Annotated in this window: 44 protein-coding genes and 1 pseudogene; 26 read left to right on the forward strand and 19 right to left on the reverse strand. The window is 61.4% G+C overall.

Annotated elements, in window-relative coordinates:
* Positions 1-309 precede the first annotated feature (309 nt).
* Positions 310-1074, forward strand: coding sequence for a uridine phosphorylase (gene udp / locus ACN0RV_RS13800; protein ID WP_417348373.1), 765 nt, complete (start codon positions 310-312; stop codon positions 1072-1074).
* Positions 1075-1134: 60 nt separating this feature from the next.
* On the opposite strand, the gene ACN0RV_RS13805 is transcribed toward udp, so the two are convergent.
* The 3 genes from ACN0RV_RS13805 to ACN0RV_RS13815 form a co-directional block, all read right to left on the reverse strand.
* Positions 1135-1413, reverse strand: a complete 279-nt coding sequence (locus ACN0RV_RS13805) for a helix-turn-helix domain-containing protein (protein ID WP_417348375.1) — start codon at positions 1411-1413, stop codon at positions 1135-1137.
* A 114-nt stretch (positions 1414-1527) separates the two neighbouring features.
* A complete protein-coding gene (locus ACN0RV_RS13810; RefSeq protein ID WP_417348377.1) occupies positions 1528-2523 on the reverse strand; it encodes an HlyD family secretion protein in 996 nt (331 codons plus the stop codon).
* 3 nt (positions 2524-2526) lie between these two features.
* On the reverse strand, positions 2527-2865 hold the full coding sequence (locus ACN0RV_RS13815) for a DUF3302 domain-containing protein (protein ID WP_417348379.1): 339 nt from the start codon (positions 2863-2865) through the stop codon (positions 2527-2529).
* A gap of 205 nt (positions 2866-3070) precedes the next feature.
* Here ACN0RV_RS13815 and maoP point away from each other — a divergent pair, with 205 nt between their 5' ends.
* Positions 3071-3451 carry a DUF413 domain-containing protein gene (maoP, locus tag ACN0RV_RS13820; RefSeq protein ID WP_417348380.1) on the forward strand — a complete coding sequence of 127 codons (381 nt, stop codon included), beginning with the start codon at positions 3071-3073 and terminating at the stop codon, positions 3449-3451.
* A 51-nt stretch (positions 3452-3502) separates the two neighbouring features.
* On the opposite strand, the gene ACN0RV_RS13825 is transcribed toward maoP, so the two are convergent.
* The 3 genes from ACN0RV_RS13825 to ACN0RV_RS13835 are packed head-to-tail and all read right to left on the reverse strand — an operon-like array spanning position 3503 to position 6890.
* Positions 3503-4234, reverse strand: coding sequence for a fumarate reductase iron-sulfur subunit (locus tag ACN0RV_RS13825; RefSeq protein ID WP_417348382.1), 732 nt, complete (start codon positions 4232-4234; stop codon positions 3503-3505).
* Positions 4231-6180, reverse strand: a complete 1950-nt coding sequence (locus ACN0RV_RS13830) for a fumarate reductase flavoprotein subunit (RefSeq protein ID WP_417348384.1) — start codon at positions 6178-6180, stop codon at positions 4231-4233. Before ACN0RV_RS13830 ends, ACN0RV_RS13825 begins: the two co-directional genes overlap by 4 nt.
* Positions 6181-6191: 11 nt before the next feature.
* Positions 6192-6890 (reverse strand): fumarate reductase cytochrome b subunit, encoded by a 699-nt coding sequence (locus ACN0RV_RS13835; protein ID WP_417348386.1) that lies wholly within the window; start codon positions 6888-6890, stop codon positions 6192-6194.
* Between the two features lie 256 nt (positions 6891-7146).
* Between ACN0RV_RS13835 and prmA the strand changes: the two genes are divergently transcribed.
* From prmA to ACN0RV_RS13870, 7 genes and pseudogenes are all read left to right on the forward strand, one after another.
* Complete coding sequence (prmA, locus tag ACN0RV_RS13840) at positions 7147-8031, forward strand: 50S ribosomal protein L11 methyltransferase (RefSeq protein WP_417348387.1); 885 nt, start codon at positions 7147-7149, stop codon at positions 8029-8031.
* Between the two features lie 197 nt (positions 8032-8228).
* Positions 8229-9188 (forward strand): tRNA dihydrouridine synthase DusB, encoded by a 960-nt coding sequence (gene dusB, locus ACN0RV_RS13845; RefSeq protein ID WP_417348389.1) that lies wholly within the window; start codon positions 8229-8231, stop codon positions 9186-9188.
* Positions 9189-9213: 25 nt separating this feature from the next.
* A complete protein-coding gene (fis, locus tag ACN0RV_RS13850; protein ID WP_028109733.1) occupies positions 9214-9519 on the forward strand; it encodes a DNA-binding transcriptional regulator Fis in 306 nt (101 codons plus the stop codon).
* A 211-nt stretch (positions 9520-9730) separates the two neighbouring features.
* The gene (locus tag ACN0RV_RS13855; protein ID WP_417348391.1) at positions 9731-10015 is read left to right on the forward strand and encodes a hypothetical protein; all 285 of its coding nucleotides are present in this window, start codon (positions 9731-9733) and stop codon (positions 10013-10015) included.
* Positions 10016-10269: 254 nt separating this feature from the next.
* Entirely contained in the window at positions 10270-10689 is a 420-nt protein-coding gene (locus ACN0RV_RS13860; RefSeq protein WP_417348393.1) for a glutaredoxin family protein, read from the forward strand.
* 105 nt (positions 10690-10794) lie between these two features.
* Positions 10795-11004: pseudogene (locus tag ACN0RV_RS13865) on the forward strand (RNA-binding S4 domain-containing protein); the annotation flags it as partial.
* Positions 11005-11106: 102 nt separating this feature from the next.
* Positions 11107-11463 carry a ribonuclease E inhibitor RraB gene (locus ACN0RV_RS13870; RefSeq protein ID WP_286341300.1) on the forward strand — a complete coding sequence of 119 codons (357 nt, stop codon included), beginning with the start codon at positions 11107-11109 and terminating at the stop codon, positions 11461-11463.
* Positions 11464-11509: 46 nt separating this feature from the next.
* Here the strand turns inward: ACN0RV_RS13870 and ACN0RV_RS13875 are convergent, their stop codons facing one another.
* On the reverse strand, positions 11510-12829 hold the full coding sequence (locus tag ACN0RV_RS13875; RefSeq protein WP_417348395.1) for a DEAD/DEAH box helicase: 1320 nt from the start codon (positions 12827-12829) through the stop codon (positions 11510-11512).
* A gap of 187 nt (positions 12830-13016) precedes the next feature.
* Here ACN0RV_RS13875 and ACN0RV_RS13880 point away from each other — a divergent pair, with 187 nt between their 5' ends.
* Entirely contained in the window at positions 13017-13172 is a 156-nt protein-coding gene (locus tag ACN0RV_RS13880; RefSeq protein WP_417348397.1) for a hypothetical protein, read from the forward strand.
* Between the two features lie 51 nt (positions 13173-13223).
* Complete coding sequence (locus ACN0RV_RS13885) at positions 13224-14126, forward strand: lysine exporter LysO family protein (protein WP_417348399.1); 903 nt, start codon at positions 13224-13226, stop codon at positions 14124-14126.
* Positions 14127-14142: 16 nt separating this feature from the next.
* Here the strand turns inward: ACN0RV_RS13885 and ACN0RV_RS13890 are convergent, their stop codons facing one another.
* Both ACN0RV_RS13890 and ACN0RV_RS13895 read right to left on the reverse strand, forming a co-directional pair.
* Positions 14143-14796, reverse strand: coding sequence for a thiopurine S-methyltransferase (locus ACN0RV_RS13890; RefSeq protein ID WP_417348401.1), 654 nt, complete (start codon positions 14794-14796; stop codon positions 14143-14145).
* Between the two features lie 60 nt (positions 14797-14856).
* Positions 14857-15216, reverse strand: coding sequence for a hypothetical protein (locus ACN0RV_RS13895; RefSeq protein ID WP_028109727.1), 360 nt, complete (start codon positions 15214-15216; stop codon positions 14857-14859).
* A 175-nt stretch (positions 15217-15391) separates the two neighbouring features.
* On the opposite strand from ACN0RV_RS13895, the gene ACN0RV_RS13900 reads away from it, so the two are divergent.
* Positions 15392-17212 carry a serine/threonine protein kinase gene (locus ACN0RV_RS13900; RefSeq protein WP_417348403.1) on the forward strand — a complete coding sequence of 607 codons (1821 nt, stop codon included), beginning with the start codon at positions 15392-15394 and terminating at the stop codon, positions 17210-17212.
* 50 nt (positions 17213-17262) lie between these two features.
* Here the strand turns inward: ACN0RV_RS13900 and mgtE are convergent, their stop codons facing one another.
* Both mgtE and ACN0RV_RS13910 read right to left on the reverse strand, forming a co-directional pair.
* Positions 17263-18606, reverse strand: a complete 1344-nt coding sequence (mgtE, locus tag ACN0RV_RS13905; RefSeq protein ID WP_417348405.1) for a magnesium transporter — start codon at positions 18604-18606, stop codon at positions 17263-17265.
* A gap of 206 nt (positions 18607-18812) precedes the next feature.
* Entirely contained in the window at positions 18813-19409 is a 597-nt protein-coding gene (locus tag ACN0RV_RS13910; protein ID WP_417348407.1) for a DUF3530 family protein, read from the reverse strand.
* Positions 19410-19549: 140 nt separating this feature from the next.
* Between ACN0RV_RS13910 and ACN0RV_RS13915 the strand changes: the two genes are divergently transcribed.
* Entirely contained in the window at positions 19550-19819 is a 270-nt protein-coding gene (locus ACN0RV_RS13915; protein WP_417348409.1) for a hypothetical protein, read from the forward strand.
* A gap of 49 nt (positions 19820-19868) precedes the next feature.
* Here ACN0RV_RS13915 and rapA read toward each other — a convergent pair whose 3' ends face one another.
* Positions 19869-22775, reverse strand: coding sequence for an RNA polymerase-associated protein RapA (rapA, locus tag ACN0RV_RS13920; RefSeq protein WP_417348411.1), 2907 nt, complete (start codon positions 22773-22775; stop codon positions 19869-19871).
* Between the two features lie 193 nt (positions 22776-22968).
* Here rapA and ACN0RV_RS13925 point away from each other — a divergent pair, with 193 nt between their 5' ends.
* The 3 genes from ACN0RV_RS13925 (at position 22969) to ACN0RV_RS13935 (ending at position 28572) form a co-directional block, all read left to right on the forward strand.
* Entirely contained in the window at positions 22969-24360 is a 1392-nt protein-coding gene (locus tag ACN0RV_RS13925; protein WP_417348413.1) for a PhoH family protein, read from the forward strand.
* Between the two features lie 124 nt (positions 24361-24484).
* The gene (locus ACN0RV_RS13930) at positions 24485-28156 is read left to right on the forward strand and encodes a response regulator (protein ID WP_417348414.1); all 3672 of its coding nucleotides are present in this window, start codon (positions 24485-24487) and stop codon (positions 28154-28156) included.
* On the forward strand, positions 28153-28572 hold the full coding sequence (locus tag ACN0RV_RS13935; protein ID WP_417348416.1) for a YbaN family protein: 420 nt from the start codon (positions 28153-28155) through the stop codon (positions 28570-28572). Before ACN0RV_RS13930 ends, ACN0RV_RS13935 begins: the two co-directional genes overlap by 4 nt.
* 104 nt (positions 28573-28676) lie before the next feature.
* Here ACN0RV_RS13935 and ACN0RV_RS13940 read toward each other — a convergent pair whose 3' ends face one another.
* Positions 28677-28820, reverse strand: coding sequence for a DUF3149 domain-containing protein (locus tag ACN0RV_RS13940; RefSeq protein ID WP_417348418.1), 144 nt, complete (start codon positions 28818-28820; stop codon positions 28677-28679).
* A 126-nt stretch (positions 28821-28946) separates the two neighbouring features.
* On the opposite strand from ACN0RV_RS13940, the gene ACN0RV_RS13945 reads away from it, so the two are divergent.
* Positions 28947-29375, forward strand: a complete 429-nt coding sequence (locus tag ACN0RV_RS13945; RefSeq protein WP_417348419.1) for a YbaN family protein — start codon at positions 28947-28949, stop codon at positions 29373-29375.
* A 73-nt stretch (positions 29376-29448) separates the two neighbouring features.
* Entirely contained in the window at positions 29449-31782 is a 2334-nt protein-coding gene (locus ACN0RV_RS13950) for a zinc-dependent metalloprotease (protein ID WP_417348421.1), read from the forward strand.
* A 48-nt stretch (positions 31783-31830) separates the two neighbouring features.
* Here ACN0RV_RS13950 and ACN0RV_RS13955 read toward each other — a convergent pair whose 3' ends face one another.
* From ACN0RV_RS13955 to ACN0RV_RS13980, 6 genes are all read right to left on the reverse strand, one after another.
* Positions 31831-33771, reverse strand: coding sequence for an exoribonuclease II (locus ACN0RV_RS13955; RefSeq protein ID WP_417348423.1), 1941 nt, complete (start codon positions 33769-33771; stop codon positions 31831-31833).
* A gap of 113 nt (positions 33772-33884) precedes the next feature.
* Positions 33885-34838, reverse strand: coding sequence for a D-2-hydroxyacid dehydrogenase (locus ACN0RV_RS13960; protein ID WP_417348424.1), 954 nt, complete (start codon positions 34836-34838; stop codon positions 33885-33887).
* A 211-nt stretch (positions 34839-35049) separates the two neighbouring features.
* Entirely contained in the window at positions 35050-36084 is a 1035-nt protein-coding gene (locus ACN0RV_RS13965) for a hypothetical protein (RefSeq protein ID WP_417348426.1), read from the reverse strand.
* A 4-nt stretch (positions 36085-36088) separates the two neighbouring features.
* Positions 36089-36850 carry a co-chaperone DjlA gene (djlA, locus tag ACN0RV_RS13970; RefSeq protein WP_417348428.1) on the reverse strand — a complete coding sequence of 254 codons (762 nt, stop codon included), beginning with the start codon at positions 36848-36850 and terminating at the stop codon, positions 36089-36091.
* Positions 36834-37505, reverse strand: a complete 672-nt coding sequence (gene murU / locus ACN0RV_RS13975) for an N-acetylmuramate alpha-1-phosphate uridylyltransferase MurU (RefSeq protein ID WP_417348430.1) — start codon at positions 37503-37505, stop codon at positions 36834-36836. The genes djlA and murU overlap by 17 nt, the downstream gene beginning before the upstream one ends.
* A complete protein-coding gene (locus tag ACN0RV_RS13980; protein ID WP_417348432.1) occupies positions 37502-38497 on the reverse strand; it encodes an aminoglycoside phosphotransferase family protein in 996 nt (331 codons plus the stop codon). The genes murU and ACN0RV_RS13980 overlap by 4 nt, the downstream gene beginning before the upstream one ends.
* A 278-nt stretch (positions 38498-38775) precedes the next feature.
* Between ACN0RV_RS13980 and lptD the strand changes: the two genes are divergently transcribed.
* The 8 genes from lptD to ACN0RV_RS14020 all read left to right on the forward strand — a co-directional run.
* Complete coding sequence (lptD, locus tag ACN0RV_RS13985; RefSeq protein WP_417348434.1) at positions 38776-41097, forward strand: LPS assembly protein LptD; 2322 nt, start codon at positions 38776-38778, stop codon at positions 41095-41097.
* A gap of 83 nt (positions 41098-41180) precedes the next feature.
* On the forward strand, positions 41181-42470 hold the full coding sequence (surA, locus tag ACN0RV_RS13990; protein WP_417348436.1) for a peptidylprolyl isomerase SurA: 1290 nt from the start codon (positions 41181-41183) through the stop codon (positions 42468-42470).
* Complete coding sequence (gene pdxA, locus ACN0RV_RS13995; RefSeq protein ID WP_417348438.1) at positions 42467-43453, forward strand: 4-hydroxythreonine-4-phosphate dehydrogenase PdxA; 987 nt, start codon at positions 42467-42469, stop codon at positions 43451-43453. The genes surA and pdxA overlap by 4 nt, the downstream gene beginning before the upstream one ends.
* Entirely contained in the window at positions 43450-44250 is an 801-nt protein-coding gene (gene rsmA / locus ACN0RV_RS14000) for a 16S rRNA (adenine(1518)-N(6)/adenine(1519)-N(6))-dimethyltransferase RsmA (protein ID WP_286341275.1), read from the forward strand. Before pdxA ends, rsmA begins: the two co-directional genes overlap by 4 nt.
* Positions 44251-44257: 7 nt before the next feature.
* Complete coding sequence (gene apaG / locus ACN0RV_RS14005) at positions 44258-44632, forward strand: Co2+/Mg2+ efflux protein ApaG (protein WP_417348440.1); 375 nt, start codon at positions 44258-44260, stop codon at positions 44630-44632.
* A 2-nt stretch (positions 44633-44634) separates the two neighbouring features.
* The gene (locus ACN0RV_RS14010; protein WP_417348442.1) at positions 44635-45453 is read left to right on the forward strand and encodes a symmetrical bis(5'-nucleosyl)-tetraphosphatase; all 819 of its coding nucleotides are present in this window, start codon (positions 44635-44637) and stop codon (positions 45451-45453) included.
* A 120-nt stretch (positions 45454-45573) separates the two neighbouring features.
* A complete protein-coding gene (locus ACN0RV_RS14015; RefSeq protein ID WP_417348444.1) occupies positions 45574-47598 on the forward strand; it encodes a methyl-accepting chemotaxis protein in 2025 nt (674 codons plus the stop codon).
* 98 nt (positions 47599-47696) lie between these two features.
* A protein-coding gene (locus tag ACN0RV_RS14020) for an IS3 family transposase (RefSeq protein ID WP_417348446.1) occupies positions 47697-48852 on the forward strand; the annotation gives its coding sequence in 2 pieces (ribosomal slippage) (positions 47697-48057 and positions 48057-48852; 1157 coding nt annotated over the 2 pieces). This gene is flagged as partial in the annotation.

Here is a 48852-nt window from a genome sequence, read left to right on the forward strand (position 1 = left end):
TTCCGGGTGTCGATGTTTTGCTCAGCGCGGTGTTTGATGACCCGCTTTGCCCCGTCGACAGGAAGCGCATTATAGGGACTGGAACGCTTCCTGCAAGGGAAATCTCCACAATCGTGTTCGATCGGCTTTTTTTTGCTCACACCGGCTGAAAGTTACTTTTTTTGTGCTTAGATCACAGGCATGGGCGCAAAAATGGGCTATTTATGCCACATGGGTCTACAAAGATGTGAGCTGAATGTTGTTTAATTACGGAAATCAGTTTCACCGCTTTTAAGCACCACCGAATTTTACTTAATTAAGGAAACAACCATGAGCACAGTGTTTCACCTCGGTTTGACCAAAGAGATGCTGGACGGCGCCAACGTGGCCATCGTTCCCGGCGATCCAGAGCGTGTAAAGCGCATTGCAGAACTGATGGAAAACCCCACCTTCCTGGCCAGCACCCGTGAGTTCACCAGCTACCTGGGTTACCTCGACGGCAAGCCTGTTGTGGTTTGCTCCACCGGTATCGGCGGTCCCTCTACTTCTATTGCGGTGGAAGAGCTGGCTCAGCTGGGCATCAACACCTTCCTGCGTGTGGGCACCACCGGCGCCATTCAGGACTACGTTAATGTGGGTGATGTGATCGTAACCAACGGCTCTGTCCGTCTGGACGGTGCCAGCCTGCACTTTGCTCCCATGGAGTTCCCTGCCGTTGCCGACTTCGCCTGCACCACCGCCCTGGTGAACGCCGCCAACGACCTGGGCCACGAGCCTCACGTGGGCATCACCGCCTCTTCCGACACCTTCTACCCAGGTCAGGAGCGTTACGACACCGTATCCGGTCGCGTAACCCGTCGCTTCAAAGACTCCATGAAAGAGTGGCAGGAGATGGGCGTACTGAACTACGAGATGGAATCCGCCACTCTGCTGACCATGTGTGCCAGCCAGGGTTGGTACGCGGGCTGCGTGGCCGGTGTGATCGTAAACCGCACCCAGCAGGAGATCCCTGACGAAGCCACCATGAAGAAGACCGAGACCTCTGCCGTTTCCATCGTTGTGGAAGCCGCCCGTCGCATGGTTGCCGAGTCCTAAGACGACGCCCAATAAAAAAGCTTCGCCTGGTGCGAAGCTTTTTTTATGCCTGAAACATCGTTACTGCTCTAGGGTGGCAAGCAGGCTGTTCAGGTTGTTCCTCACCCAGATGGGATCGATGGGGCCCCAGTCTGCCACCCGGTAGTGGCCGTCATTGTGGCGCACGCCGTCTTCGATGAACTCCACCTGTACCCCCATGCCAATGAGTGCCTTGAGCACATCCTGGATGGTGCGGCGAGGCCAGCCCAAACTCTTCATCAACGCCGGCACGCTGGCCTTCTCGTGATGGGCGATCTCATGCATCAGTATCAGCCGGCGACTGAAGGTAGGGTTCAGCATTTCATATAATCCTTATTCGACTCGCCATACCGACGGCGTTTCAGTCTGACTCTTAACAAATTCCATCCATGGTAACAACAGCTTAAATTCCAAGCTGTCTGCTGCTACACAAAATCAGTGCTCGAGGAACAAGTAGTTTTGCCAGCTCTTCATCCTCAGCAGTACCCGGCGGATGATGGAGACATGGGTAAACCTGTCCGAGTACACCGCCATCTCTGCGTTGGCCCCGTCCGGCAGCACGTACTGGTCAATCTCATCGTCCAGCTCTATCTGGACAAAGGCCCTGCCCTGGCCCATCAGGACGGCGGTGGTGAACAGCTGCCCCTGAGCCTGGAACTGACCTTCGCCTATATTCGGCAGCACCTGGGACACCTTGCCCTTGAACACCCGGCCGGGAATGGCGGGGAAGATCACCTCGGCCTCGTAGCCTTCACTGATCCTCAGCAGCGAGCGCTGGTTGAAGGCACCTACATAAGCCGAGTCGCTGCTGTTGATGAACACCATCACCGGACGCAGCGGCAGGGGCACGGCCATCATGCCGGGGCGCAGGGCCACCTGGGTCACGTAGCCGTCGGTGGGGGCACGGACCACGGTTTCACTCAGGTCATACTCCGCATTGGTCAATTCCGCCTGGCGAGCCGCCAGCTTGGCTTCCGCGGCCAGGTAGAGCTGCTCGCGGATATCCAGTTCCGACCGGGTAAAGGCGCCGCCCTTATCGTAGCCCTCCTTGTACCTCAGGTATTCCCCCTTGGTACGGTCCCGGTCGGCGGTGGCTGCGGTCACCTGGGCCTGCCTCTCTTCCGCCACTTCCCGGTAGCGGGTGTCATCGATGCGAAACAGCACATCACCCTGCTTCAGTGGCTGATTGGCCACCACGGGCACCTCCACCACCGGGCCTCTCACCGAGGGGACGATGGGCGTGGTAACAAATACCTGACGCGCCAATGGCGTAAAGGGGTGGTTGTAGTTCATCAACAGCAGCAGGGCACCAATGAGCACCACGCCCCCCAATACCGCAGTAGGTACGGTCCACTTATTCAGGGGGATCTTAAAAATTTTAAAGATGGCAACGCACAGGGCGGTGTAGGTCATTATGAGTAGCAGGTCCATCTGTTAGCTCTCCCCACTCAGTTTGGCCACCTGCTCCCGCAGGCTGGCGACTTCATTCTCCAGGGAGGCCACCTTGACCTCCAGAGCCTGTTCATGTTCCTGCAACTGTTTGAAGCCCCAGCCACGGTCTTCGCGGTAGAGGGTGGCCCAGATCCACAGGAAGGGCCAGATGACGTGCAGGGTAAACAGGCTGACCCATCCGGTCACGTGGATGGCGTCCTGATGGGGATGGTTGCGCTTCTTGGCTATTTCATAGGGGATGTCGTGGATAGCAATAATGCCGTAGAACAGGACCAACCCCACAAAAAAGAGCAAAGCGAGAGCGAAATAATCTAAGAACATAAGACACCTGGCGCTGCTTAACGTTTTCTAAACATAACACAACGTGGGAAACAAACAGCAGTTTATTGCCGCCGCAAGTGTGCGCTGTGCCCTTGCCAAAATCCCCATCTCGACGTAATAAAAGTGTCCTATATTTGCCATCAAATCTTCCACAAAAGTCCTCTACAAGAGGGCACCGTTAGACAGTACACCGAGAGAGAATGTCATGAGCCAAATTGAAGGATTTCAGCCAACCGGTCGTTTCTTCGATGACACGCATTTTCCCCGTGGCTTTGCCCGTTCAGGCCACTTCACCATGAAAGAGTCCGACCTGCTTGAGCAGTACGGTCGACGGCTCAAGGCTCTGGCCGACGGCAAGCAGCCGCCGGTCACTCCACAGGAGGAGCAGTTTATCTCCATGGCCAGGGGCGAACGCCCGGCCGAGTCGGTTCTGGAACAGGCCTGGACCAAGTACATTGCCAAGAGTCAGAGGCGCAAGCTGTTCACCATGAGCTCCAAGTCATCCTCCGAGGACGATGGTGCCGACGATGACAGCGGCAGCGACGACCTGAGCAGCGACCAGGACGACATCATCGAACTGGAATAAACGAGAAAGGCCAGCTTACGCTGGCCTTTTTTATTGTGGTTGCCGGTGGGATCAGAGGATCCGCTGCGGACTGCTCAACTTGCGACGCAGGTAGGCGACCTGCCCCTGGTGATCCAGGTTCTTGGGGCAGGTGTCCTGACAACCCAGCAGGGTCATGCAGCCAAACACGCCATCTTCGTCACCGATGATGTGGTAGAACTCCTCGGCGTCCCTGGCATCACGATCGTCCAGGGCGAAGCGGGCCACCTTGTTGAAGCCCACGGCCCCAACGAAGGTTTCCCTCATCTGGGCGGTGGCGCAGGCGGAGACGCAGCAGCCGCACTCGATGCAACGCTCCGATTCGTAGATGACGTCCGCCAGCTCAGGCTCCATGGGGCGCTCCAGCCGGTGCATATCCTGGTTCACCTCTTTGGGGTTGAGCCAGGCCTGCAGCCGCTCGGAGAGGGCGCGCATGAACTTGCCGGTGTTCACCGACAGATCCCCAATCAGTTCGAAGCCCGGCAGCGGCATCAGGGTGATCACCCCTTTGCCGAAGTTGCTGGTCAGGGTCCGACAGGCCAGGGTGGGCAAGCCGTTGATCACCATGGCGCAGCTGCCGCAGATGCCGGCGCGGCAGACAAAGTCGAACTGCAGGGTGGGATCCTGCTGCTCACGCAGCAGGTTGAGGGCGATGAACACCGTCATCCCAGGCGCTTCCTGCAACTGGTACTCCTGCATCATCGGCTTGTCGCCGGGCAGCTGAGGGTCGTAACGGAAGATACGGAAAGTCAGGGTACGGCTCATAGATCCTCTCCACGGCGCTGGTTTTTCGGTTTGAACTTAACGGGCAGCTCGAAGGCCATGGTCTGCTGCTGACGCTGATGACGGTCGCTGAACTCCTTGGCGATCGCCTCCACCTCCTGCAAGCGAGCTTCGGTGTCCGGATGGGCGATGGCGTTGTCCTCGCCGTAGCCACGGTAGCCCGGCGGCAACTCCATCTCATTGACGTCCAGATCCTCATACTCCAGGTCGATGTCGTGATCGCGCCAGAACGCCAGGGTGCGCTTGAGCCAGTCGCGGTCGTTACGCTGAGGGTAATCCTCCCGGGAGTGGGCACCACGGGATTCGGTGCGCGCCTCGGCGCCCATGGCCACCGCCAGCGCCACCTTGATCATCTTGCGCAGACGAATGGCGGCCACCAGCTCGGGGTTGGCGTGACGCTTCTTGTTGTTCACCACCAGGTTCTCACAGCGCTCCGCCAGGGACTTGAGCTCGGCCACGGCCTTGCCCAGCTCTTCGCCGGTGCGGAAGATCCCCACCTTGTCCATCATGATCGCTTCCATCTCCTGACGCAGGGTAAAGGGGTTCTCCCCCTCCTCCCGCGCCAGCAGCCGGTCGAGGTCCGCCTGTTCGCGGTTGAGGCACTGCTGCGCCAGGGCCTGGCTGCCCATGTCATAGCGCTGACAGGCGTCGGCCACGTATTCACCGACGATCATCCCGGCCACCACGGTCTCCGCCAGGGAGTTGCCACCGAGTCGGTTGAAGCCGTGCATGTCCCAGCAGGCGGCCTCGCCTACGGAGAACAGCCCCTTAAGGTTGGGCGCTTCGCCCTGCTCATCGGTACGGATGCCACCCATGGAGTAGTGCTGGGTGGGACGCACCGGGATCCAGTCCTCGGCGGGGTCGATGCCAAGGAAGTACTGGCAGATCTCCTGCACCTCGCGCAGATTCTTCTCGATGTGTTCCCGACCCAGCAGGGTGATGTCCAGCCACAGGTGAGGGCCATAGGGGCTGTCCACCCCCTTGCCCTTGCGCATGTGCTCGGTCATGCGGCGGGAGACCACGTCCCGGGAGGCCAGCTCCTTCTTCTCCGGCTCATAGTCGGGCATAAAGCGGTAGCCGTCCTTGTCCCTCAGGATGCCGCCGTCACCGCGACAGCCCTCGGTGGTCAGGATCCCCACCGGCACGATGGCGGTGGGGTGGAACTGGATCGCCTCCGGGTTACCCAGGGCCACCTTACCGGTTTCCAGAGCGATACCCTGGCCGGTGCCTTCACAGATGATGGCGTTGGTGGACACCGACCACAGTCGGCCGTAGCCGCCGGTGGCGATGGTGGTGGTGCGAGCCAGGTAGGCCACCAGCTCACCGGTAATCAGGTCGCGAACGATGGCGCCATGGCAACGGTCGCCGTCCTCAATCAGGGCGATCGCCTCCTTACGCTCATGCACCGGGATGCCCAGGCTGATCGCCTTGTTGTCCATGGCGTAGAGCATGGAGTGACCGGTGCCGTCTGCGGTGTAGCAGGTGCGCCACTTCTTGGTGCCACCGAAGTCCCGGGCGGTGATCAGGCCATGGGCCTCTTCCGGCTCGGTGATGGTCACCTCTTCGGCGTTGACGATCGCCTTGCGGTCACCCTTTTGCACCCGGCTCCAGGGCACACCCCAGGCCGACGCCTGACGCACCGCCTTGGGCGCTACGTGGGCAAACATCCGCGCCACTCTCTGGTCACAGCCCCAGTCGGAGCCCTTCACCGTATCCTGGAAGTGGACGTCCTCATTGTCGCCCACGCCTTTGACACTGTTGCCCAGACTGGCCTGCATGCCACCCTGGGCGGCGGCGGAGTGAGAGCGCTTGGCGGGGATCAGCGACAACACCAGGGTATTGAGACCCCGCTCCTTACAGGCGATGGCCACCCTCAGGCCGGCCAACCCACCGCCAATCACCAAGGCATCGGTATAGATGGTTTTCATTATTGTTGTCCTCAGTTGGGGCTGTAGGGAGTCAGGGGAACTGGCAGGCTCTGGCCCACGGCCAGCCACACCACCAGACTGGCACTGCCCAGCACCAGCAGCCAGATGCTGACCCCCAGGGCCAGCTTCCGAGCACCGGCGCGGGAGACCTTGTCACCCCACCATTTCAGGCTGAAGCGGTAGAGGCCGATCACCGCGTGCAACACCACCAGGGGCATCAGCAGCATGTACAGCCAGCCGAAGCCCTGCTCAACGATGCGGTAGGCAGACTGGTGAGGACCGATGGCGGCGGGATCCAGCAGGATGCCAATCAGGTGCACCGGCACCAGGAAGAACAGGGCAAAGCCGCTGACCAGCTGCACCAGCCACAGGCGGGTGTCGGGCAGGCGCATGCCCGCCTGCTGTTTCAGGGCACGCCACTGACGGTGCTTCTGAGGGAAGCGGCGCAGGGCGGTGATGGCGTGAATCAGCAGCAATACGGTCAGGGTCAGGGCCACCAGCACGGTCAGGGCGGGGAAGCCATGGCCTTCGGGATCCAGGAAGCCCGCTTCGAGGATCCGCACCACCCGGTAAAACGCCTCTTTACCGAACAGGATGCTGGACTCGAAGTGCAGGTGGAACAGCAGGAAGATCGCCAGCGCGGCTCCTGAGAGCCCCTGCCACCGATCCAGCCTGGCTGCGGTACGACCGCTTACTCCATTAGGGGTCATAGATAAACCTATTATTGTTGTAGGGATTAGAAGAGGAAGATCAACGATACGGTTCCATCCGCTCCTCGTTAAGGGACAAAACACCAGTCATTGATCAAGATCACTCATGGGATTTCCGCCCATGTGAAATCAATCACATTATTTGACCCCTGTTCAAAATGCCGTCAGTGATCAGCCTTTGTCATCCGCCGGATGCAGCCACACACGTTGTCGCATACAATAGGGGCAACCAAACCTCTTTAACTATGAGCGCACTATGCCCTGGATTCAGATCCGCATTAACACCAATGGTGAGTTGGCCGAGACCATCGGCGATCACCTGACCGAAACCGGCGCCGTCTCCGTGACCTTCGTGGACGCCAAAGACACCCCGGTGTTTGAACCCCTGCCCGGAGAGACCCGCCTGTGGGGCGACACCGACGTCATCGGCCTGTATGACGCCATCACCGACATGAAGGCGGTGGTGACCGAGCTGGAAGCGCAACCTGAACTGGGCCCCGAATTCACCCACAAGGTGGAAGCTCTGGAGGATAAGGACTGGGAACGGGAGTGGATGGACAACTTCAAGCCGATGCAATTCGGCAAGCGTCTGTGGATCTGCCCCAGCTGGCACGAGGCCCCGGAGCCGGATGCGGTCAACGTATTACTTGATCCCGGCCTGGCCTTTGGCACCGGCACCCACCCCACCACCGCCCTGTGTCTGCAGTGGCTCGATGGCCTGGAGATGTCCGACAAGCAGGTGATCGACTTCGGCTGTGGCTCCGGCATCCTGGCGGTGGCGGCGCTGAAGCTGGGCGCTCAGCACTGCATCGGCATCGACATCGATCCCCAGGCCCTGACCGCCAGCCGGGACAACGCCGGCCGCAACGGCATCGAAGAGAGTCGCTTCGACCTGTACCTGCCCAAGAACCAGCCCGAGAACCTGCAGGCGGACGTGCTGATGGCCAACATCCTGGCCGGCCCTCTGCGGGAACTGGCGCCGCTGATCGCCGGCCTGGTGAAGCCCGGTGGACGCCTGGCACTGTCCGGTTTGCTGCAGGAGCAGAATGACGAACTTCGCAAAATTTACAGCCAGTGGTTTGAGCTGGACGACACCGCGGTAATGGAAGATTGGTGTCGAATTAGCGGCACTCGCAAGTAAACGTTCAAAAAACGAACGATTTCAGGGGTGGTCGGGTATGTGAGTACCCACTCACTTTGCCCCCCCTGCCCTCATTGAAATAACTCCAATAATGTCAAGCAAAAAAAGTTGCTCCTCGTACATTTATTGACCTTCCCACCACTGATAAAAAAGAGTAATATGCGCTCCCTCGTGAACGTACGAGGAGATTTGTCATCATGCGCATTGGACCCTATCAACTGGAAAACCGGCTGATCGTGGCTCCCATGGCCGGGGTAACGGATCTCCCCTTCCGCACACTGTGTCGCCGATTAGGCGCTGGTTTAGCCGTGTCTGAGATGTTGTCTTCCAATCCCAAAGTTTGGGATTCGGACAAGTCGCGCTCGCGGATGGACCACGGTGGTGAAGACGGAATTCGTTCAGTACAGATCGCCGGCGCTGAGCCCGAGTTAATGGCCCAGGCGGCGCGCTTCAATGTGGAGCGTGGTGCCCAGATCATCGACATCAACATGGGCTGTCCGGCAAAAAAAGTGAATAAGAAGATGGCTGGGTCCGCACTGATGCGGGAACCGGACCGGGTGAAGCAGATACTGGACGCGGTGGTTAACGCCGTGGACGTACCGGTCACCCTGAAGATCCGCACCGGTTGGGATCCAGAGCATCGAAACGGCATCGAGATTGCCCAGATTGCCGAACAACATGGGATCGCCTCCCTCGCCGTGCACGGCCGTACCAGGCAGTGCATGTATAAAGGAGAGGCGGAGTACGACACCATCGCTGCCATCAAGCAGTCGGTGTCCATCCCGGTTGTCGCCAATGGGGATATCGACAGCCCAGAGAAAGCGCGTCATGTCCTGGAAGTTACCCAGGCGGATGCGATCATGATTGGTCGAGCCGCCCAGGGACAGCCATGGCTGTTTCGGGAAATCGAGCACTTTCTTCGTACCGGCACCAAGCTAGCGGCCCCGAGCCAGGAAGAGATTCGGGGCATCATGCTGGAGCACCTGGACACCCTGCACCGTTTCTACGGCGAAGAGCGTGGTCTTCGCATCGCCCGGAAGCATGTGGGTTGGTACCTGACGCACCAGCAGCAGGATTCGGTACGACGCGAGTTTAATCGTTTGGAAAGTGCCGCAGCGCAACTCGAAGCGTTGACGCGCTATTTTGACCAGGTTTAACAATTTAATTTAAGAGCAAGGCAGTATGTTTGATCAGCAGAACTCCCATCCAGAAGCACAACTGACCGTAGGCCAGATCGAAACCCCCAACGGCACCGTGAAGCCTCAGCTGTTACGCGACTCCGTGAAGCGCGCCGTAAGCAACTACTTTGCTCAGCTGGACGGCCAGGAAGCTTCTGAAGTGTACGAGATGGTCCTGTGCGAAGTGGAACAGCCCCTGCTGGACATCATCATGCAGTACACCCGTGGTAACCAGACCCGTGCTGCCAACATCATGGGCATCAACCGCGGTACTCTGCGCAAGAAGCTGAAGAAGTACGGCATGAACTAAGAGCTCTGCTCTAAAGTTTTAAAATTCAAACCCTTAGCTCTCTGAGCTAAGGGTTTTTTTCGTTTCAGGCCTCCGCCCCCCTCTCCTTTCGGGTCATGCCTCCCACACAGCCACAAGAAAAAGTTTCGACTCATCAATAATTTGACCCTTAAAAACCAGGGGAGTAAAACAGTCAGGAGTAACCTGTCAGCCAATGCCAAGGAGAGACAGCATGCACTTAGACTCCCTCATCGAAGCAGCCTTCAATACCAAGTCCCTTGAGGAGATGGATCTGTTGGGTCGGGCCCTGGCTGCCCTGAACTGGAGTGACAAGGTCAACGGCGACTTCCTCGGGCTGTGCATGGTTTACTGTGAATCCTCGGAGTACTGCGCCGTCGCTCAGGAGGTGTGCCGACAGATTAACGACGCCCTGGCAGCTAACCCGGATTCAGAGCCCGACGTGGATGTTCTGTGGATGCTTACCACCCAAAGCACCCTGACCCGCACCCTGCACTAAGGTGTCACATGTAGGCTTGGCCAGCTTGGTCCAATCCTATCTGAACTGTTTTTCGCCAATCCGGCGAATGCTTTACGTTGTAAATGGCTGATCTCTCACACGAAGGAGCGGAAGTCACCACTGTCGGCCACCCGGTGCCATCGGTATTCTGTAGGCGTCTGGGCAGCAGTCAAGGGAGTGATAGGTCCAGACAACCTCTCCCCTTTTTTTGCTGCCCAACGGACAGTTCCTGATATCCCTGCGGGAGGTACGTCATGTCGACGCTCCGGGACCAGCAAGCCAACTCCTCTCTCTGGCCCTTGCTGACCAATGTGGCTCAACTGTTGCTGTTGCCGTTTTCGGCACTGGTACTGATGGTCGCCCTGGAGAGCCTGACCCATCCCCCCGCTCAGTTTCAAGGAGACTTCTCGGCCTATTCCGGAGACAGCAAGGCCCAGGTGGTTATCTATAACGCCAGCTGGTGTCCAGCAAGCAGGGAGATCCACTCACTTCTTGCGAACCGGGGGGTGAAATTTGAGGAGCGTGACCTGTCGGCCAGCTCAAACTGGTTTCAAGGACACGTACCCCTGGGTTGTGACAGCGTACCCATCCTCCTCATTGGCGACACCTTGATCTATGGCAACAAGCCCAAGCTGATAGAGCAGCAGCTGGCAAAAGAGAATGTTTTACCTTAAGGGTGCAGCACAACCCCAGTCTGCACCTTTTTCCTTTCTTCCCGCTCCCGCTTCCACAACGATTACCGCTATACTATCGCCGTTGATTTAACAGGACAGAGACTGATGAGTGAGCAACTGCCCCTGATGCCGGGGTGTGATTTCGTCGAGCTGTATAAAGTGCTGAAGGTTCAGGGCTGGGTCGGTTCCGGCAGCGACGCCAAGCTGGTGATCAGTGAGGGCATGGTTGAGGTGAACGACGAGCTGGAAACCCGCAAGCGGCGCAAGCTGGTGGCTGGCGATCGGGTCAGCTTCAATGGCGAGATGGTCACCATCGCTCCTCCCCAGGAGGGCGCCAAACCCAAGGCCCAGGCCAAGAGCAGTGCCCCCAAGAAGCGGGCCCGCCCCTCCATCGAGTTTTAACCAAAGAGAGAACCCATGACATTTCCCTCCGATCCCACCGGCGAACTGCTGGAACTGATGCAGGGTGAAGGCATCGATCTGAGCCAGCCCTATATGCTGGACTTCTACGTGCTGTTTGCCGACGAGGAGCAGGGCCGCAAGGCGGCTGAGCGGGTCCAGAAGGAGTACCCGGGCTGTGGCCTCTACCTGAACTACAACGAGGCCGCCAAGGAGTGGGAGCTGCGCCTGGTAACAGAGATGGTGCCCGAGCATGGCCCCATCTGCGAGATTGAGAAGACCCTGACCGCCCTGTGCAAGAAGTACAAGGGTAAGAGTGACGGCTGGGGCATGCTGGAGCCTGAGGACGACGACGTCGACGACGGCCTGGAGTAACAGCGACTCCGCCCCATAAGAAAAACGCGCCTTTCGGCGCGTTTTTTTATTCCTCTGAGCTGGGCTTCTTCGGAATGAAGGGCAGCTCGCCGGCATCCTTGAGCACAAAGGCGGTCTTGCGCTTCTTCTTGGGCGCGGCAGGCTTCTTCGGCGCCGCCTTCTTCGGGCCACCCTTGTCGCCTGTGCTGACGCTCTTGGCCTTGGGCTTGGGCTTGAATCCCTTGAACTTGGCTTCCATCCCCTCCAGGGCTTCGAAGCTCAGGCTCTGGCCCAGGAAACGCTGCAAGTCTTCCGCCGCCTTCCAGTCCTTGGGGCCCACCAGGGAGTAGGCTTCCCCGGTGGCACCGGCACGACCGGTACGGCCACTGCGGTGGATGTACTCTTCGGAGTGCTTGGGCAGATCGAAGTTGATCACCATGGAAACCTGACTGATGTCCAGTCCACGGCTGGCCAGATCGGTGGTCACCAGGATCTGCGCCTTACCGGCGGCAAACTCATCCATGATGCGGTTGCGGGCCGACTGACTGAGGTCCCCAGACAGGGCCAGGGTGGTGTACCCCTGCTCCGCCAGCAGCTGAGCCAGACGGTCGGTGTCTGCCCGGGTGGCGGTAAACAGCATCGCCTGGTTGAACGGCTTCTCCTCCAGCAGCTTCATCAGCTGTGCCTGCTTGTGATCCAAGTGATCGGACAGGATAAAGGTGTGGTGGATGTTGGCGTGCATCTGCTGCTCGGCATCGATGCGCACCCGGGCCGGGGCACTGAGCAGGTCCTGGCCAAACTCGCTCACCACCGCGCTGTCCAGGGTGGCGGAAAACATCAGGGTCTGACGGCGACGGTGATCCGCCGCCTTGTGGATGGCATTGAGCTGTTCGGCAAAGCCCAGGTCCAGCATCCGATCCGCCTCATCCAGGATCAGCAGCTCCAGGCCGTTGAGGTAGAGGTGGCCGTGCTCCAGATGATCCGCCAGTCGCCCCGGGGTGGCGATGACGAAATGGGGATCTTTCGCCAAATCTTTGCTCTGCTGGTTGAAGTCTTCTCCGCCGAGAATCAGCACACCCTTGATGCTGGTGTTGGAGATCAGGCTACGCAGTTGGCCGTAGACCTGCTTGGCCAGCTCCCGGGTTGGGGCCAGCACCACCACCCGAGGGTCGCGCTTGCTCAGGGCTTTCTGCTTCATCACTCTCTGAACCGCAGGCAGCAGGTAAGCCAGGGTTTTACCGGATCCCGTCTTGGAGGAAGCCAGCAGGTCCTTGCCGGCGATGGCGACCGGAATGGCCTGCTGCTGAATGTCAGTGGCCTGCTGGAAGCCCTGATGATCCATACGCTCAACCAACCGCTTGTCGAGACCCAGTTCAGAAAATTGCAAAGGTGATACTCCAACCCAAAAAATTCGAAGCGCACAGTATACACGAAACCGCCTGAATCCTCTCCAGCCGGCAATATTTCGCCACCTTCAGGGCAGCCATGGCATCAAAGGGGGGACACCGGCAGCTAAGCCATTGAACCTTGGCAAACATCCACCTGTGGCACCCAGCTTGCCTGAAATCTCGCCAGTGGCGTACACCGGAAAGGGAAAGCCCGGGCTAGGGTTCCGCCTGCCGCAGAGCTTCACCCGGGACAAAACCATAGTCGCGGTGCTCAAAGGCAAGGTGGAGCTACTGACCCTGAGTGAACCCAGCCTGAGCCCAGGCCGGGCGTCGAAGTTGTAGACCAGGGGCTGCCCTGCTAACCTGCTGTGTCCCCAACCGAGGTTAGTATTGATGTCCCTGGAATCTTTGATCATTCTCCTGCCGCTGTTTGGCGGCTACCTGGTGCCTGTAAAGAGTCGCAGCCTGCTGGCGCGCATCGATTTGGTACTCAGTGGCATCGTCTATCTGATTCTGGCCCTGATGGGCCTCTCTTTGGCCCAGGTAGACAACCTGGCGTCGGAGCTGGGCACCATTGGGGTGTTGCTGGCCACCCTGATCGTTCTGACCCTGGGCCTGAACCTGGCGGCCCTGCCCCTGGTGGACAAACGCTGGCCCCTGGCCCTGGACCTGGGACAAAGTAAGCAGCCCCTGGGCAAGCTGGTGATGGAATCGCTGAAGCTGGCGCTGGTGGTGGCCGGCGGTGTGGCGCTGGGGCTGGTGGTGACCCTGCCCCACAGCCTGGTCGAGCAGACCGCCAATGGCGCCCTGATGGTGCTGCTGGCGCTCATCGGCATCCAGCTGAGAGGGTCCAACCTGGGGCTGCGCAGCATCCTGCTCAATCCCCGAGGGTTGGCCATCGCCGCCGTGGTCGCCCTCACCTCCCTGGCCGCCGGCGCCCTGACCGCGGTGATCCACGATCTGCCGCTGCTGCACGGGGTGATTCTCGCGTCGGGCTTTGGCTGGTACTCCCTGTCCGGGATTCTGATCACCGATGGTCTGGGACCGGTACTGGGCTCGGTGGCCTTCCTGGCGGATCTCAGCCGGGAGCTGATCGCCATCGTGCTGATCCCCGCGCTAATGCGGATCTCCCCCGCCGGCGCCATCGGCTACGGCGGGGCCACCGCCATGGATTTCACCCTGCCGGTGCTGCAGCAGACCGGGGGACCCAAGGTGGTGCCGGTGGCCATTGTCTCGGGCTTTTTGCTGAGTCTGGCCACCCCCATCCTGATCCCCTTCCTGCTGTCGCTGGGCTAAGTTGCCCTGAGACGAACTACAGCCGGGTCAGGCGGAACACCAGTTCATCCAGGCGCTCGACTCCCTTGTTGAGGAACCTGGGGTTGTGCGCCAACACATCGATGCGCTCCAGCAGTTCGACCTTGAACAGGCCGTCACTCAGGGTCAGCACCTGCTCCTCACTGACGGAGAAGGGTGGCCCGGAAAGCTGCTGCTGAGGGTAATCCAGGGTGATCAGCAGTCCCTGGGTGCCGGGCGCCAGCATGCCTGCCAGCTTGTGCCAATATTCGGCGCGCATCGCCTCGGGCAGGGCAATCAACGCCGCCCGGTCGTAGAAGGCGCTGAGCGGAGTCAGCTGCTCACCGTCCAGCTGGAACATGTCGCCCTGCCAAAGCTCATAGGCGCCAGCACTGAAGCGTTTCAGGGGAGGACGAGGGTCGATTTGTGGTGACAGACCGCGTTCGTCGAAGAAGCTGGAGACCGCCAGTTCACTGAGTTCACAGCCCACCACGGTTTCACCGTGCTCCGCCAGCCAGATCATATCCAGGGATTTCCCACACAGGGGAACGAAGATGCGCCCACTGTCGTGGTCGATGCTCGACCAGTGGGATTTAAGGAAGGGGTTAATCTCGTCCTGATGAAAGCCGATAAGCTGGTTTTCCCACTTATCGTGCCAGAATGATGCGTCCATAAAGTGCCAATCCTGCTTTGTTCAGGCTTGGCACCTTACCTGCTCACTGAAAGAATGTCATTACCACTCTTTGGACAGTACCACCCTCACGCGTTCCAGCCATTTGCAGTTATCGCAACTGCAGGCGCGACGCGACAGGTGGGCGGGGGTTAGCTGAGCCTCAACGTAATCACAAGCCAGGGTCAGCTCACGACGAAACTCCTTCATGGACTTTCGTTCGACGGCGACCAGCTCGTCGTTATGATTCAGCCACTTACACTCCATGCCCTGGTGACAATAGATGCATCGCTCATCCACTGGGTTATAGAATACCGCGTGGGGACAGAAGCGCACATCCATGTTGTCGCGCATCTTGTTGCGCGGATAATTTAACAACTCAACCAGCTCGGCGACTGTGGGTGCAGCGGCAGCCTCGGCCATCTCTAGGTCTCCCATGTTACAATGCGGATCCAATAATCACATAAACCGCCCCGAAACCCTTGATTTTGATCAAGGTAATGAACGCTTTTCTATGGCGGTAACCGGGCTTAACAGGAAAGAAAAGTCCAACTTTAGCCAGCGAGCACCTGCAAAGCTGTGAAATACAGGGAGTTCCATGAAAGACACGGCGCCGCTACACCATTTTTACATCGCTGAAGAGCAGTCGATCTATCTTCTGAAACATGACGATGCTCAAAAGCTGAAGCAGTGGCTGAGGCTGTGTGAAAAGCAGCTGGCCAGGCTGGGTTACAGGCAGATCCGCTTCGTCGGCAAAGGGGTGTATGGCTTCGTCTTCGCCGGCCGCCACCCCACCGAGGGGGAGCAGGTGTTCAAGTTCTCCCGCATCACCCTGCCGGTGCACCTGCAGGCGCGGCTGGAGGAGGAGGCCTGGATGCTGGATCAGGTCAATCACCCCAACATCCCCAGGTTGATCCGTTATCAGCAGCTGAAGCTGCAGGGGATCATGGTGATGACCCTGGCGCCCGGCCGGGACCTGGCTCAGCTGGCCCTGCGCTGCGGTCCCCTGCCCCTGACCTGGCTGGCCGCCATCGCCCGCCAACTGGCGGAGCTGCTGCGCTACCTGAGACAGGACCTGTCCCGCCCCATAGTCCACGGCGACATCAAGCCCTCCAACCTGGTGTTTGATCCCCTGTCCCAGACCCTGTCTCTGATCGATTGGGGCTCGGCGGTGTTCGCCCAGCAGGACGCCGACGGCGAGCCCATCGCCGCCACCGGGCTGGGGGTGGGCGGTGAACCCCTGCACAGCAACGCCCGCATGGGGGATCTCTATTTTATCGGCGCCGACCAGCTGGCCGGACGCCCCTCCTCCCCACGATTCGATGAACAGGGGGTGGCCGGCACCCTGTATGCCCTGGCCTCGGGCCTGCCCAGCCGCTTCGGACGCAGCGTGCTGCCCGCCGCCAGCCTGGGATTGCCCAAAGCCTTTGCCGACACCCTGGACGCCATGCTGAGTGACGATTCCCAGGTGCAGCGCCAGGGAGGCGACCACTTTATCCGGCGCCTGACTCAGGAACCGGCCTGGCAGCCGCCGGTGCTACCCGAGCCCAGCCTGACCCCCTCCCTGCCGGTGTGGGTGCACCAGTTTGGCCAAGGGATCGACACCGTGGCCTACAGCTCACGCAAATCCTTCCTGCAGCAGCACCAGGGGGACGCCCCCCTGCCCAGTGGCGACATCCAGATTGACCGCTACTACCGGGACTACCTGATGGGGATGGGGGATGTGGAGAAGGCCTTTGTCACCGCGGTAGGGCGGCTGGGGGAGTTTCCCATTCTCGGCGGCCTGGCCCTGCACTGGCACGGTGCCGGGGTGGCCATCGACTCCAGCCTCAACCTGTTCGACCCTACCCTCAAGGCCCCCTTTACCCATGCGGTCAACAACCTGGTGAAACTGGCCCAGTCCATCCCCCATCAGGGGGTGTTCAAGGCCTGTTTCTTCAACGCCCGGGATACCCTGCACTTCGAGCGGGAGACGCCGCAGCAGGGGTTTGTACCGTCACAGGAGCAGCAGATTCGCTTCGATCTGTCCGATGTGCCCGAGCTGGAGGACAAGACCCGACTGCACAGCTACTTCGAGGATGGCCAGGACCCGGACGAGAACCTGCGCCTGCCCAGGGGGATCATGACCGCCCTGGCGGAACTCAACACCATCCACCACACCGGCTGCATCATCTTCGAGGTGCTGCCCACCCACATGAAGCTGCACTCCTACCTGCGCCTGCTGGATCCCGAACGGGAAGCGGAGTTCCGCGATTGCCTGGGGCGGATTCTGGCCCAGGTGCCACAGATCCGCGACCAGGGGATCTCCGGCTTCATGAAGCTGCCCTATAAGAACACCCGCCATTATGTGCACCGGGAGCGCCACCCAGTAAACTATCAGATGCCCCCAAGGCAGACTCTGGGGGAAACCCGGGCCTAAACGAAAAACCCCGGCGCATGGCCAGGGCTTCTTGTTTTTTCACCGGGTGATTACAACCCGAGAATCGTGGTCGCAAAACCGAAGTAGATCAGCACCCCAGTGGCGTCCACTATGGTGGTCACCAGGGGCCCGGAGGCGGTCGCCGGGTCCAGCTTCACCCGGCTGAGGATGAAGGGCAGGCACAGGCCAATCAGGGAGCCGGCCATCACCACCGACACCATGGCAAAGGCCACCACCCAGGCGATCTCCACCCCGCCACGGAACCAACCCAGGGCGAACACCGCCACCGCCATGGTCAGCCCCAGGGCACCGGCCACCAGGAACTCCCGCCCCAGTACCTTGGCCCAGTCCTTCATCGCCACCTCTCCGGTGGCCAGGGCCCGCACCATCAGGGCCGCCGACTGGGAGCCGGCGTTGCCGCCGCTGCCCACCAGCAGAGGCATAAAGAACACCAGGGCCACGTACTTGGCGATGGTGTCCTCGAAATAGGCAATACCCGCACCGGAGAGCAGGCTGCCGAACACCAGCAGCACCAGCCAGAACACCCGCTTGCGGTACAGTTCCCATCCGGTCACCTGGTTCATGGGCGCGTCCAGCTTGGCGACCGACGCACTCTTCTGAGCATCCTCGGTGGCCTCTTCCACCGCCGCGTCCATGGCGTCATCGTAGGTAACGATGCCCACCAGGCGATCTTCGGCATCCAGCACCGGCAGGGCCAGCAGGTCGTAGTGTCGAATCTTCTTGGCCACCACCTCCTGGTCCTCGTCCACCCGGGTGTGCACCACCTCGGTACGCATCAGGTCCTCCACCAGGCGGTCGGGATTGGCCAGGATCAGCTCACGCAGGGAGAGGGTCCCCATCAGGTGACGGTTGGCGTCAATCACATAGGTCTGGTAGATGGTCTCCTTGTCCGGCGCCTCCAGACGCAGCTTCTTCAGCGCCTTGCGCACCGGCCAATGGCCGCGCAGGGTGGCGTAGTCCGAGGTCATCAGTGCCCCGGCGGTCTCCTCCGGATAGCTGGCCAGGCGGCGCACATCTTCCCGCTCCGCCTGGGCCAGGCCGGGCAGCAGGGTGTGCTGATCCTCTTCACTCAAGCGGTTGAACAGGTCAGCCCGCTCATCCGCTTCCATCTGCGAGAACAGCGCCGCCAGGTCGTTGCGGCTCATCTCCCGGGCGATCTCCGCCTGGGCATGGGGGGTGAGGTAGCCGAAGAGCACCGCGTGATCCGGCAGGGACAACAGGGACAGGAAGTGCACCGCCTGCTGGGCAGTGAACTCACAGATCGCTTCGGCAATGTCCGCCGGGTGGGCAAGCTCCAGTGTCGCCCGGGCAGACTGTTTGTCGCCGGCGATTACTGCGGTTTCCAGGGTGGCAAAAAGGTTGTCTTTTTGCATGCTTCATCTCCATTGGCCACGAAGCATGCATGAGGAGGGAGGGATCCCTATCAGCGGCGGGCTTCGGTGCCGTCAATCAGCTTTGTATTCGAGTCTTTAGTGATGTCCCAACTGGGACTACTCGTGCTAGGGTCCATTTTGATCCACTCAAAAAATTTGGCGCGCCGATTGTAGGGCTAATTCCCAGTCAACTCAAGGCAGTATATTCAACGAATGCCTGTGGAGGCGCGCAACTGCCGCTTTAACCAGCCATGGATGCGACTGACCAGCTCATCGTGGTCCTCCCCCTCATGGTAGTTGAGGTAGCTACGCCATTGACGGTAGTTGGTTTTGTTACTACGTTTGGCTTGGCGCTTGCGGTCCAGCCGGTCCGCCAGGGCCAGGGGGTGATCCCAGTCGGAAACCACATCCAGCACCGCCGACGGCAGGTCCACCAGAAACTGACCCAGGGCAGGTTCACCGGTTTGATAGCCCCCTATCAGCACCAGGGCCTGGGGCGTCAACCAACTCTGCTCGGCCATGCGGCTGGCCAGGGATCCGGCGGTGGCCCCCTCCACCAACCAGACACTGTCGGGATCCGGGGCGGTCTCGGGCAGGGCATCAATGCGCCTGACCTGCCAACCGTACTCGGGCAGCTGAGTCTCCAGGGCGGTGGCCAGGGCGGCGAAACCCGGGGCCCCCTGGGGCGCCACCAGCAGCACTTCACCCAGGGTGCCGGCGGTGTGGCTGGGGGTCAGACGCTCGGCGGCCTGCAGGACAGGATGAACGGCAATCAACAGAATCAGCAGAGTTCGTAACAGCATGGGGCATTTTGGACATACAACTTGACCCACACTGTACCACCCTGTGACAACTAGCCCCACCCCCTTGTCATCGGCCCAAGGGGCTTTACAATACATATAGGTGTACGTTTTTCCGACAGATGAAAAAGATAGGACGGAATATGAATCAGTTCTCCAGCGGCATTGCAGGTTGGCAACACAGGTTCCGCATCATCAAGCCCTCAGGCTTCAGCCTGCTCTTGCTGCTGCTGATGGTGCCACTGCTGCTGCTGATGCTGCCTCTGGTGCTGTTGGCCAGCCTGGTGTTCTGGGCCATGAATGCGGTGTGGCGCTACCGGCGCCCCGGGCGCACCAGCTCCCACAGAGACACAGACGTGGATCATGCCTCCGGGGTGATCATCGAGGGCGAAGTGGTCGAGCGGCGGGATTAACCGCTATCCCGATAGAAAAAAGGCTGCCGATTGGCAGCCTTTTTCGTTGTTATTCCGGCGTGACCACAATCATCCGCAGGGCGTCCAGATGGACCTGGGCCCGGCCCAGGTGGGCGCTGACCATGCTGATCTGCTCCCGCACCGCATCCAGCTCGCTGTCACGAATGTTGGGGTTCACCTTTTTGAGGGCCTCCAGGCGACCCAGTTCGCCACCCAGCTGACGGGTCATCTCCTGCTCCGCCTCGGCCACCAGACCACTCAATTGAGCCTGGGCCAGCTCGTCACCCTGCTTGATCAACCCATGGAGCAGCGCCTGGCTGGCACTCACCAGCTTGGTGGCGGTGTGGCGGTTCAGCGGGGTCAGCTGACGGTTGAAGCTGTCGAAGCTGACGTTGGCCGCCAGGTCCTTGCCTGTCTTGTCCAGCAGTACCCGCACCGGAGTGGGGGGCAGGAAGCGACCGATCTGCACCTCGCTGGGTGCCACCGCCTCCACCAGGAAGATCATCTCCAGGAACAGGGTGCCTGCGGGCAGTGCCTTGTTCTTCAGCAGGGCGACGTTGGTGCTGCCGGTATCGCTTGAGGTCACCAGATCGATGCCGGAGGCCACCAGGGGGTGGGCCGGCGTCAGGAACTGGAAATCCTCGCGGGAGAGGGCGGTGTCACGGTCGAAGGTGACCGACAGGCCATCTTCCGGCAGACCCGGATAGCTGGGGAACAGCATCTGCTCCGTGGGCTGCAGCACCACGGCGTTCTCACCCTTGTCGTCCTGGGCGACGCCAATCACGTCCCACAGCTTCAGCATGAAGCTGATGAAGTCGGTGTCTTCGTCCGCCTCTTCCAGGGCAGTCACCAGGGCATCGGCTGCCGCGCCGCCGTGGGAGTTGAGCTCCAGCAGCTTGTCACGGCCCGCTTCCGCCTTGGCCTTGTGCTCGGCGTTGCGCTCGGCGGTGGCCTGAATCAGGGCACCCAGCGCTTGCTCATCCTGCTCACCGGAGAGCAGATCCAGCATCTGTTCGCCAAACTCGCCGTGAAGCAGGTGACCGCTTGGGCAGGTCTCGGTAAAGGCACTCATCCCCTCGTGGTACCAGCGCAGCAGGGCATACTGGGCGGTGCCTTCGATGTAGGGCACGTGGATCTGCACCGTGCTGTTCTGGCCGATGCGGTCCAGACGACCGATGCGCTGCTCCAGCAGGTCCGGGTTCAGCGGCAGGTCGAACATGATCAGCTGATGGGCAAACTGGAAGTTACGACCCTCGGAACCGATCTCGGAACAGATCAACACCTGGGCGCCGCCCTCCTGTTGGGCGAAGAAGGCGGCGGCCTTGTCACGCTCCAGGATGGACATCCCCTCGTGGAACACCGACGCCAGGATCCCCTCACGGATGCGCATCGCCTCCTCCAGCTGCAGGGCGGTGGCCGCCTTGGAGGTGATCACCAGCACCTTCTTGCTGCGGTTGGCCTTGAGGAACTCCATCATCCACTCGACACGGGGGTCGAACTGCCACCAGCTGGTGGTGCCGTTGGCCCCTTCAAACTCCTGGTAGAGCTTCTCAGGGTAGAGCTGATTCATCAGCTTCTGGTTGGCGGTGCCGCCCCCCAGCATGGCGTTCACCCGCATGGCGGTGGCGTACTGTTTGGGCATCGCCATGGCATGCAGGTTCAGCTCACGCCCCTGGAAGCCGGAGACGCCGCTGCGGGTGTTACGGAACAGCACCCGGCTGGTGCCGTGACGGTCCAACAGCTCCTTCACCAGGGCCTGACAGGCGGCGCTGCGCGCCTCATCGTCGCCGCTCTGGATGGTGGTCAGTTCGCTGGAGATGTCGCTCTCCTTGAGCAGACCGGCCAGCGCCTGCTGCTCCTCCTGGGACAGGGGGCGCTCCGCCAGCAGGGCGTCGGCGGCGTCGGCCACCTGTTGGTAGCTCTGCTCCTCCTGGGTGAAGGCGTTGTAATCGTAGAAACGATCCGGGTCCAGCAGACGCAGACGGGCGAAGTGGCTCTGGTGGCCCAGCTGATCCGGGGTGGCGGTCAGCAGCAGCACGCCGGGGATCGCCTGTGCCAGCTGCTCCACCACCTGGTAGGCGCGGCTGGGGGCAGACTCACTCCACTCCAGGTGGTGGGCTTCGTCCACCACCAACAGATCCCAGTCGGCGTCCAGGGCTTGCTGGAGGCGGCTCTTCTTGCGCAGCAGGTCCAGAGAGCAGATCACCAGCTGTTCGGTTTCAAAGGGGTTGTCGCAGTCGGCCAGGGCCTCGATGCAGCGCTCCTCATCAAACAGGGAGAAGCGCAGGCTGAAGCGACGCAGCATCTCCACCAGCCACTGGTGCTGCAGGGTCTCGGGCACCAGGATCAGCACCCGCTGAGCCTTACCGGAGAGCAGCTGCTGATGCAGGATGTGGCCCGCCTCGATGGTCTTACCCAGACCCACTTCGTCCGCCAGCAGGACCCGCGGCCCATGGCGACGGCCCACTTCATTGGCGATGTAGAGCTGGTGAGGGATCAGGCCGGCACGGGGACCCTGCAGGGCGCGCAGGGGATTCTTCAGCATGGCGTGGCGCTGACGCTGGCTCAGGTAGCGGGTGACGAAGTACTCCATGCGATCGACCTGACCGGCAAACAGGCGGTCCTGAGGCTTGTTGAAGCGGATCTGGTGATCCAGCATGGTTTCGCGCAGGGTGTCGTTGTCGCCGGTGTCGCTGCGGACGCCCTCGTAGGAGAGCAGACCATCCCTGTCGTGCACCGCTTCCACCTCCAGGGTCCATCCCTCGTGGCTGATGATGGTATCGCCGGGATTGAACACCACCCTGGTCAGCGGGGCGTCCTCCCTGGCGAACATGCGGTTGTCTCCGGTAGCGGGGAACAGAACCGTGACCATACGCCCTTCGATGGCGACCACGGTACCCAGGCCCAGGTCAGATTCAGCGTCGCTGATCCAACGTTGTCCGAGAGCAAATGACATGGATGAGTTGACTCCTAATTATTTCGGCTAGTGGGCTGAAAAGGGGGCGTATGTTACCGGAAGCCGGCCGGTGATTCACCCTCAAATTGTACTGGTCAAACGGCCGCCCATCTGCCATGTTAGGGTTGAAGCTGTCATAGAACTGTTATCTGTCGAGCCTAGCCTAAATTCCATACGTCATAGTGGAGGTGCCATGGGTTTAGAGAACAAAAGACGCTTTGTGCTGGATACCAACGTATTGCTGCACGAACCCCTCGCCATTTACTCATTCAAAGAGCACGATGTGGTCATTCCCATGACCGTCCTCGAAGAACTCGACCAAATTAAGGACCGCCGAAAAGACGTCAGCCGCGATGCCCGTGTCGCCATCCGCACCCTGGAAGATTGCCTCAGCGACGCCTCACCAGAACAGATTCTCAAGGGGGTACCGCTCAATCACCCCAATGCCCCAGAGGAGGATCTGGGCACCCTCTCCATCTTCCCCGACCACCAGATCACCTTCACCAACCCCGTGGCCCTGCCCGGCGACAACAACGACAACCTGATCATCAACTCCGCCCTCTATCTGCAGCAGAGCGGCAACGACGAGATTGTCCTGGTCACCAAGGACATCAACATGCGCCTGAAGGCCAAGGGTGCCGGCCTGGAGAAAGTGGAGGACTACCGTACCGATCAGCTGGTGGACGACATCCAGTTCCTGGCCAAGGGCTTTGCCGAACTTAAAGGTAGCCTGTGGGAGCGGATCAAGGAGGTCACCAGTGAACAATTTGGCCGGGAGGTGTACCACACCCTGCCTCGGGAGGCCCTGGAGGAGGAGTCTCTCTACCTGAACCAGTACCTGATCGATGACAGCAAGGATTTCTGCGGTCAGGTGAAATCGGTCAATGACCGTCAGGTGGTGATCCGCGACCTCAGCCAGGACAGGCTGATGGGTTACCACGCCTGGGGCATCAACCCCAAGAACATCTACCAGGGCATGGCGCTGCAAGCGCTGATGGACCCGGAGATCGACATGGTGATCCTCACCGGTCCCGCCGGGTCAGGTAAAACCCTGCTCTCCCTGGCCGCCGCCCTGGAGCAGGTGGTGGAGCACCGGCTGTATGACAAGGTGATCGTCACCCGCAACACCCCGGAGATCGCCGAGTCCATCGGCTTCCTGCCGGGCACCGAGGAGGAGAAGATGGCCCCCTGGCTGGCAGCGGTGACCGACACCCTGGAGGTGCTGCACAAGCAGGATGAGAGCCCTGCGGGCAGCCTGCAGTACATCATGGACAAGGCCAACATCCAGTTTAAGTCCATTAACTTTATGCGCGGTCGCTCCATCCAGAACGCCTTCGTACTGCTGGATGAGTGCCAGAACCTGACCCCCTCTCAACTGAAGACCATCATCACCCGCATGGGCGAAGGCACCAAGCTGGTCTGCTCCGGCAACCTGGCGCAGATCGACTCCAACTACCTGACCGCGGTGACCTCGGGGCTCACCTATGTGGTCGAACGCTTCAAGATGTTCGAGGGCAGTGCCAACGTCTACCTCAACGGCGTGGTGCGCTCGCGACTGGCCAAGTTTGCCGAACAGGAGATGTAACGGCAGTCACTCTTGATGGCGCCTGTATGGTGCAGGCGCCTCAGCTTCCTTCTACAAGATCAATAACCCTCACCTCTGTTACACTGGTGCCTTCTCAGCAAGTTCGCACCTGGAAAAGCGCACCGTGAAGACGCCGATTCTCAACAACTACAACAAAGCCGTGTTCTACACCTACCTGGGGGTGGTGGTTCTCTCCCTGCTGGTGGCGGCTGGCGTATTCACCAAGCAGAAGGAACAGCTGCTGGAGGAGAAGGTCGAGCAGGTCACCCAGCACTCCCACCAGGTGGAACTGCTGCTGGACGCCAGCATCCGGGCGGTACAGGCGCTGCAGGAGTTCACCGCCATCCATATGCGCAACTCCGATGCCACCCAGCTGAACCAGATCTCCTCCCACAACCAGTTTATTCTCGAGGGGGAGCGCTTCTCCCTGCGTCCGGATTACCGCAACGCCCGGCACACCTTCGCCGAAAAGGGGCACATCTCCGGTGAAGGTCCGCTGGATGGCCGCTCTCCCCTGTTCTATCGGGAGCTGGACACCCTCTACCAGATGTCCCTGAGCATGCCGGTGACCAAGCAGATGGCGCCCAAGAGTGCCAACATCTACTACCTGTCCAAGCAGCACATGATGTCCATCTACCCCTGGCCGGGACCGGACCATCAGTTTGAACCCCAGATGCTGGAGAACCCGCTGTTTGACATGGCGGGCCCCGAGCTCAATCCGGATCGCAAGGTGTTCTGGTCCGACGCCCACCGCACCACCGACGACAAACTGGCCACCACGGTGGGGATCCCGGTGTACGTCGGGGACACCTTCCTGTCCGCCATCTACATGGAGCTGAAGCTCTCCACCCTGACCGAGCAGATCGAGCGCTACTTCGACCTGCCCGGCACCGTGCTGTTGCTGGACCGCGCCAACAACGTGCTCTCCTACCCGGACATGCACCTGGACGAGCTGCCCCGCACCTATCACCTCAGCCAGCGGATCCCCGCCCAACTGCACAACGTGCCTCTGGAGCAGCTGCTGGATGACAGCAAGGCCAGGCTGATCAACGGCTACTACGTGCGAGCGGTGAAGCTGAGCAACGCCCCCTGGTCCCTGCTTTACCTGCAGCCGGAGCAGGAGGTGGTGGCGGACGCCTGGGAGAAGCTGGAGTCCACCTTCCTGATGGTGATCATCGCCCTCTCCCTGCTGGTGACCGTGGTCCACTGGCTGACCCGGCGCGCCTTCGTCAGCCCGGCGTCCAAGCTGCTGAACCACCTTGAGGATTGTGCCCATCAGCCCACCCCGCCCCCGGAGCGGGTGATCCAGGGTTGGGAGCCCTGGTTTGAGCTGATCTCCCGCACCTTCGAAGAGAACCAGCAATACACCCAACACCTGGCGGCACAGAACCGACGCCTGGACAAACTGGTGGCCAAGCGCACCGCCCGCCTGCGGGAAGCCAACGAGCGCCGCGAGCGGGACTTCTCCCTGATGCGCTCGCTGATCGATGCCATGCCCGAGGCGATCATGTTCAAGGATGTGGAGGGGCGCATCCTCGGCTGCAACCGCTCCGCCGAGACCCTGATGGGTCACAAGGAGAGCGAACTGCTGGGGCTGACGGTCAATGACATCCTCGGCGGTGACGAGGGCAAGCGCATTGCCGAAGAGAACGCCCGCATCCTGCGGGATCGGGTACCCCTGCGCTACCGTGAGCAGAGCGAGCACAACGGCCGCACCCTGCTGATGGACATCCTCAAGCTGCCCTTCTACAACGGCCGCGGTGAACTGCTGGGGCTGATCATCGTCTGGCGGGACGTCACCCGCGAGTCGGAACAGCAGGAGAAGCTGAAGCAATCCGAGGAGCGTTACCACCTGGCCATGGACTCGGTGGAAGACGGGGTGTGGGACTGGTACCTGGATGCCAACCAGCTGATCTGTAACCCGGCCTACTACACCATGCTCGGCTATGAACCGGGCGAATTCCCCCTGCTGATCGAGACCTACTACCGACTGATGCACCCGGACGACCGCCAACGGGTAGAGAGCTACATCGACGCCTACCTGGACGACTCCAGCACCCCGTTCAACGTCGAGTTCCGGATGAAAGGCAAGGATGGTCACTACCGCTGGATCCTCTCCCGGGGCAGCCTGGTGGAGCGGGATGAGGAGGGCGAACCCAAACGTCTGCTGGGGACCCACAAGGACATCACCCAGCAGAAGGAACACGAGGTGATTCTGCTGGAAGCCAAACAGGATGCGGAACTGGCCAACGTCACCAAGAGCGAGTTTCTGGCCAACATGAGTCACGAGATCCGCACGCCGATGAACGCCATCATCGGCATGATGCACCTGGCCCTGCGCACCGAACTCAACCCCAAGCAGAAGGACTACCTGGAGAAGGCCAAGTACAGCGCCGAATCCCTGCTGCGGATCATCAACGACATCCTCGACTTCTCCAAGATCGAGGCGGGCAAGCTGGAGCTGGAGCAGACCCGCTTCAGCCTGGATCAGGTGCTGGAGCACGCGGTCAGCCTCAACGCCATCAAGGCCCAGGAGAAGGGGGTGGATCTGCAGCTGTTCTCCTCGGTCAGTGCCAACCTGCACCTGATTGGCGACCCCCTGCGACTGGGGCAGGTGCTGATCAACCTGCTCTCCAACGCAGTGAAGTTCACCGAGAACGGCGAGGTGGAGCTGGGCTGTGAGGATCTCAAGGAGCACAACGGCCGCATCCGTCTCAAGTTCTGGGTGCGGGATACCGGCATCGGCATCGAGGAGGAGAAGCAGAAGCACCTGTTTGACGCCTTCAACCAGGCGGACGGCTCCACCACCCGCCGTTTCGGCGGCACCGGCCTCGGCCTCTCCATCAGCAAGCACCTGGTGAACCTGATGGGCGGAGACCTGACGGTACGCAGCACCCCGGGACAGGGTTCCACCTTCAGCTTTACCATCGACGCCAAGCGGGTGGAGCAACCGCCCCAGGACACCCGTCTGCGGGCGCCCCATGGCGGTCAGTTCACCGCCCTGGTGGTGGACGACAGCCCCACCGCCCTGCAGATCTACTCCACCTACCTGCGCGGCTTCCAGTTCAATGTCGAGCTGGCCCAGAACGGTCAGCAGGCGGTCACCAGCCTGGGCAAGCAGACGCCGGATCTGCTGCTGCTGGACTGGATGATGCCGGACATGGATGGCATCGAGGTGGTGAAACGGATCGACGAGATGGTGGCTGACGGCACCCTGGAGAAGCGCCCCATCATACTGATCATGACCGCCTACACCGGCAGCTCACTCACCGCCCTGGTGGAGGATGGCCGCATCGACGCGGTACTGCAGAAGCCGTTTGACGCTTCCTACCTCTATGATCAGCTGGCCCTGACCCTGGGTCCGGATGACACCAGCAAGCCCAAGGTCGAAGAGGAGAAGGGGGAGGAGCCGGAAACCCAGGCCCACATCCTGCTGGTGGAGGACAACCTGATCAACCAGCAGGTGGCCACCGAACTGCTCAAGAGCGCCGGCTATCGGGTCACCGTGGCGGAAAACGGCCAGATCGCCGTGGACCTGGCCAAGGCGGAACCCTTCGATCTGGTGCTGATGGATATCCAGATGCCGGTGATGGATGGCCTCACCGCCACCAAGACCATACGTCAGTTCGCCGACGCCCAGACCCTGCCGGTGATCGCCATGACCGCCCACGCCATGACCGGCGACCGGGAGAAGAGTCTGGCCGCGGGGATGAACGACCACATCACCAAGCCGATCATCCTGCCGGAGCTGTTCGCCACGGTGAAGCGCTGGCTGGGTGAAGAGGTGCGCGGATGAAGCAGCAGTCCGAGCCCACTCCGGCCAAGGTGAAAACCTACCGGCGCGCGCCCCTGACCCGCTACCTGCTGATCGGGGTCGGCACCCTGTGTGCCGGACTGGGATTGGTGGGGATGTTTCTGCCGCTGCTGCCGACGGTGCCCTTCCTGCTGCTGGCGGCCGCCTGCTTCAGCCGCTCATCCGCCCGGATGCAGGCCTGGCTGTTCAACCACAGGCTCCTGGGGCCGGTCATTCGCAACTACCTGGAGCGGCGCGGGCTGACCCTGCGCCAGCTGCTGGGCAGCCTGGTGAGCATCTGGATCGGGATGGCCCTGGCCATCTACCTGGCGCCGGTGCCCGAGGTACAGATTCTGCTGGCCACCATAGGCCTGGGGGTCTCCATCCATCTGGCCCGCTTGCCCAGGCTCACCGACTGACGCTGAACCCAAGCCCCCAAATCAAACCGTGACCGGGATCACGCACTCCGCAATCCCGGAGAGCCCTGCCTTGATCTCACCAAACCAAATGAGAATAATTATCGTTACCGGTGTTGAGTAGGCGGCAGCTCGGATTTTTTCCAGAACATCCAGCCGATGTAACCCACGACGCCGCAGGTGGCCAGAATAACCAGAAGGGACATCCATCCGATGGGGCTTTCCATGATCAGTGATAGCCAATGTGACATGGGGGACTCCTTGTTGATGCAAAACTGTTCGAAATCCACCCTAGCCCAGTCAAAAAATGACCCCTATGATCCGGATCAAGGAGTGTTGCACAAATGATAAGCAGAGGTAAAACCCCAGTTACTTCAGTGAAAACTGCTGCAGCCACCTCGCAGTTACAGTCGGTTGCGCTGGTGCATGAGATCAACTGGCCCTGGCTGATCCCGGGGGGCCTGTGCCTGCTGTTGGCTCTGCTGGGGATCGCCCTGCCCCTGCTGCCCACAGTGCCTTTCCTGCTGCTGGCCAGCGTCTGCTTCAGCCGCGCCCACCCCGCCTGTCAGCGCTGGCTGGTGAACCACCCCTGGTTCGGGCCGCCCCTGGATGCCTACCTGAACCGTCGGCCGGTCACACCCAGGCAGTTTGCCCTGACCCTGGGCAGCCTGTGGCTGGGCATGACTCTGGCGATCCTCCTGGCGCCCCTGGTGCTGGTCAAACTGCTGCTGGCGTGCGTCGGTCTTGGCGTGAGCCTGCACCTGTGGCACCGCCTCTCCCCCTCCGCCGAAGCCGTCACGGGTTGAGCAACTCCACAAAGCCACATAGACTGGGAAAATCCGGGGCTTAGCCCCATGTTCATCGTGACAAGGATGCCCCATGCTCAAACCCTCTCTGCGCCTGGCCCTCTGGACCTTTGCCCTGGTGCTGGCCCTGCCCCTGCGCGCCGAAACCGACTCATTGTTGCCGCTGACTCTGGAGCGTGACGGCCGGTTGTTGCTGGCAGAACCTGCCCTGGATACCCCCATGCTGCTGTTGACCAGCCTGCCCGCAGGGCTGGGCTCCAACGACGTCGGCCTGGACCGGGGCCAGCTGGGTCAGCGGCGCATGGTTCAGTTTGAGCGCCATGGCAACGCCCTGGTGCTGCGTCAACTCAATCCGGGCTACCGGGCCATCTCTGCCAGCCCGGAGGAGGGCCGCGCCGCCGCCGAGGCCTTTGCCGGTACCATCCTGTGGCGTGGTGTCCTTAAGGATGGCAAGGCGGATCTGACCCCTCTGCTTCGGGACGACCTGCATGGCATCGCCGCCCGGCTGAAACACACCGGCCAGGGGCAGTACACGGTTGAGCCGGGCTTGAGCTTCATTCCGGACCATGGCCTCAAGGGCTTCCCCAACAACAGCGACGTCGATATGGAGCTGAGCCTTCGTGGCGACAGTCCCGGGGATCAGCTGTGGCAGGTGGCCGCGGATCCCTACCGGATCAGCCTGAGGGTGCGCTTCTCCTTTATGGCGCTGCCCGAGATCCCCATGGAGCCGGTGGCCTACCATCCGGAGTCGGGTTTCTTCGACTATCGGTTCCACGACTATGGTCAGCCCCTGGATCGCCCGCTGGTGCGGCGTTGGCTGCCAAGGTTCAGGCTGGAGAAGATCACCCCGGGACCAGCCCCCTCCGCCGTGGTTACCCCCATCGTCTACTACCTGGACAACGCCGTGCCCGAGCCGATGCGCACGGCTCTGCTGGAGGGCGCCAATTGGTGGACTCAGGCCTTCGAAGAAGCGGGCTACCTGAATGCCTTCAGGGTGGAACTGCTGCCCGAGGGCGCCGATCCCCAGGACAGCCGCTACAACCTGATCCAATGGGTACACAGGGCCACCCGAGGCTGGTCCTTCGGCGATGCGGTGATCGATCCCCGCAGTGGTGAGATTCTCAAGGGCCACGTCACCCTGGGCTCACTGAGGGTGCGTCAGGACCTGCTGATCGCCCGCGGGCTGACCTCGGGCTGGAGCGACCGTGCCCAGGCAGGCGCCCAGTCCCGGCTGTTTGCCCTGGCCCGGCTCAAGCAACTGGCCGCTCACGAAGTGGGCCATACCCTGGGGCTGGCCCACAACTTTGCCGCCTCAGCCACCCGGGGCGGCTCGGTGATGGACTACCCTCACCCCAGGCTGACGTTGCAGGGGGAGACCATAGAGATCAGCCAGGCCTACGACACCGGCCTGGGTGAATGGGACAAGCACGCCATCCTGTTTGGCTATGGCGAACCCCAGCGCCAGGGCGCACTGGCCGCCCAGGCCAGGGAGCAGGGCCTTAACTTCATTGGCGATCCGGATGCCAGGGGGGCACACAGCGCCCACCCAGGTGCCCATCTTTGGGACAACGGAGAGCAGCCCGCTGCCCAACTGAATCAGCTGGTGCAGATCCGCGCCCTGGCCCTGACCGGGCTGGGCCCGCAGATGCTGCTGGAGGGGGAGCCCAACAGCGAGCTGGCCCGAGCCCTGGTGCCCCTCTATCTGCTCCACCGTTATCAGGTGGAAGCGGTGGCCACCCTGCTGGGCGGGGTGGACTACCACTACGCCACCAACGAGGTTGCGGAGCGCCGCTGGGTCAGTGGCGACCAGCAGCGCCAGGCGCTGGAAGCCCTGTGGGCCACCCTGACACCTGAGTTCCTGGCCCTGCCCCCCTCCCTGGGGGAGCAGCTGCTGCCCACCGCCCTGGGTTATGAGCCCGACCGGGAGTATTTCCGTTCGCGTCAGGGGGTGGTGGCCGATCCCCTGGGAATGGCCGAAGTGGCCGCCCGCCACACCCTGACCCTGATGCTGACGCCGCAGCGACTGAACCGCATGATGCAGCAACACAGGGAGAACGATGAGTTGCCCAGTGTGGCCGGAGTGGTGGAACAGCTTCAGGACAGGCTGCTGCTGGAAGATCTGGATGAAGAGCAGGTGGCCGGCCTGAGGATGCGGGTCAACGCGGTGGCGGTGGACGCCCTGCTGACCGTGGTCCACAGTGACCACAGTGATCCTGAGCTGCGTGCCCTGCTGGGCCGGCAACTGCTGGACCTGCAGGACAAGCTGCAGCGCCGCGCCCGCCGCTCCGACGCCATGACCGCCGGCCACTACCGGCAGCTGGCCCAGGCCCTGAAAGAGGGTCTGACCGACCCCAGCATCCGGGTGATAGACCAGCCCCTGCCAATGCCGCCGGGCTCGCCCATCTAGCACAAAAAAAGGTCGCCCCAGGGCGACCTTTTTCATTCAGCGCGGCACTCAGTCCAGCTTGATCACCGGCTGCACCACGATGCTGCGGCTGGCCACCCGCACCTCGTTGACGGTGACCTCCAGCTCCTGGGCCAGGTGGAACACCGGCTGGTCATCAAACAGGGCCCGGCCCTGCTCGGCGCTCAGCTTGAGGCGCGCCTTGTCATCGGTAATAAAGGGCGCCGGCATGAACACCACGGCACCGTTCTCCTTCAGCCGCAGACGCACCCCGCCACGGTTGATGTCGATGATCTCACCGGTAAAGCGCCGAGGCGTGTCCGCCAGGGGCGCCATGTAGCGGGCATAGAGCCAGTCACCCACATCACGTTCACACAGGCGGTGCAGTTTGCGCTTCACCGCCAGGTGTTCGATCAGCTCGGCATCCGGCCCTTGAGTCGGCTCGCCGGCGATGATCGCCTTCAGCAGACGGTGGTTCACCATGTCGCCATACTTGCGGATGGGTGAGGTCCAGGTGGCGTAGCCCTGCAGCCCCATGCCGAAGTGAGGCCCTGGGGTCGCCGCCATCTCGGAAAACGCCTGCATCCGGCGCAGGCGGGCATCCAGGTAACCGTCGGGCTGGGCGTCCAGGGCGCGGCGCAGCTGGCAGTAGCCCTCCAGGGTCTGCAGCTGTTCGCTGGTAAACTCCACCCCGTTCTCCGCCAACATCTCGCGGGCCCCCTCCAGGCGCTCGCTGTCCAGGCCGGCATGGACGTTAAATACCCCCTGACCCGCCTTCTCCGCCAGCAGAGTGGCGGCGGAGGTGTTGGCCAGAATCATGCTCTCTTCGACGATGCGGTTGGCGATGCGTCGGTGATCCACGTGGATTGCCAGCACATTACCGGCATCGTCCACCTCGAAGCGGAAATCGGGGCGATCCGGGAACACCAGGGCGTGCTTTTCACGCCAGGCGATGCGGGCCAGGGCCAGCTGGTGCAGCCCCTTGACCTGGGCATCGATCGCCTCATCTTGAGGGCGCCAGTCCCCCTGCTGCTCCAGGTAGTCGGATACCTTGTCATAGGCCAGCTTGGCGTGGGAGCGGATGTTAGCCAGGCAGAACTCGGTCTCTCCCGCCTCACCGTCCGCCTTCACCTCGATGGTGGCCACCAGGGCCGGGCGGGTCTCCCCTTCATGAAGGGAGCAGAGTTCGTCCGCCAGCTGGCGAGGCAGCATGGGGACGTTGAAACCGGGCAGGTACTGGGTGAAGGCCCGCTTGCGCGCCTCCTGGTCCACCTCGTCTCCGGCGCTGACGTAGGCGGTGGGATCGGCGATGGCCACCCACAGTTTCCAGCCGGCGCCGGTCTGCTCCAGATAGAGGGCATCATCCATGTCCTTGGTGGACTCGGCGTCTATGGTGACGAAGGGCAGCTGGGTCAGGTCGCGACGCTCCACCTCGGCCGGGGTCTGCCAGCCCTGGGGATCCGCCGGCTCCACCTTGGCCAGGTCGTGCTTGGCCAGGATCACCCACCAGGGGATGTGAGGATCGTCGTTGGCCGCCACCAGTTGGGTCACCTCAACCTGGAAGTGCTGCTCCCCTTCACGCAGGGGATGCTTCACCAGATGGGCCACCACGTAGTCACCATTGCTGAGCTCGGAGCCTTTGACCCCTTTGCACTTGGCGCGCAGCGGCTCCTTCATCAGTGGGTGATCCGGAATGACGTTGAGGCGCTCCTTGATGAACTTCACCCGGGCGATAAAGCGACCCAGACCAGGCTCCACAAGGGCGTCGGGCTCGGCCACCTCCTTCTCCTTCTCGGTGCGCAGTACCGCGGTAACCCGGTCACCATGGACCACCTTTCTCATGTAGCTGGGCGGAATGAAGTGGCTGCCACCCTTATCAGTCTCGAGGAAGCCAAAGCCCCGCTCGGTGGCTTTGATCTGGCCCTCTACCGTGGGCAGGGTTTCGCGAATCTGTGCTTTAAGCTGCTGCAGCAGCGGATTGTCCTGGAACATCTCTCCATTCCATCATCATCAAAAAAGTGGCTGCCCCGGGGACAGCGAGTTGGCCCAAGTGTAAGGGATAGCAGCGTCAATCACCACGGCCAATGAACGTCCTTCCTCACCCTTTAGACCCGGTTTTTCGGGTTGCCCGCCAGAAACGCCTGCAGATTGTCGGCGGCGATCTGCATCAGCCGCATCCTGGCCTCGCGGGTGGCCCAGGCGTTGTGGGGGGTGATGCTGCAATTGGGAGCGGTGAGCAGGGGATTATCCGCCTGTGGCGGTTCACTGGAGAGCACATCCAGGCCGGCGCCCCCCAGGTGGCCCCGAACCAGGGCCTGGGCCAGGGCATCCTCATCCACCAGGGGGCCACGGGCGGTGTTAACCAACAGAGCGCCCGGCTTCATCAATGCCAGAGTACGGTCGTTGATCATCCTCTGGTTGTCGGCGGTCAGGGGGCAATGAAGGCTGACCACATCCGCCTCCTGCAGCAACTGCTCCAGAGGCAGCCAGCGTCGCCCCTCGGGCAGATCGTGTTTTTGTGTGGCACTGGTGACCACCACCTTCATGCCGAACCCTTCGCCCATGGCCGCCAGACGCCGGGCGATCTCTCCATAGCCCACCAGCCCCAGGGTCTTCCCCTCGAGGGCGATCAGCGGCCCGTCATAGAAGCAGAAGTCGGCACTGTCACTCCAGCGCCCCTGCGCCACCTGCTGGTGGTGGTGCGCCACCCGGCTGGCATGATGGAGTATGTGGGCCATGGCCATCTGAGCCACGGAACCGGGTCCATAGGCGGGCACATTGGTGACGGTGATCCCCAGGCTGCGGGCGGCGTCCAGATCCACCACATTGACACCGGTGGCCAGCACGCCGATGTACTTAAGATCCGGCAGTCTGGCCAGGGTTTCGCCGGTCAGGGGGGTCTTGTTGGTCAACAGCAGGGGCACGCCGGCGGCACGCGTCAGGATGTCGGCGTCGTCGGTTCTGTCATACACCCGGCACTGGGCCAGACACTCCATGGGCTGCCAATCGATATCGCCAGGGTTGAGGGTATAACCGTCCAGGACCACCAGTTGTTTCATCGCTGCTCTCCGCTTGTCACCAGGGCGTGTTGCCACTACAGAGTCATTAGACACGGGAAGGCCCTAAATACGCAAATGCCCTCCGATGGTGCGCGGAGGGCATGGGGTCTCCCGAAGGAGAGATCGTGCAGGAGATGATGAGAGAGGGTCGCTTTCGGCTGACCCACAACCTACTCTACACCAAATTTGAGATAATGCAAATAATTCGCATTTACAATTTTCCGTTATTGTCCCGCTGTCTGGACCAGATCCGCTCTGCCTGGGTGCCCAGCAACCAGAAGCCCAGTCCGGCGATGGCAAACAGCACCCCTTTATGCAGGCTGTCCCACAGCTGTTCGAAGTAGCGACTGTAGAGGTGGAGAATCAGGAACAACAAGCCGTATAGACGCAGGGGCGGTAGCGACCAGCGGATGCCGGCCCAGATGGCGGCCAGGCAGACCAGCATGGCCCCCAGGGCCCAGGGCCAGAGCTGCCACTGGGGCACCTCGGCCCAATGATCCCAGTTGCCGTGATTGCCGAAGATGGAGACCAGCCACAGGAACCCCAGGCCGCTGAGCCAGCCAAAGTGTCGGGTCAGCGGCGCCAGCTGAGGCAGCCGCTTCGCCATCCCCTGCCCCGCCAGGGCAATCAGCCCACCGAGCAGGGCCAGGCGCAGTGGCAGGTTCATCCCAAACCACAGCCCCTCCCAACCGGCCACCTCGGCACTGTGCACACAGAGCCACAGCATCAGGCTGAGCAGGGCGATGCCCCAGATCAGCAGGGAGCGCAGCAGCAACCCCATCAACAGGTAAAGCCCGGTGGCAGCCAGCAGGTACCAGCGCCAGCTGTCGTTGTCCGGCTGCAGATAGTCACCCAGGTAGGCCAGGGCACCGGAGAAGGCCAACACCGACCCCAGAAACAGAGCCTCCACCTGGTAGGGCCTGGCTCCGTCCCCCCGGCGCCACAGCCCCACCGCCAGCAGGCCGATCCCCAGCAGGGTCAGGGCCAGAGCCCTGGCCAGCACCGGGGCATTGAACATGGCGGCGATCCAGTCAATCACCCTCTGGTCCACCAGCACGCTGGCCACCGCCAGCACCAGCGAGGCCACCGCCACATAGAAGCTGTACCTGGCCAGCTTCAGCCAGTCAAAGCGGCGCTCCTCCAGTCCCTGCGCCAGGCGCTGCACCTGCTCAGGGGTCAACTCTCCCTGCTGCTGCCAGCCCTGCAGCGCCCGGCGTATGGCTTCGGCTTCCTTGCGACTCCACATGGGATCACCTCATCTGTCGTTCCTGGCGGACCCGCTCCCAGGCCGCCTGAATATCCTGGCTCTTCTGCCTGGCGAGGGCCATCATCTCATCGGGCAGACCCTGACTGGCCAGCTTGTCCGGATGGTGTTGCGCCATCAGCTTGCGATAGGCCCGCTTGATGGTGCGCTCATCGTCCGAGGCCTTCACCCCAAGCACCTTGTAGGCATCCTCCAGACTGGGCCCCTGGGCCCCACTGCTGTGGTAGTGGCGGCCCCCCTTGATCATGGAGATGATCTGCGCCAGCTCCTCCTGGCTGAAGCCCAACTGGTTGGCTATCTCCGCCAGAATCGCCTGCTCGCGATCGTCGATGCTGCCATCGGAGAGGGCGATCTGAATCTGGATCTCCAGGAACATCCGCGCCAGGTCGCGACGAAACGCCATCACCAGCTTCAGCTGTTTCAAGCGCTCGCGCAGAGGATAGTCGGAGGACTTTCCTTCACGGAACGCCTCCTGGGCGGCCCGGCGGGCCTCACCGGACAGACGCAGCTGATCCATCACCGCCGAGGCCAGGGCGATGTCCGCCGAAGTCACCTGGCCCGAGGCCTTGGCCACGTGGCCCATCACCGCGAAGGTGGTGTGGAAGAACAGGTTCTGCCGGGGACCGGCTTTCGGGGTGCGACGCTTGTCCACCAGGATGTGGCCCAGCCAGGCCCCGAGGATCATCCCCGCGAAGCGGCCGAAGAAAAAGCCCAGGAGTGCGCCGAACACCTTACCCCATATTTGCATTAAGTCTTTGCTCCAGTTCGATTAATCTTTGCTCTGTGCCCACATCGCACCAGTGCCCCTCCAGGGCGGAGCCCCCCACCCTGCCTTGCGCCATCGCCTCTCTGAGCAGAGGCGCCAGGGGAAAGCGTCCCGGCGTGCAGCGGGCGAACAGCTCAGGACGGTAGAGGCCGATGCCGCTGAAGGTGAGTTTCTGCTCCCCCTGTGCCTGCACCCGTCCACCACTCAGGGCGAAATCCCCCTGGGGATTGTGAGCAGGATTGGCCACCAGCCACAGGTGAGCCAGGTCCTGTTGTCCCAGCTGAGGCAGCGAACCGAAGGGCAGCTCACAGTAGACATCCCCATTGACCACCAGGAAAGGATCGGGTCCCAGCCAGGAGAGGGCCCGCTGGATGCCGCCCCCGGTCTCCAGGGCCTGGGTTTCATGCTGGTAGTGGATGGCGAGGCCAAAGCGGCGGCCATCCCCCAGAGTTTCGGGAAACTGCTCCCCAAGCCAGGCGGTGTTGATCAGCACCTCACGAAAACCCGCCTGGACCAGGCGCTCCAGATGATGTTCGATCATCGGTCGCCCCTGCAGGGGCAGCAGCGGCTTGGGGGTGGTGTCGGTCAATGGTCGCATCCGCTCGCCGCGGCCGGCAGCCAGAATCATCGCCTTCATCGCCCCGCCTCCAGTTGCTGACGCCAGTCAAGGGCCGCCCTGGCCAGCTCGCCGGTCTCCGGATAGAGCTCGGCCGCCTCGATGACGTACTCCAGGACCCTGGGCAGATCTTCCAGGTAGTGGTGCTTACCGTCCCTGTGGCTGAGCCGGGCGAAAATCCCCAGCACCTTGAGGTGACGCTGCAGGCCGGTGAGGTGATACCAGCGCAGGAAGCGGTCCCAGGCGGTGTTGTCCGGGATGATGCCCTGTTGCTTAAGGGTTTGGAAATGACTGCGCAGCAGAGGCTCCAGCTGTGTCCAGGGCCACTTGACGTAGCAATCCTTCAGCAGGGACACCGGGTCATAGGTCACCGGCCCCAGCAGGGCCCCCTGATAATCGATGAGTGCCAGAGCGTCGCCGGTCACCATCAGGTTGCGACAGTGGAAATCCCGGTGCACCCCCACCTGGGGCTGCTCAAGGGCATTGGCCACCAGAAGCTCACACAGGGGCGCCCACCAAGGGGTCATCTGCTGAGGATCTCTGCCCAGGTGCACCTGGATGAACCACTGTGGCAGCAGCGCCAGCTCCTGACTTAGGAAGGCGGCATCATAGGCAGGCAGAGGCTGGCCGCCTCGCTCGGTCACCGACGCGATGGCTGGTAGCAGGGCCAGGGCGCGGCCATACCACAGGGGCAACTGCCCAGGAGTCAGGTGGCCCTGAAGGTGACTGTCGCCCAGATCACTCTGGCACATGAACCCCAGCTCCAGGCTGGCGTGAATCACCCTGGGGACCGGCAAACCCACCTGCTGATAGGCCCGGGTCATCGCCAGGAAAGGGGCGCTGTCCTCCAGCTCCGGCGGTGCGTCCACGGCGATGTAGCTGCTTCCCTCATGGAAGAAGCGGAAATAGCGCCTGTGACTGGCGTCGCCGAAGATCAGCACCAGCCCCTCGACAGGGGAGGTAAACTCCCGGTTTAACCATTGCTGCAGCGCTGCCTGACGGCTGTCGCTCATCTCTCTCCTCCGCATAGCCCAAACGGAAAAATTGCTTTATCATACGTCTTTTGCGCCAGCGAAAAATGGTTTTGTTCGGCGCGTTGAAAATTAGGCTCTCAGACCGAATCGAGTCCGTCTCTGTTCACCAGGGGTCACACCACCGATGATGGGGTCAACGGACACGCCACAAGCCGGACCATAACCGGCGCAGGCACCACTCATTGGGGAACGGTGACGGCAGCGGTCGCGGCGGCAATCATCCGCCCGGCGACCGTGAACAATCCAAAAGGATAATAATGCGTTTTCAACTCGCCTTAGCGTGCTGCTGCCTGCCTTTTGCCGCCTGGAGCCAGGAGGGACAGGTGGTGGTGCCGGACAACCAGTGTACCATCAAGCTTCCTGTGCCTCTGATGGTGGATCCCAATGCGCCCCTGTCGAAAGACGCCTCCAAGGACCCTGTGACCGTGCGGGCAGACCGCAGCGAAGCGATCGCCGGCGAGGCAGCCCGCTTCCAGGGTGACGTCAAGCTGGTGCAGGGCAACCGTGCCATCACCGCCGACAGTGCCGAGGTGCGCCAGCAGGAGCAGAAGGTACTGGCCAAGGGCAATCTGGTCTATCAGGATCCCACCATCACCATCACCGCCGACGACCTCGACGCGGACATGACCCAGTACAGTGCCACCCTCAATCAGGCGCAATACTGGCTGCATGGCCAGCAGGTGCATGGCGATGCCGGCCAGCTGGAGATCACCAATGAGAACGATCTGGTCCTCCGGGGCGGCAGCTTCACCACCTGTCCCGCCGAGGTGCCGGACTGGGAGTTGAAGGCGGAGAAGATCGTCATCGACACCAGCGAGGAGTGGGGCCACATCTACAGTGCCCAGGTACGCCTGTTCGACACCCCGGTGTTCTATGTGCCCTATATGACGGTCCCGGTCTCAGACAAGCGCAAGACCGGTTTCCTGTTCCCGGCCATCAGCACCAGCACCAAGAACGGCGTGGATATCACCACCCCCTTCTACTGGAACATCGCCCCCAACTACGACCTGACCCTGACCCCGCAGTTTATGAGCTCAAGGGGACTGTGGCTGGGGACCGAGGGGCGCTACCTGCATGAGAACAACTACGGCCTGGTCAATCTGGAGTACATCGGCAACGATCGTCTGGACAGCCTCAAGGGCAGCCCCAGCCGCTGGGCCTACTCCTGGGAACACTCCGCCCGCCTGGACAACGGCTGGCGTCTGCACGCCGACATCGCCGACATCAGCGATGACAACTACTTCAATGATTTCGACTCCGCCATCAGCACCAGCACCGACAACCAGCTGAGCCGGGTGGGCGAAGCGGCCTATTTCCAACGTGACTGGAACTTTGCCGTCAAGGTTCAGGACATCAAAGTACTGGGTGAAGAGGACGCCCCCTTCCAGGTGCTGCCTCAGTTGAGCTTCCAGTACCACAGACCCGAAGTCTCCAGCGGCCTGGATTTCGCCTTCGATACCGAGTTGACCCACTTCGCCAGTCAGGGCAGCAACCAGCTGGAAGCGATTCGCTGGCATATGGAACCGACCCTGAGTCTGCCCTATCAGACACCTGCGGCCAGCCTGCTGGGTGAGGTCAAACTGATGCAGACCTTCTATCAGCAGGATGTGCCCACAGGCACCACGGACCCCCTGGAGCAGAACCTGGATGACTTCGTCAGCCGAACCCTGCCCCAGCTGCGCCTGCATGGCCAGATCAACCTGGAGCGGCAGTTGAGCTTCCAGGGCCAGCCGTTCCGTCAGACCCTGGAGCCCCAGGCTCAGTACCTCTATATCCCCCATGAGGATCAGAGTGACATCGGCGTCTACGACACCGCCCTGCTGCAGGATGACTACTCAGGCCTGTTCCGCGATCGCCGCTTCTCCGGCCTGGATCGCATCGCCGACGCCAACCAGCTGACCCTGGGTGTGGCCACCCGGGTATACGACGACAGCAACAACGAGAAGCTGCGTTTCGCCCTGGGCCAGATCTTCTATCTGTCCGACAGTGATGTGAGCCTGCCGGACCAGTCCAACCAGATTCAGCAGTCCAGCTCGGCCCTGGCGATGGAGCTGGATATGCAGGCCGCCAAGAACTGGTTCCTGGCCGGCTCCCTGCAGCTGGACACCAACTCAAATACCACCAACAAGTCGGAACTGACCCTGGATTACCGTCCGGGGCGGGACAAGCTGCTGCAGCTGTCCCACCGTTACGTGCCGGAACTGGCCATCGACGCCGACACCGGCGAGTCGGTGGACATCAACCAGTTCGGCATGCGGGCCACCTGGCCCATCGCCGACAACACCTACCTGGTGGGGAACTACTACTACGATGCCAACCTCAACCGTTCGGTGGAGACCTTTGCCGGCATCCAGTGGGAATCCTGCTGCTGGGCCATTCGCCTCAGCTACGATCGCCACCTGAACACCAACTACACCGACAGCGGCTTTACCAACATCAGCCAGCGTAACGACTTCGACACCAGCTGGTCCCTGACCTTCGAGCTGAAGGGTCTGGGATCCTCAGGCCCGCTGGGGGTCAGCGACATGCTGGATGAGGGCTTGTTCAACTACCGCCGCCCCTACTACCTCAGAAACTGAGGAAACAAATGTGTTACAGTGCAGGAACCGTCGCCGAGCCTGACGCTCTAAGCGATAACTGCACCATAGAAATGGATTAGAGGATGAAGGTTCGCAATATTCTTTTTGGCGCTGTGGCTTCCCTGGCCATGGCCGGCTCCCTGATGGCACAGCCTCAGACCCTCGACCGGGTAGCGGTGCTGGTAAACAACGGCATCATCTTGCAGAGCGAGATCGATGACCGCATCGCCAACATCAAACGTGGCGCCCTGCGCTCCGGACAGTCTCTGCCGTCGGATGCCGCCCTGCGCACCCAGGTGGTTGACCGTCTGATTAACGAAAGCCTGCAGCTGCAGATGGCCGAACGTATGGGCCTGGTGATCAGCGACATCCAGCTGGACCAGACCCTGGAGAACATGGCCCAGGAACAGGGCCAGACCCTGGAGCAGCTGAAGAGCGACGTGGAAGCCTCCGGCGACAACTACGCCCAGTACCGTGAGCAGGTTCGCCGCGAGATCACCCTGGGTCAGGTTCAGCGCTTCCAGGTTCAGCGCCGGGTCCAGATCTCCCCCCAGGAGATCGACACCCTGGTGAAGATGATTGAGGAGCAGGGTCTGCAGGACGCCGAGTTCCACGTTGGCCACATCCTGATCGAGGTGCGCGACAACGACACCAAGACGGTGGAAGAGGCCCGTGGCCGCGCCGAAAAGGTGATGGGGCTGCTGAACGATGGCGCAAACTTCGCCAAGACCGCCATCGCCGCCTCTGCCGGTCCCAAGGCCCTGGAAGGGGGTGACTGGGGCTGGATGAACATCAACGAGATGCCTACCCTGTTTGCCGAACTGGTCAAGGGCGCCAAGCCCGGTGACATCATCGGTCCGGTAAAGAGTGGCGCCGGTTTCCACATCGTTAAGATCCAGGAGACCCGCGGTCAGCAGCTGCAGGAAGTGGAAGAGGTTCGTGCCCGCCACATCCTGCTGAGGCCCTCTCCCATCCTCAGCGAAGATATGGCCAAGCAGATGCTGGACAACTTCTTGGTTGAGGTGGAGAAGGGTGAAGCTGACTTCGCCGACCTGGCCAAGGAGCACTCCGAGGATCCCGGCAGCGCCCTGAAGGGTGGTGACCTGGGCTGGTCCGATCCGGAGATCTATGTGCCGGCATTCAAGAACGCCCTGGCCAAGCTGAGCAAGGGCGAATACAGCAAACCGTTCCGCTCCACCCACGGCTGGCACGTGGTGCAGTTGACCGACCGCCGCACCACAGACACCACGGATAAGATGAACACCGACCGCGCCTACCAGCTGCTGTTCCGCCGTAAGTTCAATGAGCAGGCGGCGGCTTGGTCTCAGGAGATGCGCGCCAAGGCCTACATCGAGATGGTGGAAGCCAAATGACGGTCCGTATCGCGGTAACACCAGGAGAGCCGGCTGGCGTCGGCCCCGATCTGGTGGTGATGCTGGCCCAGCAGGGCTGGCCTGTTGAGCTGGTGGTCTGCGCCGATCCTCAGCTGATCACCGACCGCGCCAAGATGCTGGGGTTGCCCATCAAACTGCAACCCTATCAGCCCGGCAAGGAGCCACAGCCTCAGGAAGCGGGCACCCTGACCATCGCGCCCTTCTCTCTGGACGCCCCGGTGGTGTGCGGCGAACTCAATGACGCCAACAGCGCCTACGTGGTGGAGACCCTCAAGTTCTCCAGCGAGAAGAACATCAGCGGCGATTTCGCCGCCGTGGTGACCGGTCCCGTGCACAAGGGGATCATCAACCAGGCGGGGATCCCCTTCTCCGGCCACACCGAGTACTTTGCTCAGCAGGCCGGCTGCCAGGATGTGGTGATGGTGCTGGCCACCGAAGGCCTTCAGGTGGCCCTGGTGACCACCCATATCCCCCTGGCCTATGTCTCCAAGGCGATCACCCCGCAGCGACTGGAACAGATCATCCGCATCCTCAACCGGGACCTGCAGGACAAGTTCGGCCTGGAGAAGCCACGTATCCTGGTGTGTGGCCTCAACCCCCACGCCGGCGAAGGTGGCCACCTGGGCAAGGAGGAGATCGAGGTGATCGAGCCCACCCTGAGCCACCTGCGCGCCGAAGGGATGGACCTCACCGGCCCTCTGCCGGCGGACACCCTGTTCCAGCCCAAGTATCTGGACAACTGTGATGTGGTGCTGGCGATGTACCACGATCAGGGGCTGCCGGTGCTAAAATACAAGGGGTTCGGCAAGTCCCTCAACATTACTCTGGGACTGCCCTTCATCCGCACTTCAGTGGACCATGGCACTGCCCTGGACCTGGCTGGCTCCGGCCAGGCGGATCCCGGCAGCTTCCTGGTCGCCCTAAACAAAGCTATTGAACTGACAAGTAAACAGAATAGATGAGCAACAATGTTCATATGGGCCACCGCGCCCGTAAGCGCTTCGGCCAAAACTTCCTCCACGACATGACGGTGATCGATCGTATCGTTGCCGCCATCCACCCCACCGACGACCACACCCTGGTGGAGATTGGCCCGGGTCTGGGCGCCCTGACTCAGCCGGTGGCCGAGCAGGTAGAGTGTCTGAACGTGGTGGAGCTGGACCGTGATCTGGCCGAACGCCTGACCCAGCAACCCGGCTGGGGCAACAAACTGAAAATCCACCAGGGGGACGCGCTGAAGTTCGACTTCACCTCCCTGATGGAAGAGGGCAAGAAGATGAAGATCTTCGGCAACCTGCCCTACAACATCTCCACACCGCTGATGTTCCACCTGTTCGAGTACGCCGACAAGGTGGAGAACATGCACTTCATGCTGCAGAAAGAGGTGGTAGAGCGTCTGTGTGCCGGACCGGGCCACAAGAACTACGGTCGCCTGACGGTGATGGCCCAGTACTACTGCAAGGCACTGCCGGTGCTGGAAGTGGGTCCCGGAGCCTTCACCCCGCCTCCCAAGGTAGACTCCGCCGTGGTACGTCTGGTGCCCCACAAGGAGAAGCCCTACCCGGTGGATGACGTCGAAGTGCTGAGCCAGGTGTGCCTGACCGCCTTCAACATGCGTCGTAAGACCCTGAGAAACAGCTTCAAGGGCAAGCTGGATGCGGCCGCCTTCGAGGAGCTTGGCATCGACCCCGGCCTGCGCCCCGAACAGCTGCCGGTGTCCGACTTTATCGCCATCGCCAACTACCTCTGCCGTCACTGAGGCCAGCATGCGTCTTCCGCCCCTGCAGATTCAGGTTGAAAGTCAGTACGTCGCCGAGCAGTCCCAGCCGGAGAAACAGCAGTTCCTGTTTCAATACACGGTGACCATGGAAAACCGGCACGATAGGACCCTGACCCTGACTCACAGGCACTGGAAGATCACCGACGGCAACGGCAGCCTCAATGAGGTGAGTGGTGAAGGGGTGGTGGGCCAGACCCCCACCCTGGCACCCGGCGAACGATTCAGCTACTCCAGCGCCGTTACCCTGGCCACCCCGGTGGGCAGCATGGCGGGCTTCTACACCCTACTCAGCGAAGATGGCCAGGTTCTGCAGAGCCCCATCGACCGCTTCCCTCTGAAAAATCCCAGGAGCCTCCACTAGGCATGGCCAACTACTTTGTCGGCGATATTCAGGGATGCTACGACGAGCTGCGGAAACTGATGGACCAGGTGGGCTTCGATCCCGCCGAGGACGTACTTTGGTGCACCGGTGATCTGGTGGCCCGGGGTCCGGGCTCCCTGGAGGTACTGAGGCTGTTCCGCGATCTGGGTGATGCCGGCCGCACCGTCCTGGGCAACCACGATCTCCACCTGCTGGCGGTTCATGCCCGGCTGAAGAAGGCCAAACCCAAGGACAGGCTGCAGGCGTTCCTCGACGCCCCGGACAGCGATGAGCTGATCCAGTGGCTCAGACGCCAGCCCCTGTACCGTCATTTGCCTGAACACAAGGTGATCCTGACCCATGCCGGTGTCCCGCCACACTGGGGCGTCAACGACGTGATCCATCGTGGCGATGAGGTCAGCGACACCCTGCAATCGGATCACTACCTGGACTTCGTTGCCCAGATGTACGGCGACAAGCCGGATCTGGACGACCCGGACGCCAGCGCCTACCAACGCCAGACCTACACCATCAATTGCCTGACCCGGATGCGCCTGCTCTACCCGGATGGTCGTCTGGATTTCTACGCCAAGGGCGATCCCGTCGGCGAGGGAACCCTGGTTCCCTGGTTCCGCCTGCCCCACCCCCTGCTTCAGGAGTACCGTCTGGTGTTTGGTCACTGGGCCGCACTCATGGGCCAATCCCGAACAAGAAATGCCATCAGTCTGGACACCGGCGCCTGCTGGGGTCACTGGCTGACGTTCTGGCAATTGGAAACGGGTCTGAGATTTACTCAGCACGCAGACAAAGTCTGGGGTTAGAAGAGGCGCTTTTCGCCCCTTTATTGTTGGATAAATCGGCATGATGGCTGCTGCAAACTGGTTGCCAGCTTGATAACATGGTGTGCGTTGGGGGATCACACACCAAGGACCATACTAATAATGAAACTCACCGTCTCACTTCGCATCATCGGAGGGTTCACCTTCGTCACCCTGCTGCTGCTGATTCTGGGCGGCCTGTCCCTGTCCAGTATCAACACGGTGGAAGAGCACACCAATACCTATAAGAAGTTCGCGGTACCGGCCAAGGACAAGGTCAACGAAGTCAGCCTGAAACTCAATCAGCAGTTCATCACCATTCAATCCGCCCACGACGCGGATCAGACCGACGCCCTTGCGCCCCTGCAGCAGCAGCTCCAGGAGCAGCAAAACCAACTCAACAGCCAGATCTCCGCCCTGGACACCCTGCTGCAGACCCGCCCCGATTTTGGATTGAACGCCGGCAATGCCAGCAGCTTCAACAACGCCTTTGAGCAGGCCTGGAGCGAAATTCTGCAGGCCAAGCGAGCACTGAGCCAGGGGCAGGCAAGCCTGACCGAGCAGATCGACACCATGGAGATGGCCGGTGACGATGCCAGCTCCATCTTGCTGGATCTGATGGATCTTGAAGCCTCCGACAACGCCACCGAGCGCCAGATGGCGGGTGAAGCCAACAACATGGACAGCGCCGTGGCCAGCATGGTGGCCATCGGCCTGGAGCTGAACAAGATCGGTACCCTGGCGGATCTGGAGACTCTGAGAGGGGAAACCGAGTTTCTGCTGCGCAGCCTGGATTACCGCATGGAGGCGATGGTCGCCGACGGTGAGGCCACCGGCCAGCAGGATCTGGTGCAGGAGCTGACCGACAACCTGGACGTCCTCACCGGCTTCCTGCGCGGCGACAACAACCTCATCGACCTGCAGGGCAACAACCTGCGTCAGGCTCAGCTGGTGGACATCAAGCTGGGTGAGGCCCGCAGCCAGTACGATGCCCTGATCGCCCTGACCCAGACTCTGCAGCAGCAACTGGCTGCCATCAGCGACGATACCGGCAACCTGGCCATGGAATCGCTGGAGTCCACCCGCAGCCTCACCATGGCGGTGATGCTGGGCTCCATCCTGGTGGCCACCCTGATCAGCCTGCGCACCCGCAAGTCGATCACCAAGCCGCTGGATCACGTCAACGAGGTACTGGCGGTACTGGCCAGCGGTGACCTGACCAAGCGACTGGATCTGCCTGCCCACGACGAATTCGGCAAACTGGCGGGCAACATCAACGCCCTCTCCGACGCGCTGAGGGAGCTGATCCGCTCCATTACCGAGCGCGCCGACCAGCTGGCCGCCGCCGCCGAAGAGACCTCTGCGGTGACCGCCCAGACCACTTCAGGCATCCAGGAACAGACCAGCCAGATTGAGCAGGTGGCCAGTGCCACCAACCAGCTCTCCAGCTCCGCCAACCAGGTGGCCACCAACGCCAATGATGCCCTGGGTGAAACCCAGCAGGCAGACGATGAGACCCGCCAGGCCCGCAGCCTGTCGGAGAACAACGGCGTCATCATCCAGAACCTGGCGGACGAAGTGGAGCGCACCGCCCAGGTGATCAACAAGCTCAACAGCGACACCGCCGCCATCGGCAGCATCCTGGATGTGATTCGCGGCATCGCCGAGCAGACCAACCTGTTGGCCCTGAACGCCGCCATCGAGGCAGCCCGGGCCGGAGAGCAGGGCCGCGGCTTTGCCGTGGTAGCGGATGAGGTCCGCTCTCTCGCCTCCCGCACCCAGGAGTCCACCACAGAGATTCAGCAGATGATCGAAGTGGTCCAGGCCGGTGCTCAGGAAGCGGAAGAGGTGATGCAGAAGAGCCAGGAGCAGGCCCGTCGCAGTGTAACCACCACAGAGGAAGCCAACACCGCCCTGGAAGCGATTACCCGCTCCGTGGCCGGAGTGGTCAGCGCCGGCAACCAGATCTCCCAGGCGGCGGCGGAGCAGAACACCGTCTCCCAGACCATCTCCGAGAAGCTGGAGCAGATCGCCACCATCTCCGAGCAGACCTCCTCCGGTGCCATCCAGACCGCCTCCTCCAGTCAGCAGGTGGCCCAGCTGGCCGAAGAGCTGCAACAGCAGGTGCGCCGCTTCAAGGTGGTCTAAACCTCGAAATTCGGACAACAAAAAAGGCGACCCCAGGGTCGCCTTTTTTTTTGAGTCGTGTCCCGTCCTGAAATAGGTTTACACATTGGAGACCTATTATGGGCAAACCAACAATAGCAAGGCGTAAGCGCACTCAACGTGATTACCCACTGTCCTTTAAACTGTCCGTAGTCGAGCAGGTAGAAAAAGGGGAAATGACATACATCCAGGCACAAAAGCGCTACGGTATACAAGGAACGACCACCGTGCTTGTCTGGCTAAGAAAGCACGGCCAAAAGGACTGGTCACATACAAGGATGCCTGCCATGCCCATTGCCAAGGAAACCCCTGCCCAAACCATCAAACGCCTGGAAAGAGAACTTGAGGATGAGCGTCTGAGAACGCTGTACCTCAACATGATGGTCGATGATATTGATGCCCACTACGGCACTCAGCTGCGAAAAAAGCTTTTAGCCGAGTGGCCAGAACACTTCAAGCCAAGCAAAAAGCCGCGCTGAGCCGGCTGTGTCGACTTGAAGGGGTAACTCGGCAAGCACTCTATCAGCGAGAGAAGCGCTACAAGACCAGGCAGCAGAGTCTGAAGCCACTGCTGTCTATGGTGATGGAGCTCAGGCGATACATGCCCCGCTTGGGCACCAGAAAACTCTACTTCCTGCTCAAGCCCAAGTTGAAAGAGAGCGGCATCAAGCTTGGCCGTGATGGCTTGTTCCACTATCTGCGCCATCATCAGTTGTTGGTGAAGCCCAAACGCAGCTACATCAAGACCACCTGGAGTAAACACTGGATGAAGAAGCATCCGAACCTGTTCTCCGACATGGTGGTAACCAGGCCAGAGCAGGCCTTCGTCAGTGACATTACCTACGTCGAGAGTAACGAAGGCATCCATTACCTGTCATTGGTTACTGATGCGAGCTCCCGAAAGATAATGGGCCATGAGCTCAGTCGAGAGATGAAAGCCTGCGATACAGTGAAAGCGCTGAAGCGAGCGGTGGGAAATCGAGTCACTCAGAAGCCCCTGGTTCATCACTCGGACCGCGGCAGTCAGTACTGCTCGGCGATATACCAACAGGCGTTGGCCAAATCGAACATCACGCCATCGATGACCGATGGCTATGACTGTTATCAGAACGCACTGGCTGAGCGGGTCAACGGCATCTTAAAACAGGAGTTCCTGATTACTCGGTGCAAGACCTTCAATGAGCTTGAGAGAGTGATAGAAGAGTCCATCTGGACCTACAATCATCGAAGGCCGCA

The sequence above is a fragment of the Ferrimonas sp. genome, assembly GCF_048263965.1.
Taxonomy (GTDB): Bacteria; Pseudomonadota; Gammaproteobacteria; order Enterobacterales; family Shewanellaceae; genus Ferrimonas.

What these genes read in the sequence shown, in the direction of transcription:
- dusB (WP_417348389.1), top strand. Translation starts at nt 8,229, where the DNA reads ATGCGCATTGGACCCTATCAACTGGAAAACCGGCTGATCGTGGCTCCC.
- pdxA (WP_417348438.1), top strand. Translation starts at nt 42,467, where the DNA reads ATGACGGTCCGTATCGCGGTAACACCAGGAGAGCCGGCTGGCGTCGGC.
- ACN0RV_RS13860 (WP_417348393.1), top strand. Translation starts at nt 10,270, where the DNA reads ATGTCGACGCTCCGGGACCAGCAAGCCAACTCCTCTCTCTGGCCCTTG.
- maoP (WP_417348380.1), top strand. Translation starts at nt 3,071, where the DNA reads ATGAGCCAAATTGAAGGATTTCAGCCAACCGGTCGTTTCTTCGATGAC.
- ACN0RV_RS14010 (WP_417348442.1), top strand. Translation starts at nt 44,635, where the DNA reads ATGGCCAACTACTTTGTCGGCGATATTCAGGGATGCTACGACGAGCTG.
- apaG (WP_417348440.1), top strand. Translation starts at nt 44,258, where the DNA reads ATGCGTCTTCCGCCCCTGCAGATTCAGGTTGAAAGTCAGTACGTCGCC.
- ACN0RV_RS13835 (WP_417348386.1), bottom strand. Translation starts at nt 6,890, where the DNA reads ATGACCCCTAATGGAGTAAGCGGTCGTACCGCAGCCAGGCTGGATCGG.
- ACN0RV_RS13915 (WP_417348409.1), top strand. Translation starts at nt 19,550, where the DNA reads ATGAATCAGTTCTCCAGCGGCATTGCAGGTTGGCAACACAGGTTCCGC.
- ACN0RV_RS13830 (WP_417348384.1), bottom strand. Translation starts at nt 6,180, where the DNA reads ATGAAAACCATCTATACCGATGCCTTGGTGATTGGCGGTGGGTTGGCC.
- mgtE (WP_417348405.1), bottom strand. Translation starts at nt 18,606, where the DNA reads ATGCAAAAAGACAACCTTTTTGCCACCCTGGAAACCGCAGTAATCGCC.
- ACN0RV_RS13870 (WP_286341300.1), top strand. Translation starts at nt 11,107, where the DNA reads ATGACATTTCCCTCCGATCCCACCGGCGAACTGCTGGAACTGATGCAG.
- rapA (WP_417348411.1), bottom strand. Translation starts at nt 22,775, where the DNA reads ATGTCATTTGCTCTCGGACAACGTTGGATCAGCGACGCTGAATCTGAC.
- ACN0RV_RS13955 (WP_417348423.1), bottom strand. Translation starts at nt 33,771, where the DNA reads ATGTTCCAGGACAATCCGCTGCTGCAGCAGCTTAAAGCACAGATTCGC.
- ACN0RV_RS13805 (WP_417348375.1), bottom strand. Translation starts at nt 1,413, where the DNA reads ATGCTGAACCCTACCTTCAGTCGCCGGCTGATACTGATGCATGAGATC.
- ACN0RV_RS13900 (WP_417348403.1), top strand. Translation starts at nt 15,392, where the DNA reads ATGAAAGACACGGCGCCGCTACACCATTTTTACATCGCTGAAGAGCAG.
- ACN0RV_RS13885 (WP_417348399.1), top strand. Translation starts at nt 13,224, where the DNA reads ATGTCCCTGGAATCTTTGATCATTCTCCTGCCGCTGTTTGGCGGCTAC.
- ACN0RV_RS13980 (WP_417348432.1), bottom strand. Translation starts at nt 38,497, where the DNA reads ATGAGCGACAGCCGTCAGGCAGCGCTGCAGCAATGGTTAAACCGGGAG.
- ACN0RV_RS13925 (WP_417348413.1), top strand. Translation starts at nt 22,969, where the DNA reads ATGGGTTTAGAGAACAAAAGACGCTTTGTGCTGGATACCAACGTATTG.
- ACN0RV_RS13910 (WP_417348407.1), bottom strand. Translation starts at nt 19,409, where the DNA reads ATGCTGTTACGAACTCTGCTGATTCTGTTGATTGCCGTTCATCCTGTC.
- murU (WP_417348430.1), bottom strand. Translation starts at nt 37,505, where the DNA reads ATGAAGGCGATGATTCTGGCTGCCGGCCGCGGCGAGCGGATGCGACCA.
- ACN0RV_RS13855 (WP_417348391.1), top strand. Translation starts at nt 9,731, where the DNA reads ATGCACTTAGACTCCCTCATCGAAGCAGCCTTCAATACCAAGTCCCTT.
- ACN0RV_RS13935 (WP_417348416.1), top strand. Translation starts at nt 28,153, where the DNA reads ATGAAGCAGCAGTCCGAGCCCACTCCGGCCAAGGTGAAAACCTACCGG.
- udp (WP_417348373.1), top strand. Translation starts at nt 310, where the DNA reads ATGAGCACAGTGTTTCACCTCGGTTTGACCAAAGAGATGCTGGACGGC.
- ACN0RV_RS13890 (WP_417348401.1), bottom strand. Translation starts at nt 14,796, where the DNA reads ATGGACGCATCATTCTGGCACGATAAGTGGGAAAACCAGCTTATCGGC.
- surA (WP_417348436.1), top strand. Translation starts at nt 41,181, where the DNA reads ATGAAGGTTCGCAATATTCTTTTTGGCGCTGTGGCTTCCCTGGCCATG.
- rsmA (WP_286341275.1), top strand. Translation starts at nt 43,450, where the DNA reads ATGAGCAACAATGTTCATATGGGCCACCGCGCCCGTAAGCGCTTCGGC.
- ACN0RV_RS13815 (WP_417348379.1), bottom strand. Translation starts at nt 2,865, where the DNA reads ATGTTCTTAGATTATTTCGCTCTCGCTTTGCTCTTTTTTGTGGGGTTG.
- ACN0RV_RS13940 (WP_417348418.1), bottom strand. Translation starts at nt 28,820, where the DNA reads ATGTCACATTGGCTATCACTGATCATGGAAAGCCCCATCGGATGGATG.
- ACN0RV_RS13960 (WP_417348424.1), bottom strand. Translation starts at nt 34,838, where the DNA reads ATGAAACAACTGGTGGTCCTGGACGGTTATACCCTCAACCCTGGCGAT.
- prmA (WP_417348387.1), top strand. Translation starts at nt 7,147, where the DNA reads ATGCCCTGGATTCAGATCCGCATTAACACCAATGGTGAGTTGGCCGAG.
- ACN0RV_RS13825 (WP_417348382.1), bottom strand. Translation starts at nt 4,234, where the DNA reads ATGAGCCGTACCCTGACTTTCCGTATCTTCCGTTACGACCCTCAGCTG.
- ACN0RV_RS14015 (WP_417348444.1), top strand. Translation starts at nt 45,574, where the DNA reads ATGAAACTCACCGTCTCACTTCGCATCATCGGAGGGTTCACCTTCGTC.
- djlA (WP_417348428.1), bottom strand. Translation starts at nt 36,850, where the DNA reads ATGCAAATATGGGGTAAGGTGTTCGGCGCACTCCTGGGCTTTTTCTTC.
- ACN0RV_RS13950 (WP_417348421.1), top strand. Translation starts at nt 29,449, where the DNA reads ATGCTCAAACCCTCTCTGCGCCTGGCCCTCTGGACCTTTGCCCTGGTG.
- ACN0RV_RS13895 (WP_028109727.1), bottom strand. Translation starts at nt 15,216, where the DNA reads ATGGCCGAGGCTGCCGCTGCACCCACAGTCGCCGAGCTGGTTGAGTTG.
- lptD (WP_417348434.1), top strand. Translation starts at nt 38,776, where the DNA reads ATGCGTTTTCAACTCGCCTTAGCGTGCTGCTGCCTGCCTTTTGCCGCC.
- ACN0RV_RS13965 (WP_417348426.1), bottom strand. Translation starts at nt 36,084, where the DNA reads ATGTGGAGTCGCAAGGAAGCCGAAGCCATACGCCGGGCGCTGCAGGGC.
- fis (WP_028109733.1), top strand. Translation starts at nt 9,214, where the DNA reads ATGTTTGATCAGCAGAACTCCCATCCAGAAGCACAACTGACCGTAGGC.
- ACN0RV_RS13810 (WP_417348377.1), bottom strand. Translation starts at nt 2,523, where the DNA reads ATGGACCTGCTACTCATAATGACCTACACCGCCCTGTGCGTTGCCATC.